Below are 56990 nucleotides of genomic sequence, written 5' to 3'. Positions count from 1 at the left end.
CGAGTCCCAGTCGCGCTGGACCATCTCCTCGCCCGCCGGAGTGAACCAGGCGATGTCCGACAGCTCGTCGTGGGTGCCCTCCACGGGCCGGCCGTGGAAGAAGCGGCGCCGGCGGAAGACCGGGTGGTCCTTGCGCAGCCACACCATCGCGCGCATGAAATCCAGCGGTCCGCCGGAGCCGGGTTCTGTGCCATCCCCGGTGGTGTCGGCGGGGTCCGGCCACGGCACCCAGGAGACCTCGTTGTCCTGGCAGTACGCGTTGTTGTTGCCGCCCTGGGTGCGCGCGAACTCGTCGCCGTGGCTGATCATCGGCACCCCCTGGGACAGCATCAGGGTCGCCACGAAGTTGCGCAGCTGGCGCGCCCTGAGCGCGAGAACGGCCGGGTCGTCGGTCTCGCCCTCCGCGCCGCAGTTCCAGGACCGGTTGTGACTCTCGCCGTCCCGGTTGTCCTCGCCGTTGGCCAGGTTGCGCTTCTCGTTGTACGACACCAGGTCGTTCAGGGTGAAACCGTCGTGACAGGTCACGAAGTTGATCGAGGCCAGCGGGCGGCGGCCGTCGTCCTGGTAGAGGTCCGAGGAGCCGGTCAGCCGGGACGCGAACTCCGCGAGCGTGCGCGGCTCACCCCGCCACATGTCCCGCACGGTGTCGCGGTACATGCCGTTCCACTCGGTCCACAACGGCGGGAAGTTGCCCACCTGGTAGCCGCCCTCGCCCACGTCCCACGGCTCGGCGATCAGCTTCACCTGGGACACCACCGGGTCCTGCTGGACCAGGTCGAAGAACGACGACAGCCGGTCCACCTCGTGGAACTGCCGGGCCAGCGTGGCCGCGAGGTCGAAGCGGAACCCGTCGACATGCATCTCGGTGACCCAGTAGCGCAGCGAGTCCATGATCAGCTGGAGCACGTGCGGGGACCGCATGAGCAGCGAGTTCCCGGTGCCCGTGGTGTCCATGTAGTAGCGCTGGTCCTCCATGAGCCGGTAGTACTGCGCGTTGTCGATGCCCTTGAAGGACAGCGTCGGGCCCAGATGGTTGCCCTCCGCGGTGTGGTTGTAGACCACGTCCAGGATGACCTCGATACCGGCCTCGTGCAGCGCCCGCACCGCCGACTTGAACTCCAGGACCTGCTGCCCGCGGTCGCCCCAGGAGGCGTACGCGTTGTGCGGGGCGAAGAAACCGATCGTGTTGTAGCCCCAGTAGTTGTTGAGGCCCATGTCCACCAGACGGTGGTCGTTCACGAACTGGTGCACCGGCATCAGTTCCAGGGCGGTGACGCCGAGCGAGGTCAGGTGTTCGATGATCGCCGGGTGGGCGAGCGCCGCGTACGTGCCGCGCAGTTCCTCGGGCAGCGCCGGGTGGCGCATCGTCAGGCCCTTCACATGGGCCTCGTAGATCACCGTGTGGTGGTACTCGGTGCGCGGGCGCCGGTCGTCACCCCAGTCGAAGTACGGGTTGACCACGACCGACGTCATGGTGTGGGGCGCGGAGTCGAGGTCGTTACGCCGGTCGGGTGCGTCGAAGTGGTAGCCGTAGACCTCCTCGCCCCAGGTGACCGAACCGCTGATCGCACGCGCGTACGGATCGAGCAGCAGCTTCGCCGAGTTGGTCCGCTGGCCGCGCTCGGGCGCGTACGGGCCGTGCGCGCGGAAGCCGTAGCGCTGTCCCGGCATCACACCCGGCAGGTACGCGTGCCGGACGAACGCGTCGCTCTCCCGCAGTTCCACCGCTGTTTCCGAGCCGTCGTCGTGGAGCAGACACAGCTCGACCCGGTCGGCGGCCTCCGAGAAGACCGCGAAGTTGGTGCCGGCGCCGTCGTATGTGGCACCGAGTGGATACGCCTCGCCTGGCCAGACCTGCATGGACTCGACTCTTTCAGTTGTGGTCCGCCCCTGGGGCCGACTCCGCTCCGAGTCTCCCCGAAAGTGATGGAACCACCTACGACTTACGGCCCTCTTACCGGTCGACCAGTGCATACGCGGGTATGTCAAAACTATTGGTTCTTTACGTACTCCCTTGGATTAAGGGGGAGTAGGGGGACAACGTGCGCAAAATCGTACGCCGACACCTGGGCAAGGTGGTGGCGGGTACGGGCATCGCGGTGGCCGGTACGGCCGTGATGATGGCGGTGACGCTGCCGGGATCGGCGGGGGCCGACGCCTCGGGAGGTACGGGAACTGCCGGGAACGCGGCGAGTGCGGGCGGGAGCGCGGGACAGTCCGCGCAGCAGCAGGCAGCTCCGCCACCCGGGGTCGTCGAAGAGGTGCCCGCCGAGGGTGCGAAGGGCGAGGGCCGTGATCCGCTGACCGACGGCGAGATGGCACGGGTCGAGCGGATCGTCCTGAACCGCCAGGTGCTCAACTCCAGCGAGAACGTCGAGGGGGAACGCGGCCCGCAGCGGATCAGCGTCCGGCTCGCCGACCCCGAGGCCGCCGAGGTGGACGATCCGGACGCGCCCCGGCGCGCGGACGTGTCGTTCTACGACTACAAGGACGACACCCTGGTCACCAGGACCGTCAACCTCGACACCGGCAAGGTCGAGCGGACCGGCACGCAGCGCGGCGTACAACCGCCCCTGAGCCGCGATGAGACGGCCGAGGCGACCAGGCTCCTGATAGCCGATCCGCTGGGCGCCGGCCTGAAGGCCGACTTCAAGGACGCCACCGGTACGGAACTGACCTCGCCGGACCAGTTGCTCGTCACCAGCATGGTGTACCGGGCCGCTCCGGGCGCCCGGCCCGCGGCACTCGCCAGCTGCGGTGACCACCGCTGTGTGCGGCTCTTCCCGAAGGTGAGGAACGGGGCGTGGATCGACGCCCGTTCGCTCGTGATCGACCTGAGCGCCCGCAAGGTGGCCGAACTCGGCTGACCAGGGGCGACTGCTCTCAGCCCACTGCTCCGACCTTCTTCTCTCCACTCTCAACTCTTCCCTCTCCACTCTCCACTCTCTTCTTTTCTCCTCTCCCCTTCTTTCTTCCTTGGGAGTCTCTTCGTCATGCGCGAAAAGAGTTTGCTCGTCGGCCTTTCCGCGGTCGCGCTGGCCGCCGGCCTCACCGCGGCGGCGGGTCCGGCCACCGCCCAGCCGCAGGCCGGCCCCGTACCGCCCGCCGAGTGCAGTGCGCCGTACCGCATCGAGCAGAAGCTCGCCACCGGCACCACCTGGCGGATGTGCTGGCGCTACGAGAGCGAGGCCGGGCTCGTCCTGGAGAACGTCTCGTACCAGCCGCCGGGCGCGTCCCGGCCGATCAAGGTGCTCAACTCCGCGAAGCTCGGCCAGATACACGTCCCCTATGACGACGGAAAGGCCGAGTACCACGACCTGACCGCGGCGGGCTTCGGCCAGGGTCTGATGAACATGGCGCCCGGCGAATGCCCCGGCGGCACCATCAAGACCGTCAAGGTGCCCGAGGCCTGGGACCCGGACAACGCGAGCGTCAAGGGCCTGTGCACCACGACCCGTTCACGCGGCCACGCCTACCGTATGCAGGGCGACGGCGCGAACAAGGTCTGGCAGACCCAGGGCAAGGACCTGCTCGTCTACACCGTCAACCAGGTCGGCTGGTACGAGTACATCACCGAGTGGCGCTTCCAGGACGACGGCACCGTCAACATGAACGTCGGCGCCACCGGCAGCCTCTCGCCCGACGACTACGACGCGGGCGACGGCCGCGGCTGGCCCCTCGGCCAGGGCGCCAAGGCGTACGCCACCAGCCACAGCCACAACGTCTTCTGGCGGCTCGACTTCGGCCTCGACGGCTCCTCCAAGGGCAAGGTCGAGCAGTACGACTCGGTGGTCAGCCCGGCCGCGAGCGGCAACGTGGGACCCACCACCAGGACGACCCGCACCCAGGTCAAGAAGGAACTCGCGGGCGACGCCAGGAACATGCGCTGGTGGCGCGTCGTCAGTGCCACCGGCAAGAACAAGGACGGCCACGCGCGGTCGTACGAGATCGTCCCCGCCGCCACCACCAAGTTCCCGGGCCGCAGTTACACCCGGCACGACGTCTACTTCACCGAGTACAACAAGTGCGAGCAGTTCGCCAGCGACAACCTCCGCGACTGCGGTGCCGGCGCCAAGAAATCGGTCGACGGATGGGTCAACGGACAGAGCCTCACACACCCGTTGGTCTGGGTGAACGTGGGCTTCCACCACATAGCCCGGGACGAGGACCAGCAGCCCATGCCGGTCCACTGGCAGGGCTTCTCCATCGCCCCGCGCGATGTCACCGCTATGAATCCGCTCACTCCCGCCGCCCTCGCCGACCAGAACGGGCATGTCGAAAGCGGTAGTTGAGAAACGACCATGTCCATCCGGCTGCACCGTTGACCGCTCCCGGAGTACCCTTCCTTGATCGTTGGCCGGGATCGGCCACAGGGGAGCTCGGGGGAGCGGAAGGCGGTGCGCGGGTGGGCTCGGGAGGGTTGGAGCTGCCCCCTGGTGACGAAGGTCATGAGGGGCACTCCACAGAGGTCCCGCCCGGCGCGGTGTCCCTGGCACGGCCGATGGAAACGGGTTCCATCGGTCCGGAACTGGACTGGGACGCCGAAGCCTGGCACGAGGTGCGTACGCGCGCCCAGCGGGCCGGCCGGGCCTACATCTGGCTGAACCTGGTCGAGCAGCGGCTGCGCGCGGTCGTCGCCGCCGTCCTGCGCCCCATCTACGAACCCGTCCACGGCGACGAGTGGGTGGTCGCGGCAGCCGGACCGGCCGGCCAGGAGTGGGTGCAGCGAGCGGTCGCCGTACGGGAAGTCAGCCGCCGCAAGGGCTACTTGCTCGACCCCGCCGACGACAACGTCCTGAGCTTCCTCACGTTGCCCCAGCTGCGGGAGCTGATGGTGCAGCACTGGCCGTGCTTCGAGCCGTACGTCGACGAGCGCCGCGACGTCGAACTCGCCCTGGACGAGCTGGAGGTCACGCGCAACGTCGTCTCCCGCAACCGCGCCCTGTCCGAGGCCGTCCTCAACCAGGCGGAGCGGGCCTCGGGCAAGCTCCTGGAGACCCTCGGCGCGGGCGGCGACGTACCCTCCGCGCGCCGGCTGCCGGTGGACGCGGTCGAGGACCTGGTGGGCGAGCGGTACGGCGATGTGGTCGCCGTGCACACGGACCGCGTACGGCTGATGCGCCAGTTCCCGGCCGAGGACATCTTCGGCGGCGCGCGTCGGCTCGACGCCATCGGTATCGGCCTCAATCTGCTCGTGCAGAACTTCTCCGGGCGGCGGCTGGTGCGGCTGGCGGAGTCGGGTTGCAGAACGAGGCTGTTGTTCCTGAATCCCGCGTCCAGTGCGGTGAAGCGGCGCGAGCGGGAACTCGGCATAAAGCGGGGTGAGTTGAGCCGCGCGGTGGAGATGAACATCCTCCATATGCGCCGGGTGCGGTCCAAGCTGCGTGACCCGGGCGCGTTCGAGATCCAGGTATACGACGAGACGCCCCGCTTCACGGCCTACCTCGTCGACGGGGACGGATCGGACGGGGTCGCGATCGTGCAGACGTATCTGCGCCGGACGCGGGGGATGGAGGCGCCGGTGCTGGTGCTGCGGGGCGGGAGCCGGACGGTCAAGTCGGGCGAAGTGGAAGAGATCGGTATCTTCCCGACGTACCGCGAGGAGTTCGAGGTGGCCTGGGCGGATTCGCGGCCGGTGTCCTGAGCCGCTCGCCCTTCGTAAGCGGAATGCGGTCCTCGGATTGTCAGTGGCTCATGGGATCGTGGAAACCACTGGGGGAAAGCACCACGAAGAAGGGGGGCCAGGCATGGGCTGGCACCATGAGCTGCTGATCGGCTTCGACCTGGAGACGACCGGGACGGACCCGCGCGAGGCGCGCATCGTCACGGGCGCGGTGATCGAGGTGAGGGGCGGGGAGCCGCTCGGCCACCGTGAATGGCTGGCCGATCCGGGCGTGGAGATCCCGGCGGAGGCGGTGGCCGTGCACGGCATCACCAACGAGCGCGCGACCAGCGAGGGGCTCCCCGCCGACCAGGTCGTGGACGCGATCGCGGACGTGCTGGCGGGGTACTGGAAGACGGGCGTGCCGGTGGTCGCCTACAACGCGAACTTCGACCTCACGATGCTCTCCGCGGAGCTGCGGCGGCACGGCCTGCCGTCCCTGCGTGAGCGGCTCGGCGGCCTGGACCTGGCTCCGGTCATCGACCCGTACACGATCGACCGCTCCATCGACCGCTACCGCCGCGGCAAGCGCAACCTCGAAGCGGTGTGCACGGAGTACGGCGTCCTGCTGGACGCCGCCCACGACGCCTCGGCGGACGCACTGGCCGCCGCCCGGCTGGCCTGCGCGATAGCCGACCGCCACCCCAAGGTCGCCGCCCTCGGCCCGGCGGAACTGCACCGCCGCCAGATCGAGTGGTACGCGGAATGGGCGGCGGACTTCCAGAACTTCCTGCGCCGCAAGGGCGAGGCGGACGCGGTGATCGACGGGACCTGGCCGGTACGGGAGTTCGCGGACGAGGTGGTGTGAGGGGGCGGTGGGTGGGTGGGCTCGGGCCCCGTACTCACTTCCCTGCCCTGGGGAGTTGGGCGCGTGCCTTCCGGCTCGCAGGAAGAGCAGGAACCGGCGCAGGACTGGAGCAAGCGCCGGCCCTGCGGGCCCCTCGATCTGTCAGGCGGCCGTCCCGCTCGCGTTGCGGATCAGTTGCTGGAGCACCTTCACCGTGGTGACGTAGTCCGTGTCGTCGATGCCCTCGTGGAGGGCGGCGCGGATCGCGGGGGCGTTGCGTGCGAGGTCGATGCGGGCTTGTTCCCCCTCCTTGGTGAGCCACAGCCGGTCTTCGAGGTCTCGGCTCAGCCAGCCGCGCTCCACGAGCACCTCGGCCTCCGCTGCCAGGTCGTCCTCGGGCCGGATGTAGGAGTTCATGGCCTCCCGCAGCTCGGGCAGGGTCATCCCCTCGCCGTCGGGCGAGATGTCGTGTTCCGACAGGTTGCGCAGTAGCCAGAACTGGGGCTGTGTGTAGCCCTTTTTGGCCTGCTGGGCCCGGGTGTACGCGATGAGCGCCTCGTAGGCGACACCGGTCCAGTAGGCGGCGGGCTGGCCGGCGAGGTCGGCGTCGGAGATCTGCTGGGTCGTCACGGGAAGTCCCCTCCTGGTACTGCGGGGTCGGAACCTGCATGCCGTGCAGGTGATAGGGAGACCGTAGGACCTCAAGTAATGTTGAGGTCAAGTGTGTGATCTTCCGGCGCCGTCGACGCAAACCGGAAACCCGTCCCGCCCCGGACACGTTTGAGGTGTTGATCAGTGCCGCGGAAGGATCTCGGAATGGCCCGTCCGGGATTCGGACCCCGGGGGTGAGTCTGTGGGGATCGGTGCCGGTGCCGGTGCTCTCGCCGCCGGTCGGCGGTGGGCGCGTTCCACCGACTGGCCCCAGTAGGTTCCGGCGACCATCAGCGTTGCGCCGAGTGCCGTCAGGGGGGTGAGGTGTTCGCCTCCCAGGGCGATGCCGATCGCCGCCGCCCAGATCGGCTCGGTGCCCAGGAGCAGGCTGGCCCGGCTCGCTGACGTGCGCTGTACGGCCCAGGTCTGGGCGAGGAAGGCGAACACGCTGCAGAACAGGGCGAGATAGATCAGCTGCGTCCAGGTGTCGGCGTCGGTGTGGGCCAGGGCGGGCAGGTCGGGGGCGGCGGCCGGCAGGAACAGGGCCGTGCCGACGAGGGTCTGGAAGGTCGTGAGGTGGAGGGGGCGGATCGGCCGGCGTGCGGTGAGGCGTCCGACGAGGGCGACGTGAACCGCCCGTATCAGGGCCGCGCCGAGCATCAGCAGGTCGCCGAGGCGCGGCGCGTGGAAGCCGTTGCCGGACATGAGCAGGCCGACGGCCAGGACACAGACGCCGGCGGCGGCGTAGAAGGCCGGGGGCAGCCCGCCGGGATGTCCGGCGCGGTCCAGGAGAGGGGTGAGCACGATGGTCAGGCTGATGATCAGCCCCGCGTTGGCGGCGGTGGTGTGGGCGACTCCGTAGGTCTCCACCAGCAGGACGGCGGCCTGGGTGAGGCCCAGGGGGAGCCCGGCCCGTACCTCCTCCCGGGTCCAGAGGCGTGAGCCCTGCTTCCCGCCGGCGACGAGGCCGAGGCAGGCGAGGGCGGAGAGGGCGTACCGCACGAGGAGGACCAGGAGGACGGGCAGGGCGGAGGTGGCTGTCTGGGCGGACAGATAGCTGGAGCCCCAGACGAGCGCGACAAGGAGGAGTACCGCATCGGTACGGCGGGAGTCGGACACGTGCCTACCGTGCACCGCCGGTGACCCTGAAGCCCAGACCCACCTTCTTAAATGATCTTTTAGTTTCCCTACATCATCCACTTACACTGGTTCCATGGACGAACGTCAGCTGCGGATCCTGCGCGAACTCGGTGAGCTGGGCAGCGTCACCGCGGTCGCCGACGCGCTGCTCGTGACGCCCTCGGCGATCTCGCAGCAACTGCGGCTGCTCCAGCGCGCCATCCCCGTCCCGCTCACCGAGCGGCAGGGGCGGCGGCTGGTGCTGACCGACGCCGGGCAGGCGCTGGCGGGTGCGGCGATCGAGGTGGAGTCGGCGCTGGCGCGGGCCCGGCACACCGTCGAGGAGTTCCTCGACCGGCCGGACGGGGAGGTCTCCGTGGCCGCGTTCCACAGCGCGGGCGCCGCGTTCTTCCCGCTGCTGCTGCGCGCCCTCGCCGGGCCGGACGGGCCGGTGCTCGCACTCGGCGACAAGGATGTGACGCAGGACGACTTCCCACCGCTGACCCGGGAGTACGACCTCGTTGTCGCCCACCGGCTGGACCACGCCCCGCCGTGGCCGCGCACGGTGGCGGCGACCCCGCTGCTGAGCGAGCCGCTCGACGTGGCCATGCCCGCCGATCATCCGCTGGCCGCCAAGCGACGGCTGACCCCGCGCGATGTGGCCGACCAGCCCTGGATCGCCGTACACGACGGATTCCCGATCATGGCGACGATCGAGGCCATCGCCACCACGGCGGGCCGCCGGCCCCATCTCGCCCACCGCATCAACGAGTTCGCGGTGGCGGCGGAGGTGGTGGCCGCCGGGGGAGGTCTCGCGCTGATGCCCCGCTGGACCTCGCGCCCGCACCCCGACCTCGTCCTCAAGCCGCTCAGCGGCGTCCGGGCCAGACGCCGGATCGACGCCCTGCACCGCCCGGAGCGCACGGCCCGCCGAGCCGTACGGACGGTACTGACGGAGCTGCGGCGCGCGGCCCGCACGATCCAGGACCAGGGATGGAACGCGGACCGGGACGCCGGCGAGGAACCGGCCGACGGCGGCTGACCGCCGTACAGTCCGGCCTCAGAACGGATACCACCGCACCGTCTCGTCCCCCTCCCGCAACGACGCCACCCGGCGTGCGAACTCGGCCAGAGCCTTCGGGTTGGCCGGGGCGTGCTGGGCGACCCAGGCGCAGCTGGCCGTCTCGCGGGCCCCGCGCAGCACACCGCAGCCGTCCCACTCGCGTACGTCCCAGCCGTACGTCTGGGTGAAGGCGTCGTAGGACTCGGCGGGGAGGGCGTAGCGGTCGTGGGAGAGGGCCATGACGACGAGGTCGTGTTCGCGCAGGTCGGCGGAGAAGGTCTCCAGGTCGACCAGAACCGGGCCGTCGGGGCCGATGTGGACGTTGCGGGGCAGGGCGTCGCCGTGGATCGGGCCGGGCGGGAGGTACGGGGTGAGCGCGGCGGCGGCCGTGGCGAAACCGTCGCGGCGCTCGCGCAGATAGACCGCGTCCGCCGGGTCGATCGCGACCCCCGCGAGCCGCAGCCAGCGTTCGACGCCGCCCAGGAGTTCGCGGGGCGGCAGCGTGAAGGAGCGGGGGAGCGGAAGGGCGTGCACGGTCCGTAGGAGTTCGGCCAAATCCCGGGGGCCGGCGGGGCGTACGGGATCGGGCAGCCGGTGCCACACGGTCACCGGGTGGCCCTCGACGAGCAGCGCCTTCGGGTCGGCCGCGCGGACCGCCGGGACGTCCGCCTCGGCGAGCCACAGCGCGATGTCCAGCTCCCGCCGCGCACGGTCGAGGAGTTCGGCGTCGCGGCCCACCTTGACGACCAGGTCACCGGCGGCGAACACCGCGTTCTCGCCCAGGGCGAGGAGCCGCGCGTCCGGTGCCGGACCGGGCAGTACGCCCGCAGTGGCCAGTACGTCCCGGGCCCGTGCCTCGTCCATCGTCCGCCTCCCGCTCAGTCACCCGTACACGGTCGTCCATGGCGTCGGGTTCTCGCCATCCGCCGGTCAGTGTCGCATTCGCACTGGTGGGGGCGTGTGCGCGGTGCCTTGACGGCGTACAGCGGCTTCACGACCATGACGGGGCCACCTGGGGCCGTCCGAAGGAGCCGATCACGTGACCTTGGCGACCGGGGTGGGGCGGCGGCCGGCGAAGCGCGCGACCCGTGCCGGACCGGGCGGACGGCCGCTCGGCCACGGCGCCTGGTTCCTCGTCCTGCCCGCCCTGATCCCGATCCTCGTCCTGAGCGTGGGACCGCTGCTGTACGGGATTCTGCTGGCGTTCACCGACGCCCAGTCGGGCCGTACCGCGTCCACGCAGTGGATCGGCACGCTCAACTTCCGGGATCTGCTGCACGACACGCTGTTCTGGGAGTCGTTCCGGATCGGGCTGGTCTGGGCGGTGGGGGTGACCGTGCCGCAGTTCCTGCTCGCCCTCGGTCTCGCCCTCCTCCTCAACCAGGAGTTGCGGCTGCGCTGGCTGGCCCGGGCCCTCGCGATCATTCCGTGGGCGATGCCCGAGGTGGTCGTCGGCATCATGTGGCGACTTGTCTACAACGCCGACGCCGGTGTCCTCAACGAGACGCTGCGCGACCTCGGCCTGGGAGACGGCCGTGACTGGCTCAGTGGCCTGGCCACCGCACTGCCCGCCGTCATCGTCGTCGGCGTCTGGGCGGGGATGCCGCAGACGACCGTCGCGTTGCTCGCCGGGTTGCAGAACACCCCGCGCGAGCTGCACGAGGCGGCGGCGATGGACGGCGCCGGCGCCTGGCGCCGCTTCCGGACGGTCACCTGGCCCGCGCTGCGGCCGGTCGCGCTCGCCATCACCGCCCTCAACCTGATCTGGAACTTCAACTCCTTCGCGCTGGTGTACGTCCTGACCAACGGCGGCCCCGGCGGACGCACCCGCCTCCCCATGCTTTTCGCCTACGAAGAGGCCTTCCGTTACGGCCAGTTCGGCTACGCGGCGGCGATGGGCTGTGTGATGGTCGCGCTGATCTCCGTCCTTCTCGCCGTGTTCCTCGTCGGCCGGCTGCGGGGAGTTGAGGAGAGGTGAGGACGAGCAAGAGCGCCCGCATCGGCCAGTACGCGGCCCTCCTCGCGTATCTCGCCTTCCTGGCCGTCCCGTTCCTCTGGCTTCTCTCCACCGCCTTCAAACCCCCGCGCGAGCTGGGCAGTCTGCACCCCACCTGGATCCCGAGGAACCCGACCCTCGACAACTTCCGCCAGGCCTTCGACGAACAGCCCCTGCTGCACGCCGCGTCGAACTCCCTGGTCGCGGCGGCCTCGGCCGCGCTGATCGCCGTACTCCTCGCGACCCCGATGGCATACGTCATGGCCAGACACCGCACGCTGCTCGGGCGGGCGGCGACCGGGTGGGTGGTGGTCAGCCAGGCGTTCCCGTTCGTGTTGGTGATCATCCCGCTGTTCCTGGTGCTGAAGAACCTGCGGCTGATCGACTCCGTCTTCGGGCTGGTGATGGTGTACGTGGTGTGGTCGCTGCCGTTCGCGTTGTGGATGCTCGTCGGCTATGTACGGGCCGTGCCCGCCGAGTTGGAGGAGGCGGCGGCCGTCGACGGTGCCGGCCGGCTGCGCACTCTCGTCTCCGTCACGGCCCCCCTGCTCGCGCCGGGGATCGTGGCCACGGCACTGTTCGCGTTCATCACCGCCTGGAACGAGTTCTTCTTCGCCCTGGTGCTCCTCAAGACCCCCGAGAAACAGACCCTGCCGGTCGTCCTCACCCACTTCATCGGCGCGGAGGGCGTCGCGGACCTCGGCCCGCTGGCCGCCGCCGCGTTCCTGGCGACGCTGCCCTCGCTCGTCGTGTTCGCGATCGTCCAACGCCGCGTCACGGGCGGCCTGATGGCCGGGGCGGTGAAGAGCTGATGCCGATGCGCGCGCGATGGCTCCTCGTCCTCGTCCTCCTGGTGCTTCTCGCCGGTTGCACCAGCGGCGGCAGCACCATCGACGACAGCAGGATCACCCTCCGTTTCCAGTCCCTCGCCTGGCAGGACGAGTCCGTCGCCGCCAACAAGGCGCTGGTGAAGGAGTGGAACGCGACCCATCCGGACGTCAAGGTCGAGTACGTACAGGGGAGTTGGGACAGCGTCCATGACCAGCTCCTCACCTCCTTCGAGGGCGGCGAGGCCCCCGACATCATCCACGACGCCTCCGACGACCTCGCGGACTTCGCGTACGGCGGATACCTCGCCGATCTGCGTGAGCTGCTCCCCGAGCGGCTCACGTCCGATATCCCGCAGCGCAGTTGGGAGACGACCACCTTCGGCGAGGGTGTCTATGGCGTGCCGTTCCTCCAGGAGCCGCGTGTCCTGATCGCCAACGCGAAGTGGCTGAAGGAGGCGGGCGTACGGATCCCGACCCCCGAACAGCCGTGGAGCTGGCCCGAGTTCAGGCAGATCACCGGGCAGCTCAGCGGCGACGGCAAGTACGGTGTCGCCTGGCCGCTCAAGGAGCCCGTGTCCGCCACGCTCAACCTGTCGCTGTCCACGGGCGGGCAGCTGTTCCACCGGGGCACGGACGGCAAGGTGACGATCCGCTTCGAAACACCCGACCAAGTGGTCCCCCGGACGATCCACGACCAGGTCAACTCCGATGACAGCGCGTCGAGTTCGACCCTGGGCAGCGGCGGTTCCGACACCCTGCCGGGGTTCTTCGGCGGCCGGTACGCGATGGTTCCGCTCGGCTTCTCCTACCGCCAGCAGATCACGCAGCAGGCACCGGAGGGCTTCGAGTGGCAGGTGCTGCCCGCACCGGCGGGCGCCGACGGACTCACCCAGGGTGTCAGCCCGCAGACCCTCTCCATCGCCGAGGACAGCCGGCACCAGTCGGAGGCGGCCGAGTTCGTCGACTTCATGCTGCGGCCCGCGAACATGGTCCGGCTCGCCCTCGGCGACTGGATGCTCCCCACCGGCACCGAGGCCCTGAAGTCCCCGGCCCTGCGGACAAAGAAGGACGGCTGGGCCACGGGCACCGCCCTCGCCGGCCACCTCCGTTCGGCGCCCGCCCAGTCCGTACGGGGCTATCCGGAGTGGAAGGACAAGATCGCGACCCCCGCGTTCCAGGAGTACTACAGCGGGGCCATCGACCTTGCTGAACTGCGGAAACGTCTGGAGGAGGACGGCAACCTGGTGCTGGCGCGCTATCAGAGGTGACAGGCGGATCCGATCGGATCGCGTAATCGAGTTGTACGAGACGTCTCGTCTCGCTTACGGTCAGGCGCATGACTGCTACTGCCGCACACATAGCCATGTTCTCCATCGCCGCCCACGGTCACGTGAACCCCAGCATCGAGGTGATCCGCGAGCTGGTGGCCCGTGGGCACCGTGTCACCTACGCGATTCCGCCCGCGTTCGCCGAGAAGGTGGCCGAGGCCGGGGCACGACCCGTGCTCTACGACTCCACACTGCCGGGCCCCGACGACGATCCGGAGGCATGGGGCACCACCCTCCTCGACAACGTCGAGCCCTTCCTCGCCGACGCCATCCAGGCGCTGCCGCAACTCATCAAGGCGTACGAGGGCGACGGCGGCGGAGAGGTGGGCGTGCCGGATCTCGTCCTGCACGACATCACCTCCTACCCGGCCCGCGTCCTCGCCCACCGCTGGGGCGTGCCCGCGATCTCCCTCTCGCCGAACCTCGTCGCCTGGGCGGGGTACGAGGAGGAGGCCCTCGAACCGATGTGGGCCGAGCCCCGGCAGACCGAGCGGGGGCGGGCCTACTACGAACGGTTCGAGAGCTGGCTGAAGGAGAACGGGATCACCCAGCACCCCGACCCCTTCACCGGCCGCCCCGCCCGCTCCCTCGTCCTGATCCCCAAGGTGTTGCAGCCCAACGCCGACCGCGTCGACGAGCACGTCCACACCTTCGTCGGCGCCTGCCAGGGCGACCGCTCCGCACAAGGGGACTGGCAGCGGCCCGCCGCCGAGAAGGTCGTCCTCGTGTCCCTCGGGTCGGCGTTCACCAAGCAGCCGGAGTTCTACCGGGAGTGCGTGCGGGCCTTCGGTGACCTGCCGGGGTGGCACCTGGTGCTCCAGGTCGGCAACCATGTCGACGCCGGTGAGCTGGGGCCCGTACCGGCCAACGTCGAAGTGCGGTCCTGGGTGCCCCAGTTGGCGATCCTGAAGCAGGCCGACCTGTTCGTCACGCATGCCGGGGCCGGCGGCAGTCAGGAGGGGCTGGCCACCGCCACGCCGATGATCGCCGTACCGCAGGCCGTCGACCAGTTCGGCAACGCCGACATGCTGGCGGGACTCGGCGTCGCCCGCCATGTGCCCATGGAGGAGGCGACCGCCGAGACCCTGCGTACGGCTGCCCTCGCGCTCGTGGACGACCCGGAGGTCGCCCGACGGCTCAAGGACGTTCAGGCCAAAATGGCGGCGGAGGGCGGCACGCGCCGGGCCGCGGACCTGATCGAGGCCGAGCTGCCCGGCGTGTGAACGTGAAGAGGGCCCGTTGGCTCCCCGGTGACCAACGGGCCCTCAGAACAAGGGATTTACCGGGGTGTGCGGAGGGATCAGACCCTGACTCGCTCGCCCTCCACGGCGGGCGGCGGAGGCGGCGACACGGTCTCCGCGCCCTCGTCGTGCGTCAGGTCCGGCAGACGGTTCAGCCACTTCGGGAAGTACCAGTTGCGCTCGCCCAGCAGTGCCATCACCGCGGGCAGCAGCACACCCCGGATGATCGTCGCGTCGATCAGCACCGCCGCCGCGAGGCCCACACCCATCTGCTTCATGGACTGCATCGACAGGGTTCCGAAGATCCCGAAGACGGCGACCATGATGACGGCGGCACTGGTGACGACTCCGGCCGTGGTGACCACGCCGTGCTGGATCGCGTCCTTCGTCGTACGGCCCCGCAGACGTGCCTCACGGATGCGCGAGACGACGAACACGTGGTAGTCCATCGACAGGCCGAACAGGATCACGAACAGGAACAGCGGCAGCCAGGTGATGATGGCGCCCACGCCCTCCGCGCCCACCAGCGACGCGCCCCAGCCGTGCTGGAACACGGCGACCAGGATGCCGTAAGCAGCCCCGACCGAGAGCAGGTTGAGCACGATCGACGTGATCGCGATCGTCAGGGAGCGGAACGACAGGAGCATCAGCAGGAAGGCGAACACGACCACGAACGCGAAGACCGGGGCGACCGCGCCGGCCAACTGGTCGTTGAAGTCCTTGGAGCCCGCGACCTGTCCGGTGATCGGCGCCTCGACGCCGTCGACCTTGCCGAGCGTGGCCGGGCGTACCTCGTCGCGCAGCTTGTCCAGGCTCGCGCCTGCCTTGTCCGCGTCGGAACCGCCGACCAGCGGCACGTACACGAAGGCGATGTTCTCCGCGTCGTGCAGCTTGATGTCCACGGGGCCGCGCGAGGCACCCGAACTGATCGCCTGCGCACGGAAGTCGGCGAGTGCGGACTGCACGTCGGCCGCGTTGATGTCCTGCGCCTTGACGATCACCTCGGCCGGGTCGGAGCCGCCGGGGAACGCGTCGTTGACGCGGTTGTAGGTGCCGACGATCGGCAGCGAGTCGCCGAACTCCTGGTCCAGGGTGAGGTTCTGGGTCTTCATGCCGAGCGCGGGCGCGGCGATGGCGAGCAGCGTACCGGCCGCCACGACCAGCGAGATACCCGGCTTGGCGAGGACGACCTTGAGGACCGCCGTCCAGAAACGGCTCTCTCCGCTGCCCTTCCCGTTGCCGTTCTTGCGTCGCTTGTCCGGGTGCAGGAACGGGATCCGGCCCTTCTCGACCCGCCCGCCGAGCAGCGACAGCAGCGCCGGCAGGACCGTCACCGAACCGACCATGGCGACCGCCACGACCATCAGCGACGCCAGTCCCATCGCCTCGAACGTGGCGAGCCCCGTGAACAGCATCCCCGCCATCGCCACGCACACCGTGACACCGGAGACGATGATCGCGCGGCCACTGGTCGCGGCGGCGATCTGGAGCGCGGCCTCCGGGGTCCGGCCCGCCGCCCGCTCCTCGCGCTCCCGGCGCAGATAGAACAGGCAGTAGTCGACGCCGACCGCGAGGCCGACGAGCAGCATCACCGAGCTCGCCGTGTCGTCCATCGGCTGGAGGTGGCTGACGATGGCCATCAGACCCATCGTCGCCATGATCGCGGTGACCGCCAGCGCCACGGGCAGCAGCGCCGCGACAACCGCGCCGAAGGCGATGAGCAGAATGCCGAGGGCCACCGGTACGGCGGAGTACTCGGCCTTCTTGAAGTCGTCCCCGAAGGCGTCGCTGAACGTCTTGTTCATACTGGCGCCGCCGATCTCCTCGATCCGCAGCTCCGAGTGGTCCTTCTGGACGTCCGCGACGGCGTTCAGCACCGGCTCGACCCGGTCGCCGGCCGTGTCGGCGTCGCCCCGCATGTCGAACTGCACGAGCGCGCTGCGCCCGTCCTTCGAGACGGTGTCCGTGTCGTACGGCGACTGCACGTCCGTGACCCGGCCGGTCGCGTCGACCGCCTTCATGACGTCGGCGACGGCGGCCCGGAACGCGGCGTCCGTGGACGTGACGCCCGCGTCCTTCGCCTGGACGAGGATCGTCTCGCTCGCGGGCTCGTCGATCCCGGCATCCTCGATGATCTTGGCGGCGGTGTGGGTCTCACCCCCGAGCTGGTCGCTCTCCTTGACCTCGACGCTGCCCGCCGCCGAGCCGAGCCCCATCGCCAGGACGACGAACAACACCCAGATCCCGACGGCCGCCCAGCGATGCCTGGCGCTCCAGCCGCCGGCCCGGGCGGCTATGCCCCGTACCCGCGTTTCTCCGTTCCCCATGACGGGCTTGCCCCCTCGTATGCGGCGACAGCCCCCTGCCATCACCTTTTGTTTCGAAGGTATGCGCTGGATAAGAACGTCTCCTCGTGCTGCCCGGTGAGGTGCGAACGGTTCGAGTCCTCCCCTCGGATACCGGCGTCTCCCCACTGGGGAGGACGCGGCCCCTTACATCTAGAAGTGGATCTCGGGGTGGTTCATCAGGGAATCTCTGCCTCCGCCCGCCTTAGGGTGTGCGGATGACGACAGGTGAGCGGTCGACGACGACCTACGCGGCGCTGCTGCGCGGTATCAACGTGGGTGGCAACAAGAAGGTCCCGATGGCCGAGCTGCGCCCGCTCCTGGAGGGCCTCGGGTACGGCGGCGTACGGACCTATCTCCAGAGCGGCAACGCCGTGTTCACCGCCGGTCACGGGGACGAGGAGTCCCTCGCCGGGGAGATCGCGCGAGCCATCGAGCAGCACTTCGGATTCGGCGTCGACGTGATCGTCCGCGACCACGCCCACCTCCGGGCGATCAGGGACAACTGCCCCTTCCCAGCGGCCGAGTTGGAGGCCAAGCAACTCCACGTCACCTACTGCTCCACCCCCGTCGACGAGACGCGCTTCGCGGACATCGACCAAGCCGCCTTCCTCCCCGAGGAGTTCCGGCTCGGCGACCGCGCGCTGTACCTGTACGCGCCCGACGGCCTCGGCCGCTCCAAGCTGGCCGAGCAGCTCGCCAAGCCCCGGAGGCTCAAGGGCCTGATCGCGACCACCCGCAACTGGAACACGGTCGTCAAGCTGGTCGAACTGACCGAAGCCGAGGGCGCCTGACCTACCGGAGGAGGTCCAGACGGGACAGCTCACCGCCGGACAGCCTCACGGCACGGGCGTCGAGGTTCTCCTCCAGGTGGACGAGGGAGCCCGTGCCCGGGGTCGGGCAGAGCGCGGGGGAGTGGTGCAGGAGCCAGGACAGCGCGACCTGGGCCGGGGTCGCTCCGTGCGTGGCGGCGATCTCCGCGCACACCGGGTCCGAGGCCAACTCCCCGTTTCCCAGCGGGAACCAGGGCAGGAACGCGATGCCGTGCGCCTCGCACAGCTTCAGCAGCGGCTCGGAGGTGCGGTCGAGCAGGTGGTAGCGGTTCTGGACGGTGGCGACCGACGTCAACTCCCGTGCCGCGCCCAGCTGTTCGACCGTCACCGAGTCCAACCCGAGATGCCGGATCTTGCCCTCCGTACGCAACTCGTCGAGGGCGCCCAGCTGTTCGGCGAGCGGGACACCCCGGTCGATCCGGTGCAGCTGGTACAGGTCGATCGTGTCCCGGCGCAGCCGCCGCAGGCTCGCCTCGCACATCGCACGCAGCCGCTCCGGGCGCCCGTCGACGTGCCAGGCGTCGGGGCCGGTCCGTACGACACCGCCCTTGGTGGCGACCAGCACCCCGGCCGGGTACGGGTGCAGGGCCTCGGCGATCAGCTCCTCGGCGATCGACGGGCCGTAGTTGTCGGCGGTGTCGATCAGCGTCACGCCCCGCTCGACGGCCCGGCGCAGCACGGCCACTGCGTCCCGGGGATCGCCGCGCGGGCCCCAGTAGCCGGGGCCGGTCAACTGAGCGGTGCCGTAACCGAGGCGGCGGACCGGAAGCTCGCCGCCGATCGTGAATCTTTCCGAAGCCATGCGACGGACGCTACCTGTGCCGTGCATGCACCGTGGCAGGCTGGCTTGTATGCGCTACATCATCATCGGAGCAGGAGCGGTCGGCGGTGCCATCGGCGGGCGGCTCGCCGGGGCGGGGCACGAGGTGGTCCTCGTCGCGCGGGGCGCGCAGTACACGGCATTGCGTGCCAACGGGCTGCGGCTGGTGACCCCGGACGGGGAGCACACGTACCGCCTGCCGACCGTCGAGGGACCCGCCGGACTCGGGGAACTGCGCGCCGACGACGTCCTCGTCCTCGCCGTCAAGACGCAGGACAGCGAGGGCGCCCTGGCGGCCTGGGGACCGGTGCCCGTCGCGGGCGGCGGTACGGCGGCGGAGCGGTTGCCGCTGGTCTGCGCGCAGAACGGGGTGGAGGGCCAGCGCCTCGCCCTGCGCCGCTTCCGGCGCGTGTACGGCGTCTGCGTCTGGCTCCCCGCGAGCTACCGGGAACCCGGGGTCGTCTCCGCCGCCGGCGCTCCCCTCACCGGCATCCTCTTCCTCGGCCGCTACCCCCACGGCACCGACGACACCGTCCGCGGGATCGCCGCCGACCTGGAGAAGACGACGACCTTCGAGGCGCCGGTCGTACCGGACGTGGTCCGCTGGCAGTACGCCAAGCTGCTCACCAACCTGGGCAACGCCATCCGGGCGCTCAGCGGCGCGGCGGACAGTGCGGAGAGCGAACGGCTGCGCCAACGGGTCTGGGCCGAGGGCGAGTCGGTGCTCACGGCGGCCGGGATCCCGTACGCGAGCGCCGCGGAGGAGAAGGCGCGGCGCGGCGACAAGATCGCCCTGCGGCCGCTGCCCGGCACCGAGCCCGGCGGCGGCTCCTCCTGGCAGTCCCTCAGCCGGGGCACCGGCACGATCGAGACCGACTACCTGAACGGCGAGATCGTCCTCCTGGGACGGCTGCACGGTGTACCCACGCCCTTGAACGAACTACTGCAACGACTGGCCAACACGTTTGCGCGGGAACGGCAGCCGGCGGGTTCCCTGCCGTCGGCGGACCTCGTGCGGCTGGCGGACGAGGCGGTGTTCCACCCAATGCCGGCAGCCGACGGGCGGGAGCCGGGGGCGTAGTGAGAGACCACCTGAACTCTGCCTGCCCACAAGGCGGTTCGGGTGGGCGCGGACACCTACGCGCTCATCGCGGCCCGGCTCGACAACGGCATCCGCATCGCCGCCTCCGCGTACCGCCGCAGCAGCAACCGGGCCACCTCCGGCGCCGGTCCCAGGACGTCGGCGAGGACGTCCGCCTGGGCGGCGCCGCGCGCGATGCGGTCCGGGAGGAAGCCGGGGGCGAGGACGTAGGGCGCGACGGCGACCTTCGAGCAGCCGAGGGCGCGCAGTTCCCGTACCGCGTCCTCGGTGCGGGGAAGGGATGCGGAGGCGAACGCAGGCCGCACGGCGCACCAACCGGTGTGCCGCCACTCCCGCGCGATTTCTGCGATCACTGCGATCGCCTCCGGGTCGGTGGACCCCGCCGAGGCCAGCACGACCCCGGTCGAGGACTTGTCGGCGGGCGTCAACCCCGCCTCGTACAGGCGCCGTTCGAGCGCCGACAGGAGGAGCGGGGAGGGGCCCAGCACCTCCGCCTGGCGGATGTTCAGCCGCCGGGGCGCGTCCCGTAGCACCGCCGGGATGTCCGCCTTCGCGTGGAACGCGCGCGTCAGCAGCAACGGCAGGGCTACTACGTCCCGGACGCCCTCCGCGGCCAGGGACTCCAACACCCCTTGCACGGAAGGGATGGTGAAGTCCAGGAAGCCGGTCTCCACGCGCAGCCCGGGGCGCATCGCCCGTACCCGCCGCATCAGGGCGTGCACGGTCGCGGCATGGCGCGGGTCGCGGCTGCCGTGGGCGATGACGAGAAGTACCGGTTCGCGCATGGGCGTTCAGCTCTTCGTGAGGAGACCGCGGCTGCGCAGCACCCGCCGCTCCAGCGGACTGAAGATCAGCAGGTCGATGGCGATACCGACGATCAGGATGAGCAGGATCGCGAGGAACACCGTGGCCATGTCGCTGTTGGTGCGGCCGTTCTCCAGCAACTGGCCCAGGCCGACGCCCAGGTCGGGATGCTGGGCGATGATCTCCGCCGCCATCAGCGAGCGCCAGGAGAACGCCCAGCCCTGCTTCAGACCGGCGAGATACCCGGGCAGCGCCGCCGGCATCACGATGTGCCAGGTGCCGCGCAGGCCCGTCGCGCCCATCGTGCGCCCCGCACGCAGGAACAGCGGCGGCACCTGGTCGACCCCGGCGACGAGACCGTTGGCGATCGACGGGACGGCGCCGAGCAGGATCACCGCGTACATCATCGAGTCGTTCAGGCCGAGCCAGATGACGGCCGGCGGCACCCACGCCACCGACGGCAGGGACTGGAGGCCGGACAGGAGCGGACCGATCGCGGCACGCACGAACTTCACCCGCGCGACCAGCAGACCGAGCGGGGTGCCGATCGCCAGCGCGAACAGGAAGCCGAGCAGACCGCGCGAGACGCTCGTCCAGATGTAGCTGAGCAGATCACCTTCCAGCCAGGCGGTCTCGACCTCGCCCCACACGTCGCCCGGAGCGGGCAGCTTGCTGGGATCGGTGACGATCTTGAAGGAGATCAGCGCCTGCCAGATGACCAGGACCAGCGCGATCGACACCAGGGGAGGCAGGATCTTCTGGACGAAGGTCTGCCGGAAGGGCGTCCGGGTCGTCTGGACCGTCTCCAGGGCGTCCAGGCCCGCCTCCAGACCCGAGAGGTCGTGCCTGTCCTTGACAGGCGCGTCGGCCGGGGACTCAGTGCTGGCCATGTCGGCGGATCTCCCCACGCAGTTCTTCGGTGATCTCGACGGACAGCTCCGCCACTTCGGCGTCCTCGATACGGCGCGGCTGCGGGATGTCGACCCGCCACTCTCGGGCGATCCGGCCAGGCCGTGAGGACAGCAGCACCACGCGCTCGGCGAGGCGGACGGCCTCGCGCACGTTGTGGGTGACGAACAGCACCGACAGCTGCGTCTCGCGCCAGATACGGGTCAGCTCGTCGTGCAGCACGTCCCGGGTGATGGCGTCCAGCGCCGCGAACGGCTCGTCCATCAGCAGGAGTTTGCTGTCCTGGGCCAGCGCGCGGGCCAGCGCGACCCGCTGGCGCATACCGCCGGACAGCTCGTGCACCCGCTTGCCGTACGCGCCCTGGAGCCGTACCAGCGCGAGCAGCTCCTCGGCCTTCTCGCGCCGATCGTTCTTGGGAACTCCCCCCAGTTTCAGGGCGAGTTCGATGTTCTTGCCCGCGGTCAGCCACGGGAACAGGGCGTGTTCCTGGAACATCAGGGACGGTCGCCCGCTGGTCGTGATGCTGCCCGCGCTCGGGGCGTCGAGCCCCGCGACCAGATTGAGCAGCGTCGACTTTCCGCAGCCCGAGGCCCCCAGGAGGGTGACGAACTCGCCCGGCGCGACATCGAGGGTGATGTCGTCGAGGACGAGCTGCTGCCCGGACGGTCCGGCGAAGGACTTCGAGACGTGCTCGATACGCGCGGCGTGCTCGACCGACGTGGTGTCGGCGGACTGTGCAAGGGCTGTCGCCATGGTCGTCACCTCCTGGGAACTGATCGGGATCCGGGCTTACTTGACGCCGAGACCGGCGTCGGAAACGGTGGCCTCACCCTGGGCTTCGAGGACCTTGTTCAGGAGCGTGAGGTCGTAGATGCCCGTCAGGTCGGGCTTCTCCAGCAGGCCGGCCGCGACCGCGTGCTCCGCCTCGGTGTTGAGGGTGGACGCCAGCGGGTCGTTGGTGAACTGGATGGACTTCCACGCGGGGTCGATGACCTCGGCCGCCAGCGCCTTGCCGGAGTCGACCTTGAGCTGGGCGTTCGCGGATGCCTTGGCCTTGTCGGGGTTGGCGTTGATCCAGGCGTTGGTCTTGACCGCGCCCGTCAGGACGGCCTCGACGACCTTCGGGTGCTCCTTGAGGAACTTCTGCGACACGATGATGTTCGTGATCACGAACTTCTTGTCGGGCCACAGGTCGGCCTCGTCGAGCAGCACCTTCGCGCCCTCGGCGACCAGCTTGGACGCGGTCGGTTCCGGAACCCAGGCGCCGTCGATGGAGCCGGACTTGTAGGCGTCAGGGGTGATCTTGTTGTCCGTACGGACCACGGAGACGTCGCCCTTGCCGCTCTCCGCGTCGACCTTCCAGCCCTGGTCGGCGATCCAGTTGAGGAACGCCACGTCCTGGGTGTTGCCGAGCTGCGGGGTCGCGATGTTCTTGCCCTTGACGTCCTTCAGGGTCTTGATCTTCTCCGGGTTCACCACGAGCTTCACACCGCCGGACGCCGAACCGCCGATGATCCGCAGGTTCTTGCCGTCGGACTTGGTATAGCCGTTGATCGCCGGGGAGGGGCCGATCCAGCCGATGTCGATGGACCCCGAGTTCAGCGCCTCGATCTCGGACGGGCCGGCGTTGAAGGTCGCGTACTCGGCCTTCGTGGCGCCGAGCTCCTTCTGGAAGAAGCCCTGCTGCTTGCCCACCAGCGCGGTGGCGTGGGTGAGGTTGCCGAAGTAGCCGATCCGGACGGAGGAGAGATCGTCGATCTTCGCGGCGCCGGCGGCGACCTTCGCGTTGGCGTTCTCGTCCTTCGACTCCGACCCGTAACCGCAGGCGGCGAGCGTCAGCAGCGGAAGAGCGGCGACCACGGCTACGCCGCGGCGAAGGAAGGTTGAGCGGTTGACAGGCACGGGAGGGTTTCCTCTCGGAGGCCCGGCGGTCACATCCTCAAGGGCGTGGCCGGGAGGTCGGCAGGTCTTCGTTTGTGCAGGTGGCGGGGGGTGTGGGCGCGCAAGCAGTGCGCGTACGTCAGCACGCACATCGCGCGACTCCGCCCTGCCCGCTGCCGAGGGCGCCGCTGCCGACGCGGCCGCCCTCCTTCGCGAACGTGGAGTAGTAGTCGGTGCCGTTCATGTCAGAAGTCCCACCCGTCGTCCTCGGCCTCGTCCTTGACGGGCTCAGGGGACGCGAACGACTCGCCGACCATGCCCGCGGTGAGCGTGGTGCCGTCGTTCGGGTCGATCAGGATGAACGAGCCGGTGCGCCGTGAGTCGGCGTACGAGTCCACCGGCAGCGGCTCCGCGGTGCGGATCTTCACGCGGCCGATGTCGTTGGCGACGAGCTGTCCCGGATGCGGGTGCAGGGACAGGTCGTCGAGCGTGAGACGGGACGGGATGTCCTTGACGATCGCCTTGACCGTGCGGGTGCCGTGCTTGAGCAGCACCCGGTGGCCGACCGTCAGCGGCGCGTCGGCGACATGGCACACGGTCGCCTCGATGTCCTGCGTGGTCGGCGGCGCGTCCTTGCTCGGCACGATCAGGTCGCCGCGCGAGATGTCGATGTCGTCCTCCAGGAGGACGGTCACCGACTGCGTCGTATAGGCGACGTCGACCGCCTCGCCGAGCAGGTCGATGCCGGAGATCTTCGACGCGTGACCGGACGGCAGGACCGTCACGGACTCGCCGACGCGGAAGGAACCGGCGGCGATCTGGCCCGCGTAGCCCCGGTAGTCGGGGTGCTCGGCGGTCTGCGGCCGGATCACGTACTGGACGGGAAGCCGGGCGTGGCAGTGACTCAGGTCGTGGGCGACCGGGACCGTCTCCAGGTGCTCCAGGAAGGTCGGCCCGCCGTACCAGTCCATGTGCGCGGACGGGTCCACCACGTTGTCGCCGGCCAGTGCCGAGATCGGGATCGCGGTGATCTCCGGGACGCCCAGCTCCAGCGCGTACGCCGTGAACTCCTCGGCGATGGCGGCGAACACGGACTCCTGGTAGTCGACCAGGTCCATCTTGTTGACCGCGAGGACCACGTGCGGGACCCGCAGCAGCGCCGCGAGGGCGGCGTGCCGGCGGGTCTGCTCGACGACGCCGTTGCGGGCGTCGATCAGGATCACCGTCAGCTCGGCCGTGGAGGCACCCGTCACCATGTTGCGGGTGTACTGCACGTGGCCGGGCGTGTCGGCGAGGATGAACCGGCGCTTCGGCGTGGCGAAGTAACGGTAGGCCACGTCGATCGTGATGCCCTGCTCGCGCTCGGCGCGCAGACCGTCCGTGAGCAGCGCGAGGTCGGGAGTCTCCTGGCCGCGGCTGGCCGAGGCGCGCTCGACGGCCTCCAGCTGGTCGGTGAGGATCGACTTGGAGTCGTGCAGGAGCCGGCCCACGAGCGTGGACTTGCCGTCATCGACGGAACCGGCGGTGGCGAACCGCAGGAGCGTGGTCTCGGTGAGTTCCGTGGTCGTGGTCATGGCTAGAAGTACCCCTCGCGCTTACGGTCTTCCATCGCGGCCTCGGACATCTTGTCGTCGGCGCGGGTGGCACCCCGCTCGGTGAGCCGGGAGGCGGCGATCTCGGCGATGACGTCGTCCAGCGTCACCGCGTCCGAGTCGACGGCGCCCGTGCAGGACATGTCACCGACGGTGCGGTAGCGGACCTGCCGCTTCTCGACGGTCTCGTCGGCCTTGGGGCCGCCCCACTCGCCGGCGGTCAGCCACATCCCGGCCCGCTGGAACACCTCACGCTCGTGCGCGAAGTAGATGTCCGGCAGCTCGATGCCCTCGCGGGCGATGTACTGCCAGACGTCCAGCTCGGTCCAGTTGCTCAAGGGAAACACCCGGACGTGCTCGCCGGGCGCGTGCCGCCCGTTGTAGAGGTTCCACAGTTCGGGGCGCTGCCTGCGCGGGTCCCACTGCGAGAACTCGTCCCGCAGCGAGAACACCCGCTCCTTGGCCCGGGCCTTCTCCTCGTCGCGCCGACCGCCACCGAAGACAGCGTCGAACTTCTCGGCCTGGATCTTCTCGGTCAGCGGGAGCGTCTGGAGCGGGTTGCGGGTCCCGTCCGGACGCTCCTTCAGCACACCCCGGTCGATGTACTCCTGCACGGAAGCGACATGCAGCCGCAGTCCATGAGCCGCCACGGCCCGGTCGCGGTACTCGAGCACCTCGGGGAAGTTGTGCCCGGTGTCCACATGCAGCAGCGTGAAGGGGACCGCGGCAGGCGCGAACGCCTTGAGCGCCAGATGCAGCATGACGATCGAGTCCTTGCCGCCGGAGAACAGGATCACCGGCCGCTCGAACTCACCCGCCACCTCGCGGAAGATGTGCACGGCCTCGGACTCGAGGGCGTCGAGGTGCGAGAGGGCGTACGGGACGTTCGTGTCGCCCCCCTGCACCTTGGCAACGGTCGTCGTCATGCCAGTCCCCTCTCGGTGAGCAGCGCGTGGACAGCCGCCGCGGACTCCTGAACGGTCTGGTCCTGCGACTCGATCCGCAGATCGGGCGTCTCGGGCTCCTCGTACGGGTCGTCGACCCCGGTGAGCCCGGTCAGCTCGCCCGCGGCCTGCTTGGCGTACAGACCCTTCACATCGCGTACGGAGCACACCTCGACCGGAGTCGCCACATGCACCTCGATGTACGCGGCGCCGTTCTCCTGGTGCCGCTTGCGCACCGCCTCGCGGCTGTCCGCGTACGGCGCGATCACCGGGACCAGCGTCTTGACGCCGTTGCGGGCGAGCAGCTCGGCGAGGAAGCCGATGCGCTGCACGTTCGTGTGCCGGTCCTCGCGGGTGAAGCCGAGGCCCGCCGAGATGAACTCACGGATCTCGTCGCCGTCCAGCACCTCGACGAGGTGGCCCTCCTCGCGCAGCCGGCCGGCCAGTTCGTACGCGATGGTGGTCTTGCCGGCGCTCGGCAGACCCGTGAGCCATACGGTGGCTCCGGTCGTCACTGGTATCTCCTGGTCCTCGGGGATCGCGGTCTCGGTCTGGGTCATCAGCCGTGCAGCCCGCACTCGGTCTTGCCGCGGCCCGCCCAGCGGCCGGCGCGCGCGTCCTCGCCCTCCAGCACCTGGCGGGTGCAGGGCGCGCAGCCGACGGACGCGTAGCCGTCCATCAGCAACGGGTTGGTGAGTACGCCGTGTTCGGCGACGTACGCGTCCACGTCGTCCTGCGTCCAGCGGGCGATCGGGGAGACCTTGACCTTCTGGCGCTTCTCGTCCCAGCCGACGACCGGGGTGTTCGCCCGGGTCGGGGACTCGTCGCGGCGCAGGCCGGTCGCCCAGGCCGCGTACCCCTTGAGGCCCCGCTCCAGGGGCGCGACCTTGCGCAGTGCGCAGCACAGGTCGGGGTCGCGGTCGTGCAGCTTCGGCCCGTACTGGGCGTCCTGCTCGGCGACCGTCTGGACGGGGGTGAGGGTGAGGACGCGGACGTCCATCACGGCCTCGACCGCGTCGCGGGTGCCGATGGTCTCGGGGAAGTGGTAGCCCGTGTCGAGGAACACGACGTCCACGCCGGGCATGGCACGGGAGGCGAGGTGGGCGACCACCGCGTCCTCCATGGACGAGGTCACGCAGAAGCTCTTGCCGAAGGTGGCGGTCGCCCACTGGAGGATCTCCAGCGCGGACGCGTCCTCCAGATCACGGCCCGCCTGCTCCGCGAGGGCCTTCAAGTCGTCGGTCGTACGTTCTTCCTGAACCGCGGTCATATCTCGTCCCCTCCGGTTTCCCGGTGCTGAAGTCCACGGGCGAGCAGCCCGAGGAACTTCAACTGGAAGGCTCGATTGCAGGCTCCGCATTCCCAGGCGCCGTGGCCGCCCTCGACGGATTCGCTCGGACGCAGGTCCTCGTCGCCGCAGTAGGGGCAGTAGAAGGGCGCGGCACGCTCGCTCATGACAGCGACTCCTCGCTGGCCCGCGAGGCCCACTTCGCGAAACGCTCGCCGTCCTCGCGCTGCTCCTGGAAGTTCTTCAGGACGCGCTCGACGTAGTCCGGCAGGTCGTCCGACGTCACCTTCAGACCACGGACCTTGCGGCCGAAGCCGGCCTCCAGACCGAGGGCGCCGCCCAGGTGGACCTGGTAGCCCTCGACCTGCTCGCCCGCGTCGTTCAGGACCAACTGGCCCTTGAGACCGATGTCCGCGACCTGGATACGGGCGCAGGCGTTCGGGCAGCCGTTGATGTTGATGGTGATCGGCTCTTCGAACTCCGGGATACGGCGCTCCAGTTCGTCGATCAGCGAGGCGCCGCGCGCCTTCGTCTCGACGATCGCGAGCTTGCAGTACTCGATGCCGGTGCAGGCCATCGTGCCGCGCCGGAACGGGGACGGCTTGACGCTCAGGTCGAGCGCCTCCAGGCCCTCGACGAGCGAGTCGACCTGGCCCTCCTCGATGTCGAGCACGATCATCTTCTGCTCGGCGGTGGTACGCAGGCGGCCCGAACCGTGCGCCTCGGCCAGCTCGGCGATCTTCGTGAGGATCGTGCCGTCCACGCGGCCCACGCGCGGGGCGAAACCGACGTAGAAGCGGCCGTCCTTCTGGCGGTGGACGCCGACGTGGTCGCGCCAGCGGGCGACGGGCTGGGCCGGGGCCGGGCCGTCGATCAGCTTGCGCTTGAGGTAGTCGTCCTCCAGGACCTGGCGGAACTTCTCCACGCCCCAGTCGGCGAGCAGGAACTTCAGGCGGGCGCGGGTACGCAGCCGCCGGTAGCCGTGGTCGCGGAAGATCGAGATGACGCCCTCGTAGACGTCCGGGACCTCGTCGAGCGGGACCCAGGCGCCCAGGCGCTGGCCGATCTTCGGGTTGGTGGACAGCCCGCCGCCGACCCAGACGTCGAAGCCGGGGCCGTGCTCGGGGTGCTCCACGCCGACGAACGCGATGTCGTTGATCTCGTGCGCCACGTCGAGGAGCGGCGAGCCGGAGATCGCGGACTTGAACTTGCGGGGCAGGTTCGAGAAGTCCTTGTTGCCGACGATCCGGCGGTGGATCACGTCGATGGCGGGCGTGCCGTCGATGATCTCGTCCTCGGCGATCCCGGCGACCGGCGAACCGAGGATGACGCGGGGTGTGTCACCGCAGGCCTCGGTCGTGGACAGACCGACCGCTTCGAGGCGGTTCCAGATCTCCGGGACGTCCTCGATGCGGATCCAGTGGTACTGGACGTTCTGCCGGTCCGTGAGGTCGGCGGTGCCGCGGGCGAACTCCTGCGAGATCTCGCCGATCACCCGCAGCTGGTCGGTGGTGAGCCGGCCGCCGTCGATGCGGACGCGCAGCATGAAGTACTCGTCGTCCAGCTCCTCCGGCTCCAGGATCGCGGTCTTGCCACCGTCGATCCCGGGCTTGCGCTGGGTGTACAGCCCCCACCAGCGCATCCGGCCGCGCAGGTCGTTGGGGTCGATCGAGTCGAATCCCCGCTTGGAGTAGATCGTCTCAATGCGTGTCCGCACATTGAGACCGTCGTCGTCCTTCTTGAACTGCTCGTTCCCGTTGAGCGGGGTGAAGTGTCCGGCGGCCCACTGACCCTCACCACGGTGACGGCTCACCTTGCGGCGGGGCGCGGCGGCAGGGTTCTGCGGGGTGGCGGCCATGGTTCTACGTCCTCCGGGACAGGCGGAATGCGGCTCTTACCTGCGCGTACGGGCGCATGGTCAGACCCGCGCGGCTCTGCGCGGGCTGAGGCAAAGGGAGCGAATCGGCGGTGCTGGGGCTCGTCAGCTCGCCGGACAGATGGCGCTGGACATGCGGCCGAGGTCGACGTGCCGCCGACTCACCAAGGCAATCCCAGTTCCAGACATGACGGAAGCGTGTCACGGCGATCTGGACACAGTCCAGCATTGTCCGCCATGCGGACACCCTTGTCTCGTACGGTGAGACAGGGTGTTGTCGGTCACAGAGCGGGGGTGTGCGCCCCTGGCCAGGGGCCGGGTGCGGCGACTTCCGCCTCCTCCTCGACCTTGGTGTCGAAGAGGGTGAAGCCGCGGCGCAGGTAGTTGTCCATCGCGTGCACCCCGTCCTTGCTGCAGGTATGCAGCCAGACCCGCTTCGTCGGCGCCAGTCCGGGCCGGCGGTCCGCCAGGTCCCAGGCGCGGGCGGCCCCGTACGACAGGAGGTGCCCGCCGATGCGGCGGCCCCGGAAGGCGGGGATCAGTCCGAAGTAGGCGATCTCGACGACGCCGTCGTCCTGGGGGTCGAATTCCACGTAGCCCGCCGGGGTGCCGCGGTCGTATGCGACCCAGGTCTCCACGCCCGGGCGCTCCAGGTACTCCTGCCACCGTGCGTACGACCAGGTCAGGCGGTCGGTCCAGCGGATGTCGCCGCCGACCGAGGCGTAGAGGAAGCGGCTGAACTCCGGTGAGGGGAGTTCGGCGCGGGTGATCCTGACGTCCCCGTCGGGGGCCTCGGCGGGGAGGAGGTCGGTCGGGGCGGTCTGTTCTAGGGACCAGGTGGTTACGGCGATGTTGCTCATGGCGATCAGGGAATCATCCGTGGCCATGGGCTGTCGATCGGCTGCGGGGCGGTGGGAGCTTGTCGCGCCCCGCGGCGGAGCCGCAGATCGATACAGCCCCGCGCCCCTTTGGGGCGCGGGGTGAGCATCGTCTCAGCGCAGCGAGCCGGTGATCTCTGACAGCGGTACCGCGTACAGCACTCGTTCCGGGATGGCTGGGCCGCGCCAGCCGTTCTGTTTGTCTGCTGCTCGTTCGGTCAGGGACCAGACCTCGCCGGTGGCCTCCCAGTAGGAGAGGGACTCGGCGCGGGTGCCCCAGCAGTGGCGGGACTCGTCGTCGGGGCCGCAGAGGGCGGCCTTCGCGTTGTCGGCGTCCAGGCGCCACAGGGTGCCGTGGCGGTCCTTCGCGCCGGGGGTGTGACCGACGTACCAGTCGGCCTTCTCGTCCCCGGCGGACCGGTAGGACAGCACGCCCTGGATGCCGGTGGCCTTCGTCGAGTAGGCCTCGACCGCGTTCACGCGGCCCAGCGGGTCGGCCGCGAGGAGGCCGGAGCGGTCGCCCGCGCCGCTGAACGAGTAGCGCCACAGGCGGCTGCGCTGGTCGGCGCCGGCCGGGAACGACTCGCTCGCGACCAGGCTGTCGGGCGTGGAGGTGCGGTCGAGGGAGAGGGAGCCGAAACAGGGGGTGTGGTCGTCGGCCGCCGGGTCGCACGTGCCACCGGTCAGGCTGTACGAGGCGACGGCGGGCATGACATACCCGTAGCCGTGCGCCGACCAGCCGCCGGACACCTTGCCGACCGCCGGGCTGTCGACCGAGGCCCGCTGGATGCGGTTCATGTCGTAGACGTACAGCGACTTGTGGTCGGTGTCCGTGGGCGAGGCGGTGACCAGCAGTTTGTCCTGGTACCAGACCATGCCTGAGACCGAGGAGGCGAGCCCCCGGTAGTCGGAGCCGTCCTCGGTCGGGACGACCAGGAGCACCCAGCGGTACGTCATGCTGCTCAGGTCGTTCGCGTCGATGACGGCGACCCGCGCGAGGCCCCGGGAGACCTCCGGCTCGTCCGGTTTGGCGTCGTTGTGCGTCCAGCCGGAGAGGATCACGCGGTTGGCGCCCCAGCGGCCGTCCTCGTCCGCGTCACCGGAGGTGGTGACGGACTGCGGCAGCCAGCGCTGACTGGTCGAATCGGCGTCGTCCCAGCAGTACGCACGGGTGGCCGTCGGGGCGACGGGCAGCGCCTCCGCCTCGGTGGGGGCGCACTCCGCCGTGTTGCGCATCGTGCGGTTGGTGTGGTCCAGGACGGTGCTCACACCCACCGTGCCGCCCATGGAGGTGGCCAGCCGGTCGAGCGAACTCTTCGACGCCTGGTCTTCCGTGAGCTGGAAGTTCGCCAGCTGGGCGGCGGACGTGACGGACTTCAGGGCCCCCGGGTTGTCGCTGCTCACAGCCTGGGAGGCGCTGACGATGGTGGCCGCGGCGGTGAGGGCGAGGGCGGTTCCGGCGAGGGCGCCGCGCAGCGCCCTGCCCCTCTTCTGCCTGCGGTGTCTGCCGCGATGTTTCATTCATCCTCCCGAGGCAGGCCAACTGCGGCTCACGGTCCGTGCGTTGAACCGGGAAGGCAGTGTGGGGGGCCGTGGGATGGATGGTACGTCAGGGGACGCCGGGCCTGGTCGAATACGCCGGAATCGGTGTGCCTGTGTTGTACACGGGGGCCGTTCGGGTCAGTTTTCGTCCACCGGCGTCACACCCCGGTCACCGTGTGTCGCCCGTCCGCCCCCGTGTCACCGCCGGTGCCGTCGAGTTCGGCAACAGGTCGAGCGGGTCGTCCGGGAGCAGGACGGCCACCTCCGTGGCCTCGCTGAAGCGGTACGGGCGGTGGTCCAGGAACGCCCCCAGATACCGCCGTATCCGCGACATCTCCGCGCGTACCGTCACCGTGCGGGCCGGGTCGCCGAACACGTCCTCGGCCAGGCCCGCCGCGCTGCGGCCGGCCGGGTGCAGGGCCAGGAGGTAGAGCAATTCGGCGTGCCGGGGGCTCAGTTCATGGGTCCAGGAGCCCGCCGGGCCCGACACCGTGACCGACCAGCGGCGGGGCCGGCCCAGGTCCAGGACGATCCGCGTGGCGCCCTCGGGCTCGGGCTCGGCCGTGCCACGGATCAACCAGCCGCCGGCCAGCGGCTCCACCGTGCACAGCCCCAGCGCCGGCAGCCAACGGCGGCCCGGGGAGAGCGACTTCGGCAGCGCCACCCGGTTCGTGTACGGCATGCCGGTGACCGCGGCTGTCCAGCCGTCCCGGTCCACCACCAGGGCCCGCCCGCCGAGCCGCGCCAGCACCGGCGCCGCCAACGCGCGCAGCCGCTCCAGCGAGCCCTGATGCCGCTCCCGCAGCCGGGCCTCGGCGAGCTTGGCGACCGAGTCGACCCAGGCGAGCGTTGCCGGGTGCATGGTCTCCAGCGGCCCGCTGACATCCACCACCCCGATCAGCCGGCCGTCGCGCGGGTCGGTGATCGGGGCGCCCGTACACGTCCAGGTGGCGTGCGACCGTACGAAGTGCTCGGAGGCGAAGACCTGTACGGGGCGCCGGGCCACCGCCGGGGTGCCCACGCCGTTGGTGCCGACGACGTCCTCGGCCCAGTCGGCGCCGGGCTCGAACCCGAACGAGTCCGCCCTGCGCAGCACCGGCGAACTGCCCTCGCGCCACAGCACCCGGCCGTCCTCGTCCGCGACGACCATGATGTGCTGGGCGACGTCCGCGACCGACAACAGCCCCTGCCGCAGCACCGGGAGGACATGCCGCAGCCGGGACGTCCCGCGGCGCCGCTCCAACTCCTCGTGGGTCAGCAGCCCGGCCCGGAAGTCGTGGTCGGGATCGACACCACTGCGCAGCATGCGGTCCCAGGACTGCTTGATCACCGGGCGCGGCGCCTGACGCGGCCGCTGCCCGGTGAGCCGGGCCGCGCGGACGTCGCTGAGCAGCCGCGCCGCCCGCACCGCGTCACGGGCGGCGAGCTGTGTGACGTCCATCGGCGGGTTCGCCACTGTGTCCTCCCGTACCGGGCTCGTGGGCAACCGGTTGCCGGGCCCATGTCGACTGCTGGTCTCATGGTGCCGCCCCGGAGGTGCGGAGGAACACACTCCGCGCACAGATGCCGACAAGTTGCAACCCCCTGCAACCCTGGTGAACCGTCCTGCGGTGGCTGAAACTTGGGCGACGCCGCCCGCGGCGTCCGTGCTCCCGATACATGCGGGGCAAGTGAGCGGGGGTGGTGCCGTGTCGGCGCAGCACCACCCCCGATCGCACGCCTCCTGACGGGCGTTCAGCCCACCGGCCGAGCCCGTTCCACCACCGACGCCAGGTCCAGGGTGTGCGGGAGGGTGCCGAAGGCGCTGCCCCAGTCGCCGCCCAGACGGGACGCGCAGAACGTGTCGGCGACCTCCGGGGGTGCGAACCGGACCAGCAGCGAGCCCTGGAGGACGAGAGCGATCCGCTCGACCAGGCGCCGCGCCCGGCCCTCGATGCCGTCCAGGTCGGCGAGTTCGGTCAGCAGGTCCTTGATGGCGCCGTCCAGGCGGTGGTCCGCGCCGCGCGCCTTCCCGACCTCCTGGAGGAACGCGTTGAGGGCCGCGGGCTCCCGCTGGATCGCCCGCAGCACGTCCAGCGCCTGCACGTTCCCGGCGCCCTCCCAGATCGAGTTGAGCGGCGACTCGCGCAACAGCCGGGGCATGCCCGACTCCTCGACATAGCCGTTGCCGCCCAGGCACTCGGACGCCTCCACCACCAGTGGGGTGCAGCGCTTGGTCACCCAGTACTTGGCGGCCGGCAGCGCGAGCCGCAGGAACGCCCGCTCCTGCTCACCGCCGTCGTCATAGGCCGCGGCCAGCCGCAGCGCCAGTGTCGTGGCGGCCTCCGACTCCAGGGCCAGATCGGCCAGCACGTTGCGCATCAACGGCTTGTCGATCAGCTTCCCGCCGAAGGCCTCGCGGTACGTGCAGTGGTGCACCGCCTGCGCGACCGCCTGCCGCATCAGCGCGGCCGCGCCGAGCACACAGTCGAGCCGGGTCATCGCGACCATCTCGATGATGGTGCGTACCCCGCGCCCCTCGTCCCCGACCCGGCGCGCCCACGTCCCGTCGAACTCGACCTCGCTCGACGCGTTGGACCGGTTGCCCAGCTTGTCCTTGAGACGCTGGATGCGGAACTCGTTACGCGTGCCGTCCGCCAGGACGCGCGGCAGCAGGAAACAGGTCACCCCGCCGGGGGCCTGCGCCAGCACCAGGAAGCCGTCCGACATGGGCGCCGAGCAGAACCACTTGTGGCCCGTCAGCCCGTACGTCCCGTCCTCGGCGAGCGGGCTCGCGACCGTCGTGTTGGCCCGTACGTCGCTGCCGCCCTGCTTCTCGGTCATGCCCATCCCGAAGAGCGCGCCGGCTTTCCGGTCCGCCGGCCTGAGCCCCTCCTCGTAGATGGTGGACGTCAGCCGGGGCTCCCACTCGGCGGCCAGCGCCGGGTCGGTGCGCAGCGCGGGCACCGCCGCGTGGGTCATCGACAGAGGGCACCCGTTGCCCGCCTCGGCCTGCGACCAGACGACGAACCCGGCCGCCCGCCGCACATGCCCGCCGGGCCGCGTCCAGGCCGCTGTCAGCCCGGCCGAGACGCCCTTGCCGAGGAGCCGGTGCCACGACGGATGGAACTCCACCTCGTCGATCCGGTTGCCGTACCGGTCGTGCGTCCGCAGTTTCGGGGGGTTCTCGTTGGCGAGGACCCCCCATTCCTGCACCTGCGCGGACCCGGAGGACTTCCCGAGCGCGGACAGTTCGCCCCGCGCCTCGTCCAGAAGCGCGGGGTCCAGGTGCCGCTCGACGGCCGCTGTCAGGGCCTTGTCGGCGGTGAACACGTCATATCCGACCAGGGGCGGTGCCTGGTTGGTCACGGTGTGGGTGCTGGCTGCCATACAGGGAACGTACCGTTCCTGTGGACTGAGTTGGAGTGAGTCCGTTCAGCCGCGCGCCCCGAACGGTCTTGGGCGAGCTGGTCCCCGGCGTACTCGACCCCGGGCGGCGACACGCATCGTGTGCGTGGTCCGGGACCGGGAGGCCCCCGCGGCCGGAGGCCGCTTATGAACACAGCCCTCACGACCTGGCCAGTTGGGTACGGCCAGAGGCGACGGGGAGGCCCTGAACCATCCTCTGGTGGAGCAGGGGCCCCGCACGCTGGCGCCGTACCCGGTGTCCCAGGTCGCACAATCACGCTAACCCGATCAGCCCAGGGGACCGCAAGCCCGCAAGCGGACGATCACACCAACGAGCTAATGAGGCCTTGGTCGTTCCCGCCGGTCAGGCCGGCCCGGAGAGCGCCGCCAGTTCGTCGGTGGCCAGGGCCGCCATGTCCCTCTCGCGCTGGAGTTCCTCCAGCCACTCGGGCTGGTACACGGTGTCGAGATAGCGCTCACCGAGGTCCGGTGCGATCGCCACCGCCGTGAGGTCCCGCCCGTCGTGCCGGGCCAGCCACTGTGTCGCCCCGCTGATCACCGTGCCCGTCGACCCGCCGAACAGGAAGCCCCGGGCGGCCAGCCGGCGGCAGACCCGCACCGCGTCCGGCTCCTCGACGCGGATCACCTCGTCGATGTACGACTCGTCGAGCAACTGCGGCCGGACACTCGTGCCCAGCCCCGGGATCATCCGGGGCCCGGGCGGACCCCCGAAGGTGACCGAGCCGACGCTGTCCACGGCGACGATCCGCACCCTCCGATTCCACTGCCAGAACCAGCGCGCGCAGCCCATCAGGGTGCCGGTGGTGCCGGCCCCGACGAACAGGACGTCCAGGCCGGGGAACCGGCGGGCGATCGCCGGTGCCGTCGTACGGTAGTGCGCCCGCCAGTTCCCCGGGTTGGTGTACTGGTTGAGCCAGACGTACCGCTCGTCGGAGGCGCACAGCGCCCGGACGTACCCCATGCGGGCGCCGAGGAATCCGCCGTGCAGATCCGGCTTGTCGATGACGTGCACACTGCTGCCCAGCGCCTCCATCAGACGGATCGCCTGGAGATTGCAGCGTGAGTCCGTCACGCACAGGAACCGGTAGCCCCGGCTCGCCGCGAGCACACTGAGCGCGACGCCCAGGTTGCCCGACGAGGACTCCACGAGAACGGATCCCGGCCGCAGCCTGCCGTCCCGTTCGGCGGCCGTCACCATCTCGTAGGCGGCCTTCATCTTGATCGAACCGGCGAAGTTGAAGCCCTCGCACTTCAGGAAGAGGGGCAGCCCCACGGTGGCCCGGAGATCGACGTAGAGCTCATCCTCATTGAAGTCCGATGGTTGGGAAATGACTGGCATGTTGTCCCCCTGTGTGTGGCGTGCCTGTCTTCGGCGCGCCTGATCTGTGGCGCGGCACCCGGTGGACGGGTCAGCCGTGCCGGCGCAGTTCGTGGAAGAAGCCGTCGACGACACGCAGTTCGCCGCGGCGGGTCACCTCGTCGTGGACGAACCTGCCGACGGCGAGGTCGAGCACTCCGAGGCCGAAGGGCGAGAACACCACCGGCCGGTCCACCGGGACCTTCGTACGGCCGGTGAGTACGTCGTCCAGCGTGCCGTCGATGAACTCCCGGCCCCCGGTGAGCTGTTCGGCCAGGTGCGGAGAGGTCTCCGCTTTCAGGCAGTGCTCGACGTCGTCGACGTAGTTCGCCGAGGCGAGCAGGATCTCGGGCGCGAGGTCGCGGAGCGAGACGTGCAGGACGAGCGGGTGGTGGTCGAACCACGACACGTCGTGGATGTGCGGTTTCGCGGCGACCGTCGCGAAGACCAGCAGGTCGCTGGAACGGACGAGCTGTTCGGCGCTGTCGTGCACGGTGACCTTGCCGCCGCCGTCCGACCGCTCCAGGTAGCCCTGGAAGCCGGCCGCGCTGTCGGCGGACAGGTCGTACACGCCCGTCTCGTCGAACTCCCAGCCGGTGGCGGCCAGATAGGTGTGGATGTAGCGGGCGATGAGCCCGGTGCCGACGAACCCCACCCGGGTCGGCCGGGTGCGCCCCCGGCTCAGCCGGTCGGCGGCCAGCGCGGCCGAGGCCGCCGTGCGCGAGGCGCTGATGATCGAGCTCTCCAGGCAGGCGAACGGATAGCCCGTGTCGTGGTCGTTGAGGATCAGCACGGCCGACGCCCGCGGGATCCCGCCCGCCACGTTCTCCGGGAAACTGGAGACCCATTTCAGCCCGTCCACCCGGACGTCCCCGCCGATCGACGCGGGCAGCGCGATGATCCGCGACGACGGCCGGTCCGGGAACCGCAGGAAGTACGAGGGCGGATTCACGGAGTCCCCGGCCCCGTGCAGCCGGTACACGGCCTCGACGAGGTCGACGACGTCCGACTCCCGTCCCTGGAGGGCCTGTTGGACCTGCTCACCGGAAATGACGGAGAACGGCGGGACCGTGACAGGGTTCGTGGTCATGAGGCTGTCCCTTCGGTGGAGTCGGTGCGCAGTACCGGGTCGGCCAGGGCGGCGAGGACCTCACGCGGTCCCTCGAAGGGCTCCCGGCTGTGTGCCGTACGGATGTTGTCGACGAGCAGCAGATCGCCGCCGCGCCACGGCTCGCGCATGGTGTGCGCCTCGTACACCTCGTTGAGGGTCTTGACGACGTCCTCGCCGATCGGATCGCCGTTGCCGTAGCGGGTGTTGAAGGGGAGACCGTCGGCGCCGTACACGTCGACGAGGTACTCGTGGACCTCGGGGTCCATCGTCCACTCGTTGAGGAACGCGATCTGGTTGAACCAGCAGCGCCGGCCGGTGACCGGGTGGCGCAGTACGGCGCCGCGGCGCTGGCGGGTGCGCAGGGAGCCGTCCAGCTCCCAGGAGAACTCGATGGCGTGGGCGCGGCAGTAGCGCTCGACGGACGCGCGGTCGGAGGTGCCGAAGGCCTCGGCGACCGTCGCGCCGATCTCGTCGTTGAACGTCCGGGTGAGCAACCAGCCCTCCCGCTCGAAGCGTTGGACGAGTTCGGCGGGCAGCGCGTCGAGCACGGCCGCCGAGTCGGCCACCCCGGTCGCGCCGCCGGTGGCGGGCGCTTCGAGGCAGGCGAACATCAGCAGGCCGGGAAACTCCAGCGCGTAGCTCAGCTCGTGGTGCATGCACATCGGCTGGTTCGGCGGCCACTTGGAGGACGAGTACACGCCGTCGGCGTACCGCCGCCGGGGCGCGAAGGCCTCCTGGTCGCTCATCAGAGTGTCGGCCAGCCGCCGCAGGACGGTACCGGCCGAGGCAGGCTCGTGCAGGCCGAGGCCACGCACCAGCAGCGATCCGTGTTCGGCGACGGCGGCCCGCAGTGCGTCCCGGTGGGCGCCCGCCCACTCCGCCGGCTCGGTGACGGCAGGGACCTGCAAGGTGGGCGGCCGGCCGGGGAGCAGCTCGACGGGCAGCGCGGCCGACGGTGTGGAGGCCGAGGTCGAAGGGGTGGATGACAGTGACATGGTGTGGTTCCTTTCGGTGCGGCGGCGACTGCCGTCAGGCTGTGGCGGCCGACGTGTCGAGCAGCTCGGCCAGGTCCGCGAGGACCGGGTGACGGGTGACGTCCTTGAGGGTGATCGCCCGGTCCAGGGCGATCGCGAGCCGGACCGCCGACAGCGAGGTGCCGCCGCGGTCGAAGAAGTGGTCCAGCCGGCCGATCCGGTCCGCCGGCACGCCGAGCACCTCGGCCCAGGCGGCCGCCAGGCGCCGCTCGCCGGCCGTCCGAGGCCCGTGCGTGCCCTTTACGGAGTCCTCGGAGTCCGAGGAGTCGAGTTCCTCCGCGAGCGCGGTGAGCGTCCTGCGGTCGGTCTTGCCGTTGGCGGTGAGCGGCAGCCGCTCCCGCCAGTGCACGGCCGACGGGACCATGTACGCGGGCAGCGACTCGGCCAACCGCGCCTGTACACCCGCGGGTTCGGCGCCGGTGCAGAACGCCACCAGCCGAGTGCCCCGCACGACCACCACGGAGCCGTCCCGGACGCCGGGCACCCGCAGCAGCGCGTTCTCGATCTCGCCGATCTCGATCCGGAAGCCCCGCAGCTTCACCTGGGTGTCCCGGCGGCCGAGGAACTCCAGCTTGCCGTCGGGCAGCCAGCGCCCGTGGTCACCGCTGCGGTAGAGCCGCTCACCGGGCCGGTACGGGTCCACGGTGAACGCGGCCGCCGTACGGTCGGGGTCGTTGACGTACCCGCGCCCGACACACACCCCGGAGAACACGATCTCCCCGGGCGCCCCGAGCGGCACGGGCGCCAGGTGCTCGTCGACGACGTACACCCGTACGTTGCGCACGGGCCGCCCGAGCGGAACGCGGGGCCCGTCCGGCACCCGGTCCATGACCTCGTGGTTGGTGTCGTCCGAAGTCTCCGTGAGGCCATAGGCGTTGGCGACCCTGATACCGGGCTGGGCGGCGAACCAGCGCTGCACCAGCTCCCGCTTCACCGCCTCCCCGGTGACCGACACACAGTGCAGATCGGGGAGTTCACGGGGCCGCTGCTCCAACTCGGCCAGCACCGCCTCGAGATACGACGGCACGATCTGGAGCACATTGACCCCGCCGTCCACGACGGTGTCCACGAACCGGGCCACGTCCAGGATCACGTCCTGCCCGACCAGCAGCGTCCGGCCGCCGACCAGCAGTGCGGACACCAGCTGCCACAGCGAGATGTCGAAGCACTGGGGAGCGGTCTGCGCGACCACCTGCCCCTCGCCGACCTCCAGGTCCTCCAGCTTCGCGAGGACGTGGTTGACGAAGCCCGCGTGCTCGCACATCGCGCCCTTGGGCTCACCGGTGGACCCGGACGTGAAGTAGATGTACGCCAGTTGGTCCGCCGTGACGCGCACGCCGAGGTCGTCGTCCGCGTGTCCCTCCGCCCCGATTTCGTCGACGTACAGCCTCGGTACGTCCGTCCCCGCCGCGTCGAGCGTGGTGGTGCTGCCGTGCTCCGTGACGACGAACGCGCACTCGGCGCGGGTGAGAGTGGCGGCGATGCGTTCGGCCGGGAAGTGCGGCTCGACCGGCAGATAGACCCCGCCCGCCTTGAACACCCCGAGGACGGCGGCCATCCAGTCGAGGTTGCGCTCGGTGACCACGGCGACGACACCCTCACGGGTCAGCCCGCGGGTCAGCAGGGCCCGACCGAGCTGGTTGGCCCGGGAGTTGAGCTCCTGGTAGGTCCACTCCGTGCCGTCCTGCACGGCCGCGACCGCGTCCGGGTGCGACCGCACCCGCTCCTCGAACAGCTCGTGCACCCGGCGGTCCGGGAGTTCACGTTCCGGACCGGCCAACCCGTCCAGCTGGAAGGCCAGTTCCTCCCCGGACAGCAGGCTCTGCCGCTCGTGGCCGGCGTCCGGGTCGGCGGTCATCAGGGAGAGCGCGGTGAGGTGGTAGCCGGCGATCCGGGCGGCCGCCCCGGCGTCGAGGACGTCGGTACGGTGCCGCAGCCGCAGGGTGCGCTCGCCGACGCCCACGTGCAACACGGCACGGTCGTCGGCCGGTTCACCGCCGTGCGGGTCGAGCACCGTCTCGTACGGCGGCTCGCCCGCGTCGCTCACCTCGTCGGCGAGGTCCGTCAACGCCAGCAACTCCCGCCAGGAACCGGTGCCGATCACCATCCGGCGTGCGACGGGCCGTTCGCCCTTCGCGGGTACGTACCCGACGGTGACCTCCCGCTCGCCGGAGAGCGCGGCGACCACCTTGGCGTGCGCGGCGAGCAGCGCCGACTCGAAGGAGGCCGACCTCAACAGGCTGGCGTCGAGCGGGACTTCGTACTCCGCGTACACCGAGTGCCGCGGGTCCTCGGGGGACCCTTCGGGAACCCGGTCGGGTGTCCAGCGTGGAATCGTGTTCATCGTTCTGCCCCCGTAGCTATCTGTGTGATCCGACCGGGCTGTGCGGTCTGCGTGGTCTGGGTGATCCGGGTGGTCTGCGCGACCTGGTCGCTCCGCAGGGCCGTCGCCGGGTTGCCGCCCCAGCGGGCCCGGCACGGCACGTCCTCGCCCTTCATCAGGAAGGAGTCCGGGGCGAGTTGGGCGCCGTCGCCCATCGACACGCCGTAGTGGACGAGCGCGCCCGTGCCGAGCGTGACGCCCGCGCCGAGGACGATGTGGTCGGACTTGAAGGTGCCGTCCTCCTGCGAGTGGGACTGGATGACGCTGCGCGGCCCGAGCGTGCAGTCGTCGCCGATCGCGGTGAGCGTGCGCTCGGTGATGGAGGCGCCGTCGTCGAAGACCCGGCGCCCGATCCGCACGCCCAGCAGCCGCCAGGCGAGGTTCTTGAACGGCGTCCCGTTGAGCACGACGAGGTAGCCGGCCGGCACCTTCCACAGCCGCTCGTGCCACCAGAAGTGCGGCTCGTAGATGGAGCACAACCGCGGCTGCAGGGGCCGGAAGCGGGTGACGAGCCGCTCGACGAGCACGAAGTACCCGGCGGTGAGCACGAGCCCGAGGAACAGGGAGGCGCCGACCAGCGCGCCGGCGGCGATGCCGTGCGTGCCGTACACGGCGAGGGCGGCGAAGCCGAGCACCGTGAAGAGAAGGGAGTGCACCCAGCGTACGAACAGGAACAGGCCCATCGTGCGCAGGTTGTAGCGGTTCTTCGCGGCGAGCCGGCGGCGGAACTCGTCGCCCTCGCGCAGATGGTCGAAGCTGCTGTCCCGCTCCACCGTCCGCGGGATCTCGAAGGGCGGCGAGCCCAGCAGACCGACACCTTCACGGAGTTCGCCGTCGAGCGGGACCATCACCTTCGTCGCCAGCAGGACGTTCTCACCGGTGCGGCCCCCGGCGGGGTAGGCGATGTTGTTGCCGAGGAAGCTGTGCCCCCCGAGCGTCGCCCGCGAGACGCGGAAGGACGTGCCGGAGTAGTCGGCGTTGAGGACCGACAGCCCGTCGGCGACCATCGTGCCGCTGCCGACGGTCACCAGGTACGGGGTCTCCTGCCGCATCTCCATACCGAAGTTGGAGCCGGTCTGCTCGACGTGCGAGAGGTCGTAGCCGATGGCGCGCAGATAGTGGACGACGTACGAGCTGTCGCCGAACAGCCACAGGAAGAACTTGAGGTTGGTCATCCGGGTGATGGCCCGCTGCGCCGAGTAGTGCAGTCCGTACAGCGGATAGACCTTGTCCGGCTGGATCACCAGATGCAGCAGCCGGGGGACCAGGGACACGGTCACCGCCCCGATGACGATCCCGCTGGTGAAGAGCGCTAGGGACAGGCCCACGGCCTCGGCGTAGAAGCGGACCGAGGTCATGTCGGCCATGTCCGGGGCGAACACGGCCTTCAGCTGGGGCGCCACATCGAGCAGCAGATAGCCGCCGCCGATGGCCAACGGCACGTAGACCAGCAGGAGCTGGAGGAAACTGGCGAGGCCGTAGGCGAACCGGCGGGCGGTGGAGCAGCGGACCTGCGGGATCCGTACGTAGTCCACGTCCGTGGGCTGGGCGGGCGAGCCGTGCCAGCGCCGGCCGGCCGGCACCGCCTGGCCCTCGTACAGCGTGGAGGAGTGGCCGAGTTGGGCGCCGTCACCGATCGACGTGCCGATGTCGAGGACGGTCTTCTCACCGACGTAGACGTCCCTGCCCAGGGTGACCGGGCCGGTCTGGATACGGCCGCCCACGGCCCGGTAGCAGAGGAAGGAGGAGTCCTTGCGGATCACCGTGCCCGCGCCGACCGTGAGCAGGTCGGTGCAGACGGGGAGGGAGGGCGAGAGGATCGTGACGCCCTTGCCGATCCGCGCGCCGAGCGCCCGGAGGTAGAGCACGTAGAGCGGGTTCCCGGCGAACAGGATCATCGGGTTGGCGTGCAGCAGCGCCTTGACGGTCCAGAAGCGCAGATAGGCGAGGCTCCAGACGGGGAACTCGACCGCCTTCCACCGGCCGATCAGCACCCACTTGGCGACCACCGGCAGGGTGCAGAGCCCGATGAGGACGGCACCGCCGAAGACGACCGACCGCAGATAGACGTCGGCGGCACCCGAGCCCGCGTTGATCCACCCGTAGCCCTCGACGGTGACGAGGCCGGTGAGAAAGCAGTAGGCGGCGAAGACCAGCAACTGGAAGACCCCGCACAGGACATACCGCGAGGTGCTGCCGGGCACCGGGGCCTCGGCGGGCGCCGCGGCGGGTGCCTCGGCCGGGGCGCCGGTGAGCGCCGCTGCCAGACTCCGGATCGTCGGGTGCCCGTACACGTCCTTCATCGACACCGCGGGCAGGTCGTCCCGCTTCCTGATCCGGGCGCAGAAGTGCGCCATGACCAGGGAGTTGGCGCCGAGGTCGTCGAAGAAGTGGCTGTCGAGCGGGACATGGTCCGTCTTCACGACCCCCGCGAGCACCTCGGCGAGGATCTGCTCGGCGCCCCCCTCGGCGCCGGGCGTGTGCTTGATCGGATCGGTCGGTGGCTTGGGCACCAACTCGATCGGGTTTCCCCCCACAATGAACTCCTTAGCGGTGCTGATCTTGGATTTCGGTCTGTTCGGATCGTTGGGCCGCAGGATCGGCCGGGGTCCCCTGCTCCCGGCTCGGTTCCCGTTCCCCGGCCCGCCCCTGTGCCCACGCCCGGGCCCGCCGCCCCGCCCCCGCGACGACGGTCTCCAACGGCCCTTGGCCCCTCGTGAGCCGCCACACGACGGCGAAGAGCAGTGCCCCGGCGACCAGCACGGCGTACTGGAGGTCACGGGAGTCGTTCAGCGCTCCGGTGCCCAGGAACAGGACATGGGCGCAGTAGAGGGTCAGCGGCATGCTTCCGGCGGCCGCCAGCGGGACGAGCGCGCGCCGCACCACCCGGACCCGGGTCAGCAGCAGGACCGCCCCGAGCAGCGCCGTGGCCGCGCCAAGGGTGTGCAGCATGTCGAACGGCGAGGTGGAGTGCGGGGCACGGGAGAGCATCGACCACCAGGTCTCGCCGGCCGGGGTGTCCCACAGGACCTCGTCGCGGGCGTGCGGCCCGGCCGCGTCGTGGAACTCGGCCTGCCGCAGCCGCTCCAGACCGCCCCACCGCAGCAGCCACAGCGAGCAGGCCAGCCAGGTGGTGGCGGCGAGCGCCAGCCCGGCGGTCAGCAGCCCGGTCGCGGTGCGCCGGGAGAAGAGGTCCAGCCGCCCGATGGCGAGACCCGCACAGAGGTACGCCGTCCACGCCAGGACCGGATAGTCGCCGTGGACGAGAAGGTCGCCGAGGAGACCGGCCGGGTCCGTGACGACGTCCTGGAGTGTCGGATCGCCCTCGAAGGACGGTTCGGGCAGCGCGCCCCTGAGCAGATGGACGAGGAACGGCGCGACCACCGCCAGGGCGAGGGCGACGCAGGCCGACGTCCTTGCCCGCAGGGCCAGTAGCGGCAGTGCGAGCAGGAACAGCAGGGCGTAGAAGGCGAGGATGACGTCGACGTCCAGGCCGGCCGCGTTGGCGGCGTAGCCCAGCAGCAGCCCGATCAGGCCGACGGACAGCGCCCGGGCGGTGACCGCGGCGAGCGAGCCCCGGCCGGTGCGTGGCGTACGTCCGCCGGTCGTGAAGGCCAGACCGACCCCGGCCACCAGTGCGAAGGTTGCCGAGGACCGCCCGCCCGCCAGCTGCCAGGCCACTGTCGGTGAACCGTCCGGCTCGAACGCCCCGAAGACATGAACGGAGAACATCCCGAGCAGCGCGAGGCCACGGGCCACGTCTACACCGGCTACGCGCGGTGTGGATAAAGGCATGGGAGCTCCGTAAATTGGCACGATGGACTTCGCGCCCCCTGTGCATCCGACATACATCTGTCTGGTCGGAGTGACAGCAGGCGCGATATGGGTAATTGCGTTCGAGAGAAATTACGGACGAGCGGAAATTGTCAAATGGGCGCGGCGTGCAGCACGGCGTCGATCCGCACGTTTTCGTGCGGATCCACGGGCAACGCGGCTTGATCGGGCTTGGTCGGAGCCCTGATGCCCCCGTGTCGTGGTGCTTCGGACCCCCTTGGGCGGGTGTGCCCCGGGAGAACGTAATCCGAATTGTTTCGACCTGGTTATGTGCGGGTCAAGCTCGATCGGCGTAATGTCGCTTTCCTGTTACAGAGTCACGACTTTTCGTGCGGATTGGCGCGACCCGCTCGCTCGCCCCACCAGGGGACTTTCCGTAGGACGGGTGTAATTGCCCGGCGGTATTCCGTTTATGGGCGCTGGAAAATAGCCGCCGAGGGCATGACAGAAATTGTATTCGATTACCTTGCCGGATCGTTCCGTCTCGTTTCTGCTGGGTTTCCCGACGTTTTCTGTCGCGTCACGGGGACGGAGGGAAGGGAGCGGCGCACGCGCGCGGGGCCCTGACCGGGGCACCGGAGGGTGAGAGGGGTCCGGTACGCCCGATACCGTTAGGGCGTGCAGGCAGCAAGTGAACTTCCCGAGGGCCCCAGTGGCCGACTCCACCGGGCGCGTGTCCTCTACCGGAACGTCTCCAAGCGCAGGACTGCTTGGCTGTTGGTCAAGGACACCGTCAACTCGTGCATCGAGTACCGGATCCTGGGCCTGGCGGCCGAGGCGGCGTTCTTCACGCTGCTGTCCGTGCCGCCACTGCTGCTGAGTCTGATCGGACTGCTCGGCTACGTCGACGACTGGACCGGCACCGACACCATCACCAGCCTGGAGACCAACCTCCTGGAGGCGTCCCGCACGGTCCTGTCGGACAAGGGCGTCAGGGAGATCGCCCAGCCGATCCTGGACGACGTGATGAAGGGCGGCCGGCCCGACGTCATCTCCATAGGGTTCCTGTTCGCCCTCTGGTCGGGTTCGCGCGCGGTGAACGTCTTCATCGACACCATCACCGTGATGTACGGCCTCGACGGCGTCCGCGGCATCGTCAAGACCCGGCTGGTCGCCTTCGTGCTGTTCGTCGTGGCGCTGCTGATCGGCTCGGTCGCGCTGCCGCTGATGGTGGCGGGCCCGGACGCGGTGCTGGGCGTACTGCCGTGGTCGGAGACGGTCGTACAGGTCCTGTACTGGCCTGTCGTGGTCCTGCTGTCCATCGCCTTCCTGACGACGCTGTACCACGTGTCGGTTCCCGTGCGCTCACCGTGGATCGAGGACGTCCCGGGCGCACTGATGGCCCTCGGGATGTGGGTGCTCGGCAGCTTCCTGCTGCGCATCTACCTGACCAAGACCATCGAGGGCGCCACGATCTACGGCTCGCTCGCCGCGGCCGTCGCCGTCCTCCTGTGGGTCGGCATGTCCTCGTTCGCTGTGCTCGTCGGGGCCGCCGCCAACGCGGCCATCGACCGCGTCTGGCCGGCCGCCTCCACCGCCGCCGCCCGCGCCGCCAACGAACGGGTACGCCAGGAGGAGGCAGCCGAGTACGTCGCCCGCCTCACCGCCGCCCGCGCCCACGCGTACGAGTACGACGACCCCGAGGACCCCGAGGACGCCGACATGCCTTCCGAGTTCCCGGAACGCTGGTCGCGCTTCCTGCCCCCGGAGGACGTGACCTCGCGGCTGCGGGGGCAGGTGAAGAGCCCGCCCAAGACAGGGGAGGGCCCGCCCTCCGAGAAGTGACGGAGAACGGGCCGCTGTTCCGGCGTGAGCTGCCGGGGTCTCACACCTTCCACACCCCGGCCGCCGCGTTCTCCCGTACGAAGTCAGAGAATTCGCGCGGCTCGCGGCCCAGCACCTCCCGGACGCCGTCCGTGCAACGGGAGTTGCGGCCGTCGAGAAGCCCCTCGAAGACCTCCACCAGGAACGCGGCCTCCTCCGGCGGCACCCCGAACCCGATCAGCACGTCGCCGTACGCCCGCGCCGGCACCGGCGTGTACGTCAGCTCGCTCCCCGTCGCCGCGGCGATCTCCGCGACCGCCTCCCGGAAACTCAGCAGCCGAGGCCCGGTCAGCTCCAACGCCCGCCCCACATACCGCTCCCCGGACCCGAGCGCGGCCGTGACGACGTCCGCGATGTCCCGCACATCGAGGAACGGCTCCGTCATTTCGCCTGCCGGAAAGGCAAGTTCACCGTGGCGCAGCCCCTCCACCAGCGGTCCCTCGCTGAAGTTCTGCGAGAACCACGACGCCTGTACGACCGTCCAGTCCGCGCCCGACGACTTCAGCGCCTCCTCCGTCGGCCGCGCCTGCTCCTCGCCGCGCGCCGACAGCAGCACCAGCCGGCGCACCCCGAGCCCGACCGCCTCACGGGCGAACGCCCCGACGCCCTCGGTCGCCTGGGGCGCCCCGATGTCCGAGGGAAACATCAGGTACGCGGCGTCGGCGCCGGCCAGGGTGTCCGCCCAGGTGGTCGGATCCTCCCAGTCGAACCCGTGCGCACGGGACGCGGCCCGCACGCCGGCCCCGGCCCCGCGCAGGGACCCGGCGACCCGACTGCCGGTCCGCCCGGACGCCCCGGTGACGACCACGGTCATGCCGCTCAGGCCGGCCCGGTCGATCTGATCGCTCTGCCTGTCCTTCGTGTTCTCCGTGTTCTGCGTCATGCCTCCAGTCAAGGGCCGCACGCTCCGGCCGGCCCATCGCTGAACGGCTCATTCCCTGCGTACGCGTCTACGCTGGCGCCATGGACGCCCTTGCAGGTCTTCTGGAGGGTCCGCGCGCGCGTGGTGCCTTCATGATCCGCGCGTGTTTCGAGCCGCCGTGGTGTGTGCGCATCGAGGACGAGGCACCCCTGACGGTGATGCTCATGGTGCGCGGTGACGCCTGGATCACCCCGGACGAGGGGGAGGGGCTGCACCTGCGGGCGGGCGACCTGGCCATCGCCCGCGGCCCGGACCCGTACACGTGCGCGGACGACCCCGCGACACCCCCGCAGGCGCTGATCCTGCCGGGCGCCGAATGCCGCTACCCCGACGGCCGTTCGCTGAACGGCGTGATGGACCTGGGCGTACGCACCTGGGGCGACCGCCTCGACGGCTCCGCGGTGATGCTCATCGGCACCTATCTCCTGCAGGGCGAGATCAACGGCCGCCTGCTGGACGCGCTGCCCCCTCTCCTCTCCCTCACCTCGGACGTGTGGCAGTGCCCACTGACCCCGCTCCTGATGGAGGAGGTGGGACGCGACGAACCCGGCCAGGAGGTGGTCCTCGACCGCTTGCTCGACCTGCTGGTCATCGCGGCCCTGCGGGCATGGTTCTCCCGCCCCGAGGCGGCGGCCCCGGCCTGGTACCGGGCGCTGGCGGACCCGGTCGTGGGCCGCGTCCTGCGCCTGGTCCAGGACGACCCGGCCCACCCGTGGACCGTCGCCTCGCTGGCCACCAAGGCGGGGGTGTCCCGGGCCGCCCTGTCCCGCCGCTTCACGGACCTGGTGGGCGAACCCCCGATGACCTACCTCACCGGCTGGCGCCTGGCCATGGCCGCCGACCGGCTGCGCGACACGGACAACACCCTCGACGCGATCGCCCGCCAGGTCGGCTACGGCAGCGCGTTCGCGCTGTCCAGCGCCTTCAAACGGGTGTACGGCGTCAGCCCGCAGGAACACCGGGCGCGCAGGCCGCAGGCCATCACACGGGCGTAACCTTGCGTACGTGTACGAGGAACGGCCCTCCCGACTGCCGGGCGCGGTGGTGTGGACGAACACCCCGGCAATGCCCGGCGCCCGGCCCGTACTGCCCGACGGCTGCATGGACCTCCTGTGGCACGAGGGCCGCCTGCTGGTCGCGGGACCCGACACCCGCGCCTACGTCCCCGAAGGCGCCCCCGCACACTGGGCGGGCATCCGCTTCCACCCGGGCACGGCGCCGGCCCTGCTCGGCGTACCCGCACACGAACTCCGCGACCGGCGCGTCGAGTTGGCCGACCTGTGGGGAGCCACGGAGGTACGCCGCCTGAGCGCACGTGTCGATGCGGCGCCCGACCCGGCGACGGCACTCGAAGAGCTCGCGCTGGAACGGGCGGCGCACACACCCCCGCCCGACCCCCTGCTGAGCGACTTGGTCGAGGCCCTACAATCGGGCCGCCCGGTCGCCCGCACGGCCGACGAACTGGGCCTCAGCGCCCGCCAGTTGCACCGCCGCTCCCTGTCCGCCTTCGGCTACGGCCCCAAAACCCTGGCCCGCATCCTGCGCCTCCAACGCGCACTGGCCCTGGCCAGGAACGGGGTCCCCTTCGCGGAGACGGCGACCCGCACGGGGTACGCGGACCAGGCCCACCTCTCCCGCGACGTACGGGAGTTGGCGGGAATGTCACTGGGGCAACTACTGGGCGGAGGGGGCTGAGAGCGCGCCCCTTAGGGGCGCGGGGAACTGCGCGATCAGCCCCCACCGGGCCCGCGCGTAAATCACTCTGCTTCCCGCGGAGCGAGCGCCGCGAACAGACTGACCCCGTTGCCGTCCGGGTCGAGCACACACGCGTACCGCTGCCCCCATTCGGCATCCCAGGGCTTCAGCTCGCTCCGATACCCCGCGCCCACCAACTCCTCGTACAGGGAGTCCACTTCGGCGGCCGAGCCGCACAGCACGGCCAGCCCGATCCGCCCGCCGCCGCTCGGTGACTGCCACCCGGGGTCGAAGGAACGGATGGTCGCCTCGTTGTCGAGCATCAGCCGCATCCCGCCCGGCAGTTCGGCCTCGACGTGCGGCTGCGTCTCCGCACCCTCGGGAAAGTCGAGCCCGAGCCGCCGGTAGAAGGCGACGGAGGCGGCGAGGTCGGAGGCGACGATGCCGATGGCGTCGAACCGGGGAGTGGGTCGCGGGGTCGGTCGTGAGGATGTCTGTGAAGTCATACGGCCACGCTAGGCGGATCGTCGGACCCCGGTCTTGAACGAATCGGACGCGCGCCGGTACCCCGAGCGTTTACCGGCGGAGCGGGAACGCCATCCGCTGCTGCCACCGGGTGCCGTCGTGCACCACGAGATCGACCGCCGACACACGGGCGGTGAAGGGAAGCCGGCCGTTCAGATCGGCTTCGGCCTCCTCCAGTACCACGAGATCGTCCTGCCGCTGGGCGACGGTGAGATGCGGGACGACATCGTCGAACCTCCCGCCGTACGGCGGGGATTCCGGCCACCGGTCCACGATCGCCTCGGTGAGCCGACGGAACGGCTCGTCCGGCTCCGGCGCGAGATACAGCAGCCCCGGAAGCCGCCCGCAGCGCTCGAACGCGACCTCGAAGGAACGGTGCCGCCCGAACACCTCGCCCAGGGCGGCGAGGGCGGCACCGTCGATCCCCCTCGCCGGCAGAAACGGAAAGAGCACCGTCACATGCGCCGGCACCCCCTCCCTCGCCGCAGGATCAAGCCGCCCCCGCCACTTCCGAACGGCGAACTCCGCCTCCGGAACCCTGACAACGAGCGCCGCCAGCCCCGCCGATGTCCCTGTCACCATCCCTGCCCTCACCTTGAGAAACTGGCGCGGCGCAACCGCGCCCTTCAGGGGCGCGGGGAACTGCGCGACAAGCTCCCACCGCCCCGCAGCCAAAAAACCACCCGCCCCCCGAGCCCTATCCCGCCGGCGAATGAGGAACTGGCGGGGCGAATCCGCGCCCTTCAGGGGCGCGGGGAACTGCGCGACAAGCCCCCACAAGCCCGCAGCCAAAGAACCGCCTGCCCGCCCGACCCCTATCCCGCCGGCACCCCCGTACTCTCCCGCACAACCAACCGCGTAGACAGCTCCGTCCGAACCCCCTCCGGCCGATCCCCCTCCATCATCCGCACCAGCAACCGCAACGCAGTCGCCGCCATCTCCGACAACGGCTGTCGAACCGTCGTCAGCGCCGGCGTCGCCCACCGCGACTCGGGAAGGTCGTCGAAACCGACCACACTGATGTCGTCCGGCACCCTCAACTGCCGCTCCGCCAGGGCCTTGTACACACCGAGCGCCATCTTGTCCGAGCAGACGAAGACCGCCGTCGGCGGCTCGGGGAGGTCGAGGAGCTCCAGCATGCGCCGGTGGGCGACCGTCTCGTCGAAGCTGCCGTACCGAACGTACTCGGGATGCTGGCGCACGCCGGCCGCGACCAGCGCCGAGCGGTAGCCGGCCACCCGGGCGCTGCTGCACATCTTGCGCCGATAGCCGGCGATGACCGCGATGCGTTCGTGGCCCAGGGCCAGCAGGTGCTCGGCCGCCGTCACCCCGCCCTGCCAGTTCGCCGCGCCCACCGACACCACACCCGGCGGCGGCTCCAGCACCGGGTCGATCATCACGAACGGAATGTGGTGCTGGTGGAGCCAGGCGTACTGGGACGGGGTCAGCTCGGCGAGGTTGAACAGGACGCCGGAGGAACCGCGGGTCGTCAGCTTGTCCAGCCAGCCGCGCTCCGGGCGCCCGCCCCGGGTCCGGGTCAGGCCCGCCGACACGACCACCTCAAGACCCGCGTCGTGCGCCGCCTCCTCCACGCCGTGCAGCACCGCGCCCGACCAGGAGCTGTCCAGCGAGTGGACGATCAGATCGACCAGGGCGGGTGCCTTCGCCGCGTCGAAGCGGGGTCTGCGGACATAGCCGAGCCGGTCCAGGGCCTCCGTGACCCGGCGCCGGGTCTCCGGAGCCACGTCCTCCCGCCCGTTCACGACCTTCGAGGCGGTCGGCACGGAGACCCCGGCCTCCCGGGCCACGACCGCCAGCGTGGGCCCGGTCGACGTGGCGCCACCTCCGGTGCGGACCATCTGCAACCGCCTCTCCGCCCCGCCCGAGGGACATCGAAAATTTCGAATAGCGCTGCTCACACGACCGAAACATTGACCGCGTAGCAACCGCTTTCTACATTAAGCCCGCCTCAACGCGGCGTGAAGACATAGGGATTCACCTGATCGCGGCGGACCGAAAATTTCGGAATACCGAACACGAAGGATCTGTATGACCGCGGGCCTCATCCGCAACCCCGTGCTGCCCGGTTTCCACCCGGATCCGAGCATCCTGAGGGTCGGCGCCGACTACTACCTCGCCACGTCCACCTTCGAGTGGTTCCCGGGTGTCCCCGTGCACCACTCGAAGGATCTTGTCCACTGGCGGCCTGCCGGACACATCCTGGACCGCGCCGACCTCCTCGACCTGCGCGGAGTGCCCGACTCGGGCGGAGTGTGGGCGCCCTCGCTGTCGTACCACGAGGGGCGGTTCTGGATGGTCTACAGCATCGTGCGGACCGTCGGCAGTCCCTACAAGGACGTCGACAACTACCTCATGACGGCCGAGTCGATCGACGGCCCGTGGTCGGAGCCGGTCTTCCTGAACTCCTCGGGCTTCGACCCGTCCTTCTTCCACGACGAGGACGGTCGCAGCTGGCTGCTCAACATCCAGTGGGACCCGCGCGAGGGCCGCCCGTCGTTCGCCGGAATCCTGCTCCAGGAGTACGACGCCCACCAGCAGGCCCTGATCGGACAGCCCCGGACGATCCTCACCCACGAGGAGCTGATCGAGGGGCCCAACGTGTACCGGCGGGGCGGCTGGTACTACCTGATGCTCGCCGAGGGCGGCACCGGCTGGAACCACGGCATCCTGATGGCACGCTCGCGTGAACTCGCCGGACCCTACGAACTCGACCCCCAGGGCTCGCTTCTGACGACCCGTGACATTCCGGACTGGCCGTTGCAGAAGGCCGGCCATGGGGAGTTGGTGTGCACGGAGGCGGGGGAGTGGTATCTCGCCCATCTGGCGTCGCGTCCCGTGAGCACCCCCGAAGGGCCGCGCTGCGTGCTCGGGCGGGAGACCTGTCTGCAACGGGTGACGTGGACGGAGGACGGCTGGCTGCGACTGGCCGACGGGGGACGCAGGCCCAGCCTGGAGGTCGAGGCACCCCAGGACACGGAAGCGTCAACCGGCGTTCCGGCGGCGGCTGTTGAGCGCGACGACTTCGACACCTCCACCCTGCCCGGCCACTGGAGCACCCTGCGCGTCCCCGCCGCCCCCGACTGGCTCACCCTCACCGAGCGGCCCGGTCATCTGCGGCTGCGCGGCCGGCAGAGCCCGCACTCCAAGTACGACCAGAGTCTGCTCGCGCGACGGCTGATCTCGGTGCGCTGCGAGGTGACGACGGTGGTCGACTTCCGCCCCGCCCACTTCAGCCAACTGGCGGGCCTGATCTGCTGGTACGACACCACCCAGCACTACTATCTGCGCCTCACCCACGCCGAGGGCAGGGGCAGAGTGCTGGGCATCGTCCTCACCGACGACGGGACGTACGGGGAACTCCCGGACTCCCCACTCGACGTCGACGACTGGCCGTCGGTCCATCTGCGGGCCCGCTTCGACGGCGCCGAACTCCGCTTCTCCGCCTCCCCGGACGGCATCGACTGGCAGCCGGTCGGGCCGCTCCTCGACGCGAGCAGACTCTCCGACGACTACGGCGAACGGCTGCGCTTCACCGGCGCGTTCGTCGGCATCTGCGCCCAGGACCTGGGCGGTACCCGCACCCCGGCGGACTTCGACTGGTTCGAGGTACGGGAGCTCGGCGACCCGCCACCTGTCGGCAACCGGTTGTCCGACTGACCGCCGAGCAGTCTTTTCGAAAGTCGGCGCAGAGTCTTGACGTGGTTTCTGGACAGGAAGAAGCTCTGCCTCGACACCATGACAACCGGTTGTCACGCGGAGCCGTTGGCCGATATCTCACACACGTCACAGCAGGAGGTGATGCGTTCATGCACGCACAGTCCAGTGCCCACCCTGGCCCGAGCCCGGCCCCGAGCCCGAGCCGCCGCCGGTTTCTCGCCCTCGCGGCGGCGGGCGGTACGGCGGTCGGCGCGACGACGCTGAGCGGCTGCGCCCTGAAGGTCGCCGGCGCGGCCACGGGCGGTGGTGAATCCATCACCATGATGGTCAAACTCGACGACGTGTCCACGGAGTTGATCCAGCAGGCGCAGCGGGAACTGGGCATCGGCATCACCGTGGTGCAGGACGACATCACCCGGCTGATCGCCATGCTCACCAGCGGCAACCCGCCCGACCTGGTGCGCGGCGTCGGCGCCCTGGACGCGCCGTTCTTCGCGGCCCGGGGCGTCGCCGAGAACCTGGACCCGTACTTCGCCGGCTCCTCCGTCCTCAGGGTCGAGGATCTCGATCCGGCCAACGACCTGTGGCGGTTCGACGGCACGACGCAGGGCAGGGGCCCCCGCTACGGCATGGCGAAGGACTTCTCCCAGGACGCGATGTTCTGGTTCAACACCGAGCAGTTCGACCGGGCGGGCGTCGAGCCCCCCTCCGAGACCGAACCGACCACGTACGAGGAGTGGCTGGAGAAGGCCGAGCGGCTGGTCGTACGGAAGAACGGCCAGACCACCGTCTACGGCGGCAGCTACAACGGGGTGAACCTCTGCATCCTGCTGACGAACCTGGTCGCCGCCGCCGGAGGCAGCCTCTTCTCCGCGGACTTCACCCGGGTCGACTTCACCACCCCCGAGGCCCGCAGGGCCCTGACCTGGTACGTCGACTACGCCAGGGCCAGAGTCGGACCGAGCCTCATCCAGCCCAACCCCGACACCTGGGACGGGCCCACCTATGTCGCGAACCGGATGGCCATGTCGGGCAGCGGCTACTGGCTGGGCGGCATGATCAACGCCGAGCCGAAGATCGCGGAGGTGTCCCGGCTCGCCCCCGCCCCCGTCTTCGAGGGCGGCCCCCGGCTCAGCTCCTGCCAGGCCGGCACGGGCATGTGGATGCCGAAGAAGGCGCGGAACAAGGACGCCGCCTGGCGGGTCTTCGAGTGGTTCTTCGGCGAGGGGCCGGCCAAGGCCCGCGCGTCGGGCGGCTGGGGCATCCCGACGCTGAAGTCGCTGCGGCCGCTGATGCCGCAGAAGGAGGACTACCAGAAACGTGTCTTCGCGGTGCAGGAGGCCGAGTTGAAGCACTTCTCGGTGACGCCCTTCACCCCGTACGCCAAGTGGGACGCGCTCGAGGCCCTCATCAACCAGGTCATGCCGGCCGCGATGAACGGTCGGATGTCCGTCGACACCCTCGCGGGACGCCTCAACTCCTCGGTCAACGAGCAGCTGAAGCGCGGTAAGGAGCAGGTGGGATGAGCGTCCGCCAGATCCCGGAAGCCGTACAGCGGCCCCGGCCCACCATCCGCGCTGGTGCCGCCCGCCCCGGAGCCGTCCGCGCCGGCGACCCGCCCCGGACGTCCGTGACCGCCCGCAGGCACCGGGCGTTCTACATGTTCACCGCGCCCTGGATCATCGGCTTCCTGCTGCTGACCGTCGGGCCGATGGCGTACGCGCTGTGGCTGAGTTTCACCACCTTCGACGGGATCTCCCCCCACTGGAGCTTCGTCGGCTTCGACAACTACCGCGAACTGCTGTCCGACCAGGTGACATGGGACTCGCTGAGCCGGACCGGGGTGTTCGCTCTCACCTCGGTGCCGCTGTCGATCATCGCCGGGCTCGGGCTGGCGGTCCTGGTCAACCGCCCGATGAAGGCGCGGGGCCTGTGGCGCACGCTGCTCTATCTGCCGGCCGTGGTGCCGCCGGTGGGCGCCGGCCTCGTCTTCAAGACGCTGTTCAACCGTGACTCGGGCGCCGCCAACGGCGTACTGAACCTCGGCGGCATCGACGCCGTCGCCTGGCTGGACGACCCGTACGCCCGTTACGTGATCCTGATGGCGGTGCTGTGGGGCGCCGGAAACGTCATGATCATCTCGCTGGCCGGGCTTCAGGACGTACCCCGCGAACTCCACGAGGCCGCCCGGATCGACGGCGCGAGCGCCTGGCGGACCTTCCGCAGCATCACCGTGCCGCTGCTCTCACCGGTGCTGCTGTTCCAGGCCGTCACCGGGATGATCGCCTCGGTCCAGACGATCATGCCGCTGCTGATCGCCGCGGACGCGACACCCAAGGGCGTCACCGCGATCCCGCAGACCAACTACATGTACATGATGCACGTGTTCGCGGAGTACTTCGCGCTCGGCCGCTACGGCTACGCCTCCGCGCTCCTGTGGGTCCTCTTCGTCCTGATCCTCATCGCGACCGGTCTGATCTTCAGGCTCACCTCCGGTGTGGTGTTCTACAACGTCGAGCCGGAGGCGAAGAAGTGACCACCGCCACCACCGTGACCACCTCTGCTGTCCCGCCCGAGACCACCGACCCCGCGGTGCGGGTGCGGATACGCACGACCCGCCTCGTCCTCTACACCGTCCTCGTCGTGATCACCGGCCTGATGATCGGCCCCTTCGGCTGGCTGATCATCACCGGTCTGAAGACCACGCCCGAACTCGCCGCCTCCCCGGTGCACTGGCTGCCGGACACCTTCCAGTGGCACAACTTCGCCGACGCCTTCACCCAGATCGACTTCTTCGGCTACGCCCGCAACAGCCTCATCATCGCCCTGATCTACGCCACCCTCGTCACCGTCAGCTCCGCCTGGGTCGGCTTCGGTTTCGCCCGGCTGGACGCGCCCGGCAAGAAGGTGCTGTTCGGCATCCTGCTCGGCTCGATGATGCTGCCCCAGATGATCACGCTGTTCCCGACCTACCTCATCTTCGCCAAGGTCGGCATGGTCGACACGTACTGGCCGTGGGTGCTGTGGGGACTGTCGGCGGCCCCTTATCTGGTCTTCCTCTTCCGGCAGTTCTTCGCCGGGCTGCCCCGGGAGCTGGAGGAGGCCGCGATCATCGACGGCTGCGGTTACGCGACCATCTTCTGGCGGATCTTCCTGCCGCAGTCCCGGCCCGTGCTGGCCGCGAGCTTCGTCATCGCCTTCACCTGGAGCTGGGGCGACTTCATCGCGCCGATGCTGCTGCTGTCCAGCGACCGCACCACGCTCTCCGTCGCGATCATGACGCAGTACGTCACCCCGGGCGGGCTCCCGGTCAACAACCTGCTGGCCGCCGGGTCCGTGATGTACGTCGTGCCGATCCTGCTGATCTTCCTGATCGCCCAGCGCGGCTTCGTCGCCGGGATGTCCACCACAGGCCTGAAGTAGTCCCTCTTCCCGAACCTTTTGCAAGGAGTTGCGCATGAACACGCCCCTGTCACGCCGGACCACCCTCCAGGCCGCCGGTGTCATCGCTGCCGCCGGCCTGGCCAGCAGCATCGCGGGCACCGCACAGGCCGCCACGGCGGAGGAGACCGGCACCACCGGCGACAGCGTGGTCATCCACCCGACGCTTCCGAAGGTGCCTGTCAACAACTCCTTCACCGTCAAGGTCCGGCCGCTCGGCGGCACCTGGCAGAAGCTCGGCGTCTACCTCGCCAAGCTCGCACTGATCGACGCGAACACCGGCAGCA

The 56990-nt window shown here is 70.1% G+C and carries 49 protein-coding genes and 1 pseudogene (2 of these 50 running past the window's edge); 19 read left to right on the top strand and 31 right to left on the bottom strand.

Translation table 11 applies throughout. From position 1 onward, the window contains the following. Positions 1–1860 carry the 5' portion of a glycogen debranching protein GlgX gene (gene glgX, locus ACH4TV_RS24040; protein ID WP_398401310.1) on the bottom strand. Its footprint begins 282 nt before the window's first position, so only the first 1860 of its 2142 coding nucleotides appear in the window; it begins with the start codon at positions 1858–1860; its stop codon lies beyond the left edge, outside the window. Positions 1861–2042: 182 nt separating this feature from the next. On the opposite strand from glgX, the gene ACH4TV_RS24035 reads away from it, so the two are divergent. From ACH4TV_RS24035 to ACH4TV_RS24020, 4 genes are all read left to right on the top strand, one after another. Continuing rightward, positions 2043–2867, top strand: coding sequence for a Tat pathway signal sequence domain protein (locus ACH4TV_RS24035; protein WP_398401308.1), 825 nt, complete (start codon positions 2043–2045; stop codon positions 2865–2867). 126 nt (positions 2868–2993) lie between these two features. Then, positions 2994–4292, top strand: a complete 1299-nt coding sequence (locus tag ACH4TV_RS24030; protein WP_398401306.1) for a copper amine oxidase — start codon at positions 2994–2996, stop codon at positions 4290–4292. A gap of 113 nt (positions 4293–4405) precedes the next feature. Further along, positions 4406–5644, top strand: coding sequence for an SAV2148 family HEPN domain-containing protein (locus tag ACH4TV_RS24025; protein ID WP_398401304.1), 1239 nt, complete (start codon positions 4406–4408; stop codon positions 5642–5644). A 103-nt stretch (positions 5645–5747) separates the two neighbouring features. Further along, positions 5748–6470 (top strand): 3'-5' exonuclease, encoded by a 723-nt coding sequence (locus ACH4TV_RS24020; protein WP_398401302.1) that lies wholly within the window; start codon positions 5748–5750, stop codon positions 6468–6470. 141 nt (positions 6471–6611) lie between these two features. On the opposite strand, the gene ACH4TV_RS24015 is transcribed toward ACH4TV_RS24020, so the two are convergent. Both ACH4TV_RS24015 and ACH4TV_RS24010 read right to left on the bottom strand, forming a co-directional pair. Then, positions 6612–7079 (bottom strand): MarR family transcriptional regulator, encoded by a 468-nt coding sequence (locus tag ACH4TV_RS24015; RefSeq protein WP_398401300.1) that lies wholly within the window; start codon positions 7077–7079, stop codon positions 6612–6614. 162 nt (positions 7080–7241) lie between these two features. Further along, positions 7242–8219: a DMT family transporter gene (locus tag ACH4TV_RS24010; protein WP_398401298.1), complete on the bottom strand. Its 978-nt coding sequence runs from the start codon at positions 8217–8219 to the stop codon at positions 7242–7244. A gap of 94 nt (positions 8220–8313) precedes the next feature. Here ACH4TV_RS24010 and ACH4TV_RS24005 point away from each other — a divergent pair, with 94 nt between their 5' ends. Beyond that, positions 8314–9261, top strand: a complete 948-nt coding sequence (locus ACH4TV_RS24005; protein ID WP_398401296.1) for a LysR family transcriptional regulator — start codon at positions 8314–8316, stop codon at positions 9259–9261. An 18-nt stretch (positions 9262–9279) separates the two neighbouring features. Here the strand turns inward: ACH4TV_RS24005 and ACH4TV_RS24000 are convergent, their stop codons facing one another. Further along, positions 9280–10146 (bottom strand): phosphotransferase enzyme family protein, encoded by an 867-nt coding sequence (locus ACH4TV_RS24000; protein WP_398401294.1) that lies wholly within the window; start codon positions 10144–10146, stop codon positions 9280–9282. 175 nt (positions 10147–10321) lie between these two features. On the opposite strand from ACH4TV_RS24000, the gene ACH4TV_RS23995 reads away from it, so the two are divergent. The 4 genes and pseudogenes from ACH4TV_RS23995 to mgt all read left to right on the top strand — a co-directional run bounded on the left by ACH4TV_RS23995 (position 10322) and on the right by mgt (position 14659). After that, positions 10322–11260: a carbohydrate ABC transporter permease gene (locus ACH4TV_RS23995; protein WP_398401292.1), complete on the top strand. Its 939-nt coding sequence runs from the start codon at positions 10322–10324 to the stop codon at positions 11258–11260. Then, positions 11257–12090: a carbohydrate ABC transporter permease gene (locus ACH4TV_RS23990; protein ID WP_398401290.1), complete on the top strand. Its 834-nt coding sequence runs from the start codon at positions 11257–11259 to the stop codon at positions 12088–12090. The genes ACH4TV_RS23995 and ACH4TV_RS23990 overlap by 4 nt, the downstream gene beginning before the upstream one ends. Before the next feature lie 5 nt (positions 12091–12095). After that, positions 12096–13376, top strand: coding sequence for an ABC transporter substrate-binding protein (locus tag ACH4TV_RS23985; protein WP_398401288.1), 1281 nt, complete (start codon positions 12096–12098; stop codon positions 13374–13376). 25 nt (positions 13377–13401) lie between these two features. After that, positions 13402–14659: pseudogene (gene mgt / locus ACH4TV_RS23980) on the top strand (macrolide-inactivating glycosyltransferase). Positions 14660–14736: 77 nt separating this feature from the next. On the opposite strand, the gene ACH4TV_RS23975 reads toward mgt, so the two are convergent. After that, positions 14737–17004 carry an MMPL family transporter gene (locus ACH4TV_RS23975; protein WP_398401286.1) on the bottom strand — a complete coding sequence of 756 codons (2268 nt, stop codon included), beginning with the start codon at positions 17002–17004 and terminating at the stop codon, positions 14737–14739. A 236-nt stretch (positions 17005–17240) separates the two neighbouring features. On the opposite strand from ACH4TV_RS23975, the gene ACH4TV_RS23970 reads away from it, so the two are divergent. Further along, positions 17241–17816: a DUF1697 domain-containing protein gene (locus tag ACH4TV_RS23970; protein WP_398401284.1), complete on the top strand. Its 576-nt coding sequence runs from the start codon at positions 17241–17243 to the stop codon at positions 17814–17816. 1 nt (position 17817) lies between these two features. Here ACH4TV_RS23970 and ACH4TV_RS23965 read toward each other — a convergent pair whose 3' ends face one another. Next, positions 17818–18657: an aldo/keto reductase gene (locus tag ACH4TV_RS23965; RefSeq protein WP_398401282.1), complete on the bottom strand. Its 840-nt coding sequence runs from the start codon at positions 18655–18657 to the stop codon at positions 17818–17820. A 49-nt stretch (positions 18658–18706) separates the two neighbouring features. Here ACH4TV_RS23965 and ACH4TV_RS23960 point away from each other — a divergent pair, with 49 nt between their 5' ends. After that, entirely contained in the window at positions 18707–19756 is a 1050-nt protein-coding gene (locus tag ACH4TV_RS23960; RefSeq protein ID WP_398401280.1) for a ketopantoate reductase family protein, read from the top strand. Between the two features lie 56 nt (positions 19757–19812). On the opposite strand, the gene ACH4TV_RS23955 is transcribed toward ACH4TV_RS23960, so the two are convergent. The 21 genes from ACH4TV_RS23955 to ACH4TV_RS23855 all read right to left on the bottom strand — a co-directional run bounded on the left by ACH4TV_RS23955 (position 19813) and on the right by ACH4TV_RS23855 (position 44579). Continuing rightward, positions 19813–20562, bottom strand: a complete 750-nt coding sequence (locus tag ACH4TV_RS23955; protein WP_398401278.1) for a sirohydrochlorin chelatase — start codon at positions 20560–20562, stop codon at positions 19813–19815. Between the two features lie 6 nt (positions 20563–20568). Beyond that, the gene (locus tag ACH4TV_RS23950; protein ID WP_398401276.1) at positions 20569–21471 is read right to left on the bottom strand and encodes an ABC transporter permease; all 903 of its coding nucleotides are present in this window, start codon (positions 21469–21471) and stop codon (positions 20569–20571) included. Further along, positions 21458–22243 carry an ABC transporter ATP-binding protein gene (locus ACH4TV_RS23945; protein WP_398401274.1) on the bottom strand — a complete coding sequence of 262 codons (786 nt, stop codon included), beginning with the start codon at positions 22241–22243 and terminating at the stop codon, positions 21458–21460. Before ACH4TV_RS23945 ends, ACH4TV_RS23950 begins: the two co-directional genes overlap by 14 nt. A gap of 36 nt (positions 22244–22279) precedes the next feature. Beyond that, on the bottom strand, positions 22280–23392 hold the full coding sequence (locus ACH4TV_RS23940) for an aliphatic sulfonate ABC transporter substrate-binding protein (RefSeq protein WP_398401272.1): 1113 nt from the start codon (positions 23390–23392) through the stop codon (positions 22280–22282). A 224-nt stretch (positions 23393–23616) separates the two neighbouring features. Beyond that, positions 23617–24945, bottom strand: coding sequence for a sulfate adenylyltransferase subunit 1 (locus ACH4TV_RS23935; RefSeq protein WP_398401270.1), 1329 nt, complete (start codon positions 24943–24945; stop codon positions 23617–23619). 2 nt (positions 24946–24947) lie between these two features. After that, on the bottom strand, positions 24948–25889 hold the full coding sequence (gene cysD / locus ACH4TV_RS23930) for a sulfate adenylyltransferase subunit CysD (RefSeq protein WP_398401268.1): 942 nt from the start codon (positions 25887–25889) through the stop codon (positions 24948–24950). Then, entirely contained in the window at positions 25886–26422 is a 537-nt protein-coding gene (gene cysC / locus ACH4TV_RS23925) for an adenylyl-sulfate kinase (RefSeq protein WP_398401631.1), read from the bottom strand. The genes cysD and cysC overlap by 4 nt, the downstream gene beginning before the upstream one ends. A 44-nt stretch (positions 26423–26466) precedes the next feature. Beyond that, the gene (locus ACH4TV_RS23920; RefSeq protein WP_398401266.1) at positions 26467–27177 is read right to left on the bottom strand and encodes a phosphoadenylyl-sulfate reductase; all 711 of its coding nucleotides are present in this window, start codon (positions 27175–27177) and stop codon (positions 26467–26469) included. Further along, positions 27174–27362: a hypothetical protein gene (locus tag ACH4TV_RS23915; protein ID WP_398401264.1), complete on the bottom strand. Its 189-nt coding sequence runs from the start codon at positions 27360–27362 to the stop codon at positions 27174–27176. Before ACH4TV_RS23915 ends, ACH4TV_RS23920 begins: the two co-directional genes overlap by 4 nt. Beyond that, positions 27359–29053 (bottom strand): nitrite/sulfite reductase, encoded by a 1695-nt coding sequence (locus ACH4TV_RS23910; protein ID WP_398401262.1) that lies wholly within the window; start codon positions 29051–29053, stop codon positions 27359–27361. Before ACH4TV_RS23910 ends, ACH4TV_RS23915 begins: the two co-directional genes overlap by 4 nt. 123 nt (positions 29054–29176) lie before the next feature. Continuing rightward, a complete protein-coding gene (locus ACH4TV_RS23905) occupies positions 29177–29260 on the bottom strand; it encodes a putative leader peptide (protein ID WP_309486338.1) in 84 nt (27 codons plus the stop codon). Positions 29261–29352: 92 nt separating this feature from the next. After that, on the bottom strand, positions 29353–29931 hold the full coding sequence (locus ACH4TV_RS23900) for a GNAT family N-acetyltransferase (protein ID WP_398401629.1): 579 nt from the start codon (positions 29929–29931) through the stop codon (positions 29353–29355). 132 nt (positions 29932–30063) lie between these two features. Next, positions 30064–31470 carry a hypothetical protein gene (locus ACH4TV_RS23895; protein ID WP_398401260.1) on the bottom strand — a complete coding sequence of 469 codons (1407 nt, stop codon included), beginning with the start codon at positions 31468–31470 and terminating at the stop codon, positions 30064–30066. 190 nt (positions 31471–31660) lie between these two features. Further along, the gene (locus ACH4TV_RS23890) at positions 31661–32932 is read right to left on the bottom strand and encodes a GAF domain-containing protein (RefSeq protein WP_398401258.1); all 1272 of its coding nucleotides are present in this window, start codon (positions 32930–32932) and stop codon (positions 31661–31663) included. Positions 32933–33225: 293 nt separating this feature from the next. Beyond that, a complete protein-coding gene (locus ACH4TV_RS23885; protein ID WP_398401256.1) occupies positions 33226–34860 on the bottom strand; it encodes an acyl-CoA dehydrogenase family protein in 1635 nt (544 codons plus the stop codon). A gap of 382 nt (positions 34861–35242) precedes the next feature. Beyond that, complete coding sequence (gene sbnA, locus ACH4TV_RS23880) at positions 35243–36238, bottom strand: 2,3-diaminopropionate biosynthesis protein SbnA (protein ID WP_398401254.1); 996 nt, start codon at positions 36236–36238, stop codon at positions 35243–35245. Between the two features lie 70 nt (positions 36239–36308). After that, positions 36309–37346: a 2,3-diaminopropionate biosynthesis protein SbnB gene (gene sbnB, locus ACH4TV_RS23875; RefSeq protein ID WP_398401252.1), complete on the bottom strand. Its 1038-nt coding sequence runs from the start codon at positions 37344–37346 to the stop codon at positions 36309–36311. Continuing rightward, positions 37343–38362: a TauD/TfdA family dioxygenase gene (locus tag ACH4TV_RS23870; RefSeq protein WP_398401250.1), complete on the bottom strand. Its 1020-nt coding sequence runs from the start codon at positions 38360–38362 to the stop codon at positions 37343–37345. The genes sbnB and ACH4TV_RS23870 overlap by 4 nt, the downstream gene beginning before the upstream one ends. 34 nt (positions 38363–38396) lie before the next feature. Continuing rightward, positions 38397–40745 carry an amino acid adenylation domain-containing protein gene (locus ACH4TV_RS23865; RefSeq protein ID WP_398401248.1) on the bottom strand — a complete coding sequence of 783 codons (2349 nt, stop codon included), beginning with the start codon at positions 40743–40745 and terminating at the stop codon, positions 38397–38399. Next, positions 40742–43297: a Pls/PosA family non-ribosomal peptide synthetase gene (locus tag ACH4TV_RS23860; protein WP_398401627.1), complete on the bottom strand. Its 2556-nt coding sequence runs from the start codon at positions 43295–43297 to the stop codon at positions 40742–40744. The genes ACH4TV_RS23865 and ACH4TV_RS23860 overlap by 4 nt, the downstream gene beginning before the upstream one ends. 34 nt (positions 43298–43331) lie before the next feature. After that, positions 43332–44579 (bottom strand): heparan-alpha-glucosaminide N-acetyltransferase domain-containing protein, encoded by a 1248-nt coding sequence (locus tag ACH4TV_RS23855; protein WP_398401246.1) that lies wholly within the window; start codon positions 44577–44579, stop codon positions 43332–43334. 657 nt (positions 44580–45236) lie between these two features. Between ACH4TV_RS23855 and ACH4TV_RS23850 the strand changes: the two genes are divergently transcribed. Continuing rightward, on the top strand, positions 45237–46403 hold the full coding sequence (locus tag ACH4TV_RS23850; RefSeq protein ID WP_398401244.1) for a YihY/virulence factor BrkB family protein: 1167 nt from the start codon (positions 45237–45239) through the stop codon (positions 46401–46403). Positions 46404–46443: 40 nt separating this feature from the next. Here ACH4TV_RS23850 and ACH4TV_RS23845 read toward each other — a convergent pair whose 3' ends face one another. Continuing rightward, positions 46444–47325 carry an NmrA family transcriptional regulator gene (locus tag ACH4TV_RS23845; protein ID WP_398401242.1) on the bottom strand — a complete coding sequence of 294 codons (882 nt, stop codon included), beginning with the start codon at positions 47323–47325 and terminating at the stop codon, positions 46444–46446. Positions 47326–47405: 80 nt separating this feature from the next. On the opposite strand from ACH4TV_RS23845, the gene ACH4TV_RS23840 reads away from it, so the two are divergent. Continuing rightward, positions 47406–48359, top strand: coding sequence for an AraC family transcriptional regulator (locus ACH4TV_RS23840; protein ID WP_398401240.1), 954 nt, complete (start codon positions 47406–47408; stop codon positions 48357–48359). 10 nt (positions 48360–48369) lie between these two features. Then, positions 48370–49059, top strand: coding sequence for a helix-turn-helix domain-containing protein (locus tag ACH4TV_RS23835; protein WP_398401238.1), 690 nt, complete (start codon positions 48370–48372; stop codon positions 49057–49059). 62 nt (positions 49060–49121) lie between these two features. Here the strand turns inward: ACH4TV_RS23835 and ACH4TV_RS23830 are convergent, their stop codons facing one another. The 3 genes from ACH4TV_RS23830 to ACH4TV_RS23820 form a co-directional block, all read right to left on the bottom strand. After that, on the bottom strand, positions 49122–49565 hold the full coding sequence (locus ACH4TV_RS23830; protein WP_398401236.1) for a VOC family protein: 444 nt from the start codon (positions 49563–49565) through the stop codon (positions 49122–49124). A gap of 70 nt (positions 49566–49635) precedes the next feature. Then, a complete protein-coding gene (locus tag ACH4TV_RS23825) occupies positions 49636–50166 on the bottom strand; it encodes a 2'-5' RNA ligase family protein (RefSeq protein ID WP_398401234.1) in 531 nt (176 codons plus the stop codon). 233 nt (positions 50167–50399) lie between these two features. Then, positions 50400–51443: a LacI family DNA-binding transcriptional regulator gene (locus ACH4TV_RS23820; RefSeq protein WP_398401232.1), complete on the bottom strand. Its 1044-nt coding sequence runs from the start codon at positions 51441–51443 to the stop codon at positions 50400–50402. Between the two features lie 190 nt (positions 51444–51633). Here ACH4TV_RS23820 and ACH4TV_RS23815 point away from each other — a divergent pair, with 190 nt between their 5' ends. From ACH4TV_RS23815 to ACH4TV_RS23795, 5 genes are all read left to right on the top strand, one after another. Then, a complete protein-coding gene (locus ACH4TV_RS23815) occupies positions 51634–53262 on the top strand; it encodes a glycoside hydrolase family 43 protein (RefSeq protein ID WP_398401230.1) in 1629 nt (542 codons plus the stop codon). 149 nt (positions 53263–53411) lie between these two features. Continuing rightward, positions 53412–54788: an extracellular solute-binding protein gene (locus ACH4TV_RS23810; RefSeq protein WP_398401228.1), complete on the top strand. Its 1377-nt coding sequence runs from the start codon at positions 53412–53414 to the stop codon at positions 54786–54788. Next, positions 54785–55798 (top strand): carbohydrate ABC transporter permease, encoded by a 1014-nt coding sequence (locus ACH4TV_RS23805; RefSeq protein WP_398401226.1) that lies wholly within the window; start codon positions 54785–54787, stop codon positions 55796–55798. The genes ACH4TV_RS23810 and ACH4TV_RS23805 overlap by 4 nt, the downstream gene beginning before the upstream one ends. Continuing rightward, positions 55795–56685 carry a carbohydrate ABC transporter permease gene (locus ACH4TV_RS23800; protein WP_398401224.1) on the top strand — a complete coding sequence of 297 codons (891 nt, stop codon included), beginning with the start codon at positions 55795–55797 and terminating at the stop codon, positions 56683–56685. Before ACH4TV_RS23805 ends, ACH4TV_RS23800 begins: the two co-directional genes overlap by 4 nt. A 34-nt stretch (positions 56686–56719) precedes the next feature. Beyond that, positions 56720–56990 carry the beginning of a glycosyl hydrolase family 28 protein gene (locus ACH4TV_RS23795; protein ID WP_398401222.1) on the top strand. The gene runs 1262 nt beyond the window's last position, so the window shows 271 of its 1533 coding nt (coding positions 1–271); it begins with the start codon at positions 56720–56722; its stop codon lies off the right edge, out of view.

Origin of the sequence: Streptomyces sp. NPDC020898, assembly GCF_044333925.1 — a bacterium.
Lineage (GTDB): Bacteria > Actinomycetota > Actinomycetes > Streptomycetales > Streptomycetaceae > Streptomyces.
This window is presented reverse-complemented; position numbering and strand designations above follow the sequence as displayed.

Bases quoted from the DNA above. Each gene is read 5' to 3' on its own strand.
- ACH4TV_RS24030 (WP_398401306.1), top strand. From the start codon at position 2,994: ATGCGCGAAAAGAGTTTGCTCGTCGGCCTTTCCGCGGTCGCGCTGGCC.
- ACH4TV_RS24020 (WP_398401302.1), top strand. From the start codon at position 5,748: ATGGGCTGGCACCATGAGCTGCTGATCGGCTTCGACCTGGAGACGACC.
- ACH4TV_RS24005 (WP_398401296.1), top strand. From the start codon at position 8,314: ATGGACGAACGTCAGCTGCGGATCCTGCGCGAACTCGGTGAGCTGGGC.
- ACH4TV_RS24000 (WP_398401294.1), bottom strand. From the start codon at position 10,146: ATGGACGAGGCACGGGCCCGGGACGTACTGGCCACTGCGGGCGTACTG.
- ACH4TV_RS23985 (WP_398401288.1), top strand. From the start codon at position 12,096: ATGCGCGCGCGATGGCTCCTCGTCCTCGTCCTCCTGGTGCTTCTCGCC.
- ACH4TV_RS23975 (WP_398401286.1), bottom strand. From the start codon at position 17,004: ATGGGGAACGGAGAAACGCGGGTACGGGGCATAGCCGCCCGGGCCGGC.
- ACH4TV_RS23970 (WP_398401284.1), top strand. From the start codon at position 17,241: ATGACGACAGGTGAGCGGTCGACGACGACCTACGCGGCGCTGCTGCGC.
- ACH4TV_RS23965 (WP_398401282.1), bottom strand. From the start codon at position 18,657: ATGGCTTCGGAAAGATTCACGATCGGCGGCGAGCTTCCGGTCCGCCGC.
- ACH4TV_RS23960 (WP_398401280.1), top strand. From the start codon at position 18,707: ATGCGCTACATCATCATCGGAGCAGGAGCGGTCGGCGGTGCCATCGGC.
- ACH4TV_RS23955 (WP_398401278.1), bottom strand. From the start codon at position 20,562: ATGCGCGAACCGGTACTTCTCGTCATCGCCCACGGCAGCCGCGACCCG.
- ACH4TV_RS23950 (WP_398401276.1), bottom strand. From the start codon at position 21,471: ATGGCCAGCACTGAGTCCCCGGCCGACGCGCCTGTCAAGGACAGGCAC.
- ACH4TV_RS23945 (WP_398401274.1), bottom strand. From the start codon at position 22,243: ATGGCGACAGCCCTTGCACAGTCCGCCGACACCACGTCGGTCGAGCAC.
- ACH4TV_RS23935 (WP_398401270.1), bottom strand. From the start codon at position 24,945: ATGACCACGACCACGGAACTCACCGAGACCACGCTCCTGCGGTTCGCC.
- cysD (WP_398401268.1), bottom strand. From the start codon at position 25,889: ATGACGACGACCGTTGCCAAGGTGCAGGGGGGCGACACGAACGTCCCG.
- ACH4TV_RS23920 (WP_398401266.1), bottom strand. From the start codon at position 27,177: ATGACCGCGGTTCAGGAAGAACGTACGACCGACGACTTGAAGGCCCTC.
- ACH4TV_RS23915 (WP_398401264.1), bottom strand. From the start codon at position 27,362: ATGAGCGAGCGTGCCGCGCCCTTCTACTGCCCCTACTGCGGCGACGAG.
- ACH4TV_RS23910 (WP_398401262.1), bottom strand. From the start codon at position 29,053: ATGGCCGCCACCCCGCAGAACCCTGCCGCCGCGCCCCGCCGCAAGGTG.
- ACH4TV_RS23905 (WP_309486338.1), bottom strand. From the start codon at position 29,260: ATGTCTGGAACTGGGATTGCCTTGGTGAGTCGGCGGCACGTCGACCTC.
- ACH4TV_RS23900 (WP_398401629.1), bottom strand. From the start codon at position 29,931: ATGAGCAACATCGCCGTAACCACCTGGTCCCTAGAACAGACCGCCCCG.
- ACH4TV_RS23895 (WP_398401260.1), bottom strand. From the start codon at position 31,470: ATGAAACATCGCGGCAGACACCGCAGGCAGAAGAGGGGCAGGGCGCTG.
- ACH4TV_RS23890 (WP_398401258.1), bottom strand. From the start codon at position 32,932: ATGGACGTCACACAGCTCGCCGCCCGTGACGCGGTGCGGGCGGCGCGG.
- ACH4TV_RS23885 (WP_398401256.1), bottom strand. From the start codon at position 34,860: ATGGCAGCCAGCACCCACACCGTGACCAACCAGGCACCGCCCCTGGTC.
- sbnA (WP_398401254.1), bottom strand. From the start codon at position 36,238: ATGCCAGTCATTTCCCAACCATCGGACTTCAATGAGGATGAGCTCTAC.
- sbnB (WP_398401252.1), bottom strand. From the start codon at position 37,346: ATGACCACGAACCCTGTCACGGTCCCGCCGTTCTCCGTCATTTCCGGT.
- ACH4TV_RS23870 (WP_398401250.1), bottom strand. From the start codon at position 38,362: ATGTCACTGTCATCCACCCCTTCGACCTCGGCCTCCACACCGTCGGCC.
- ACH4TV_RS23865 (WP_398401248.1), bottom strand. From the start codon at position 40,745: ATGAACACGATTCCACGCTGGACACCCGACCGGGTTCCCGAAGGGTCC.
- ACH4TV_RS23855 (WP_398401246.1), bottom strand. From the start codon at position 44,579: ATGCCTTTATCCACACCGCGCGTAGCCGGTGTAGACGTGGCCCGTGGC.
- ACH4TV_RS23845 (WP_398401242.1), bottom strand. From the start codon at position 47,325: ATGACGCAGAACACGGAGAACACGAAGGACAGGCAGAGCGATCAGATC.
- ACH4TV_RS23840 (WP_398401240.1), top strand. From the start codon at position 47,406: ATGGACGCCCTTGCAGGTCTTCTGGAGGGTCCGCGCGCGCGTGGTGCC.
- ACH4TV_RS23830 (WP_398401236.1), bottom strand. From the start codon at position 49,565: ATGACTTCACAGACATCCTCACGACCGACCCCGCGACCCACTCCCCGG.
- ACH4TV_RS23825 (WP_398401234.1), bottom strand. From the start codon at position 50,166: ATGGTGACAGGGACATCGGCGGGGCTGGCGGCGCTCGTTGTCAGGGTT.
- ACH4TV_RS23820 (WP_398401232.1), bottom strand. From the start codon at position 51,443: ATGGTCCGCACCGGAGGTGGCGCCACGTCGACCGGGCCCACGCTGGCG.
- ACH4TV_RS23815 (WP_398401230.1), top strand. From the start codon at position 51,634: ATGACCGCGGGCCTCATCCGCAACCCCGTGCTGCCCGGTTTCCACCCG.
- ACH4TV_RS23810 (WP_398401228.1), top strand. From the start codon at position 53,412: ATGCACGCACAGTCCAGTGCCCACCCTGGCCCGAGCCCGGCCCCGAGC.
- ACH4TV_RS23805 (WP_398401226.1), top strand. From the start codon at position 54,785: ATGAGCGTCCGCCAGATCCCGGAAGCCGTACAGCGGCCCCGGCCCACC.